We start from the raw sequence: 57,109 nt of genomic DNA, 5'->3' as shown, positions 1-57,109 counted from the left end.
GGGTGTAGGGCGCTGTCGTGCCGCCTGTCGAGGAAGCGGTGCGGAGGTAGAGGTTCAGCAGGTGGTCCCGGATCCGCTCGGGGGTCTGCAGGGCGGGTTCGAGGAGGTGCACGGGATCACGGACCCAGCTGCCGTCGGGGTGACGTTCGTCGTAGACGGCGAGGGCCAGGGTCAGCCGCCAGGGTGTGGACAGGCCCCGGGCCAGTGGACCGGCCGGGGCGGCGTGGAGCGCGTTCAGGACGGGTTCCCAGCGGGCCGGGTTGCGGGCGCGGGCGGTGACGAACGCCTGGGTCGCGGCCAGGCTGACGGGGGCGATGTCGATACGGGAGGCGTCCTGTGCCCACAGATCCGCATCTCCAAGAGCGGCGTAGGGGGTGCTGCGGCAGGTGAGGACGAGCTGGCCCTTGGTGATGCCGTGGAGGTAGGCGTTCATCGCCTCCAGAGCGGCTGCAGCGCGGGAGCCGTGCCCGGGAGTCTCACTGGCATCCATCTCGTCGAGCCCGTCGAGCACCGGGAGGACCAGCCGGGCGGCGACGAGGGCGGCTGCCGCGGTGGGGCGCAGCCGGTGGGTACGGGCGAGATGCTCGGCGAGCCAGTCCTCGAGCTCGTTCCGGCCGGGGTCGAAGGTGGACAACGACAGGCGGACAGGAACGGGACCGCCCGGCGCCCGGTCGGCGAGGAGGAGCAGCATGAGATGGAGGGCGAGTACGGTCTTGCCGGCTCCGGGCGCGCCGGTGATGACGAGGCGGCCGGGCCGAAGTGCACGGTAGTAGGCGGCGGCTTCCTCCAGCGTGCCGTGGGGTGCTGCGCCGGTGGCGTGGTGGGCGGGGGAGGGCAGGAAGGTGAACTCGACGTTGATGGTGCGGTCGCTGCCGCCTAGGAGTCTCCGGCGGGCTTCCTCTTCGCGTTTCCTGATGTCGACGGCGAGGCGGTCGGCGAGTCCGGCGGTGTCGGTGTCCTGCCAGGCCTGGGAGCGCGTCGCCTGGTGCAGGCCCACGGTCGCCAGCATCAGGCTGATCAGCCCGACCGCCAACCCGCCCGGGTCCACCTCTCCGGTTCCCGCCCGGACAGCTGTGGTGACCGCCACCCCCACGGTCACCACCGTCAGCGCCGGCCAGCTCCACCACGTGTGAAGTGCCTCCCTCAAGTGCCCGTCCTCACCCATGGCTTCGTTGTTCAGGAAACTGAAGGTCGCAACGGCGTTCACGGGGCCCGTTGTCACCGGCATCCCGACCCCTCGGGGCACCTGGCCCCGAGAAGGTCCGCCTTTTCCTGTAACGGATGCCGCTTCGGCACTCGCATCCTGATAGCTCGGAAGCGCCTTTGACTAACTCTGCATCAGATTTCCCGGCCCGGCCGGATATAGGAGGTGAGCTTCCCAGCAGGCCACCGCAGGACCCTCTCGTCGCCTGAATCGGATCCCAGGGCTCGTCTCGTCCTCGTTCGGGGATTTCAGGGTTCGCCCTGGTCACCTGCTGCGTGAGCGGAATCGAAAAGCGGCGGCCACGGCAAGGGTGCCCACGACGACAGTTCCCGTGACCAGCGGGATCAGACTCGTGATGCCCCGGCTGCCACTCGTGGCCAGGCTGCCGGAGGGGCTGTCCGGGCCTTCCGTGGCTGCCCCCGCCCTCGCGCCTTCGCTCAGGTTCCGCGACTCAGTGGTGCCGGAGGTGGCCGTATCCGGCACCCTGGACGCGGTCGGGCCGGTCGTTCTCGTCCCAGTGATGTCGAGCCATGCCACGACGTTGTTCTGTCCGGTGTCCAGCCTGCATGGCACGTCGAGTTCGACGGTCATGCCGCCACTCGCGGTGACGTGCATGACGAGGTCGACAACGGTGATTTTCGCCCTGCCCGGTTGGCTGAAGGTGAGCCTCGGCGCGACGCCGGTCATCCTGACCAGGAACGGTCCGGACCCCGGGACGCTGGTCCTGGCCGCGTGGAACGGCACTCGGAGGTTGGTGTCGCCCTCCGGCGCCGTCACGCGGACCTTCGCTTCCACCGTGCCCTTGATGGTCCTGATACCGGCCCTGCGCAGCCCCCTCGTGTCGGCCGCGTTCACCGGCACCGCCGCACGGATGACGAATTTCGGGGTGGGCTTGCCGACCGCAGCCGACTTCGGGACATCCGAGTCGATCGTCACCGTGCCGGGCCGGTCGTGGATCACCGGAACCGAACATGCATAGCGCAGTGTGAGCGATACCGGGTCCGCGACCGCGGGTCCGGCTCCGAAAACTCCCACGGTTGCGCCCGCAACCCCGGCAGCCATCGTGAGACCCAAGGTTCTTCGGGCCACTGGACCGCTCGGGGCGGCACGGGATGCCAGGTGCCGCTCATGCAGGTTCTGGGTCAGCTTGTCGCTTGCCATTTTGATCCTCGGTCAGGTACTCGGGTCTCTGATAGGGCCATGGGTTCCTCTCCCAGGTGGGACGGTCGCGGGGCCGCCTCAGTCGTGCGGGGACCGGGACCCGCCTTGCCCTGGCGCACAGCGGATCCTGTGACCGGCCGTAGGACTGGATCGCGGGCCGGGAATTGCGCGTGCGCGTAAAGATGTTGGCACAGTACGCAACGCCTGATGCCGTGAGCGCGAGAAATACGACTCCGGATATGCACAAGCGGGAATCCGTTGCCTCGCGGTCCGCGTTGTGCGCGCCATCCTGGCGGAACCCGCTGCCGTGACCGAGGCATTCGGAACAGGGTGCCGCCAAGGGGTGCGGTGAAGCCATGGCGGCGTCGAACTGCTCTTCTACGGAAAGAAGTCGAGTTCGAGCGAGACCACCCTTTCGGGTGGCGTGGGGATGAGGGCGCGAGGTCGAGGGGGCGATGCGCGTCTGCGTACCGTGCTGTGGGATGGGCGGTACCGACTCCGGTTTCGGCGCCCTCGGGCGCAGGCGTCTCGAGGACTGTGCGCAACTTGGTTCGAGTGCCCGGGCTGTGGTCGCATGTGGCGATGCTCTCCAACGAACCTTCCGCAGACTCCACGGCGTGGGTACCGGCGAGCCGTGGCGCCCAGGACGGCCCCGCCGCGGGCCACCAGGGCCCGGGCGAGCCGTCGGCCCAGGGCAGAACTGCCGGCGCCGACGCACCGCGGGCCGGTCGCACACCGCGTCGGATCGTGCGGAGAACCGTGAAGTCCCTCGTGGCGCTGGCCGTCGTTCTTGCGTTTCTTGCGCTCGGTGACCGCTGGGCCGTGCTCTACGCGGAGAACGTGGCGGCGCAGCAGGTGCAGAAGGCGCTGAAGCTGCACGCCGAGCCCGAGGTGCACATCGACAGTGTCCCGTTCGTCGGGCAGGTGCTCGCGGGCACCGTCGACCACGTCGAGGTCAACGTCCCCGATGTCGACGCCGGGCCGGCCTCCGTCGCCCAGGTGAAGGGGACGGTGGACGGCGTCCGGATCGTCGGCAGCCTGCCGTCCTCGGTCAAGGGCGCCGTGCTGAGCCGGGTGCGCGGTGACGTCGTGCTGGACTTCAAGGACCTGAACCGCGAAGTCGGCGCGTCGCAGATCCACTTGACGCCCGGCCCCGGGAAGAACACCGTGCTGGCCGGCGGTGACGTGCCGGTGGGCGGCAAGCACGCGCAGATCCGGGGGCGTGCGCAGCTGCGGCGCGTCGGGGACCGCGGCCTGCGCATGACCGTGGAGGACACGCGCGTGGTGGTGCCCGGCCTGCTCACGTACGTACCGGGCAAGGGCGGTGGCCTGCAGTTGACCGCCCCCGTGGCCGACAAGCTGGACGAGGGCGAGCTGCAACAGGCGACCGGGAAGCACGTCCGTCCGCAGGACATGATGAAGGGCCGTGTGCTGGACACGCTCGTGGACCATCCGTCGCTGCTCGAGCCCACCGGCATCGATCCCTCGCTCGTCCAGGGCCTGCAGAAGCTCCGGGAGCCGAAGGTCGCGCAGCGGATGGAGTTCTCCGCTCAGCTGCCGGACGACCTGCCCGGCGACATGCGGCTGCGCGGCATCTCCGTGACGAAGAACGGCATTCGGGCGCACCTGACCGGCAAGGACGTACCGGTGGGCTGACGCGACCGCACCGGTGCAGGCGCCGTCACGCGGTCGCGATCGGGGGGACGCAAGGGCGGCGTACCGGCCGCGGACACCCGGGCCGGGCCCGGCCGGAGCCTGGGCGGGAACGACGGTGCCGGGGACGCTCAAGCGTCCCCGGCACCGTGCGTGAGCGACAGCGGCAGGGGAACATCCTCGCCGGCGCCGCTCAGCCCGTGGTCAGCCGGGAGACCCGCTCCGCGTCGCAGGTGCGCGGGCAGGTGACGCAGGTGTCCTCGGGGCGCAGCGTGTAGAACATGCAGCAGCTCGCCCGGTCGCGGGTCGGCAGCGCCTCGCCGTTCGGCCCGGTCAGCTCGCGGAACGCGGAGCGGCCGACGTACGGCTTCGTGGAGCCGGGCAGCAGCAGCTCCAGCTCGCTCATGGCCCGCTGCTCCTCGCCGAGCAGGTGGCCGATGTACCAGAGGCCCTCGACGATTTCGTCGGTCGCCATGCCCCACAGCGCCCGCGGCCCGCGGCGCATCCGCGGCCGGAAGCCGTCCAGGACCGGGCCGAGGTGTTCGGCGACGGCCTCGCGCACCTCGGCGCGCAGGGCCTCCTCGTCCGGGACGACGCGGGCGTTCGGCATTCCGGCGGCCGGGTCGTCCGGCAGGCAGGCGAAGTCCCGGACGCGCGCGGTCATCCGCCCCAGCGTGCGCTGGAACGACACCTGGCCCACCGGCACCCGGGGCACCCGCCGCAGCAGGAACCAGGGGACGGTGAACAGCAGGCAGGCGGGCCAGGCGTAGCGGTGCAGCCCGAAGCTGGCGATGACGTCCGGGCGGGCCTGCTGTCCGTAGTCCCGCAGGATCTGGGCGTTGTCCCAGGCGAGGAAGGCGTCGACGGCCGTGCCGCCCGCGGCGAGCTCGGTCGCGGCGACCCAGCCGCCGCCGGAGCGCGGGGGTTCCTCGGTCACCCGCAGCCCGGGGAACACCTCGGCGAGCCGGGTGTAGGCCCCGGCCACGGGGGAGGGGGCGACGGCCGGTGCGACGGGTGCGACGGACATGCGGGACCACCGAATTCACGCGATCGTTAGCAGGTTAGCCTTACCTTACCCGATGCGATCGAGGTTTGAACTGGGGGCCTCTCGGCCTATCGTTCTCGGGACATTCAGGGAGGATCCATGGAGCAGGCCGGAGCCGAGGCCGGGGCGCCACGCCTGCGCGCGTACGCATCGGGGCGGGAATTCCCCCGTTCGGAGGACCGCCTCCCGGGGCACGGTGAAGCCTCGGCCCCGGAGGCCGGACGTCGGGCGCCGCAGGAGGCCGCGGGCGGCCACCGGGAGCCCCCGGTGCCCGCCGGACCGCCCCCGCGCCGGATGCCGCAGCGGCACTCCGTGCGCGGCCAGGTGCTCACCGCCCTGCGCACCGCCCTGGTGGGCGGCGAGCTCACCCCCGGCGAGGTGTACTCGGCCCCTGCGCTCGCCGAACGGTTCGGCGTCTCGGCGACCCCGGTCCGTGAGGCGATGCAGCAGCTCGCCGCCGAGGGCGCGGTGGAGGTGGTGCCCAACCGCGGCTTCCGGGTGGCCCGGCGCACCGCCCGGGATCTCGCCGAACTGGCCGAGGTGCGGGCGCTGCTGGAGGTGCCGGTGATGCTGGAGCTCGCCCGGACGGTGCCGCCCGAGGCCTGGGAGGAGCTGCGGCCGCTCGCCGCCGGGACCGTCACGGCGGCGGCGCGCGGCGACCGCGTCGGCTACGCCGAGGCCGACCGGGAGTTCCACCACGCCCTGCTCACCCTGACCGGCAACCGCCAACTGGCCATGATCGGCGAAGAGTTGCACCGCCGGGCGCAGGGCCCGGTCACCGACGGCGCGATCGTCCGCAGCGTCGATCTGCTGGCCGACGCGGCCGAGCACACCGCGCTGCTCGACGCGCTCGTCGCCGGGGACCTGCCGGTGGTCGAGCAGCTGGTCCGCGAGCACTTCGCCGGGGCGCGTCGCACGCGCTGAGCCCGGCTGCCGGACCGGTGGGGCGGAAGTGGCCCGCCATGGCCGTCGAATCGGCGCATGTCCGGACAGATCGCACGGCCGCCCGGAGTGCCCGGACCTGCCCGGGCGATCTTGAACCGACCGGCTCGGACGCCGCCGATTCAACTGTCGATTCGTCCAACGGCCGCAGGTCCTCTTGTACGGATCTTCTGTTGCCCGATCATTTACGGTCCCGCAGGATCCCCGAAACCCCGCCGACAGGTGGGGTGCGACCGGATCCCAGGAGGAGCCATGGGCCGAATGGCCAGCCAGCTGTGTCGCCGCAAACCGCTGGACCGGATGATCGCCGAAGCCGACGGCGACTCCTCCGGTGCCTCCTTGCAACGAACCATGGGGCTCTGGCAGTTGACCCTTCTCGGCATCAGTTCGGTCGTCGGCACCGGAATCTTCTTCGTGCTCGGCACCTCCGTGCCCAAGGCGGGCCCCGCCGTCATTCTCTCCTTCGTCCTCGCCGCCGCCGTCGCCGGGCTCGCCGCCCTCTGCTACGTGGAGCTGGCCGGAGCCGTCCCGGTCGCGGGCAGCACCTACTCCTACGCCTACGCCTCACTCGGCGAAGGCGCCGCCTACCTCGTCGCCTGGTGCCTGATCCTCGAATACGGCGTCGCCGTCTCGACCGTCGCGGTCAGCTGGGGCCAGTACCTCAACGAACTCAGCGACACCCTCCTCGGCGTCACCCTGCCGGACGCCGTCAGCCAGCCGCCCGGCGCCGGCGGCTACGTCAACATCCCCGCCCTCGTCGTGGTCCTGCTCTGCTCGCTGCTCCTCGCCCGCGGCACCCGCGAGTCCGCCGTCGTCAACGCGGTCATGGTGTGCGTGAAGATCGGTGTGCTGCTGCTGTTCGTCGCCGTCGCGCTGGCCGCCTTCCGGGCCGACCACTTCGCCGACTTCGCCCCGCACGGCATCGGCGGGATCGGCGTCGCCGCCTCCGGCGTCTTCTTCTCCTACGTCGGCTTCGACACGGTGGCCACCGCCAGCGAGGAGGTCCGCAACCCGCGCCGCACCATCCCGCTCGCCCTGCTGTTCACCCTGGCCGCCGTCACTCTCCTCTACATCCTGGTGGCGCTCGCCGCCGTCGGGGCCCAGCCGGCCGGGAAGTTCGGCGCGCAGGCCGACGCGGGCGAGGCAGTGCTCGCCGAGATCCTCCGCGACGTGACCGGCGCCGGGTGGCCCGCGCTGCTGCTCTCCGCGGGCGCCGTGGTCTCCATCTTCAGCGTCGTGCTGGTCACGCTGTTCGGACAGACCCGCATCCTGTTCTCGATGGCCCGCGACGGCCTGGTGCCGGAGATGTTCCGGCGGGTGGACCGCAAGCGGCACACCCCGGTCCACAACACCTGGATCGTCGGCGCCTGCGTCGGTGGGCTCGCCGCCCTCGTCCCGCTCCAGTACCTCGCCGACCTCACCAGCATGGGAACGCTGGTCGCCTTCGTGGCGGTCGCCGCGGCGGTGGTCGTGCTGCGCCGCATCGCGCCGGACGCGCCCCGCTCGTACCGGGTGCCGCTGTACCCGGTGGTTCCGGTGCTCGCCGCCGTGTCCTGCCTCTACCTCGCGTACCTGCTGCCCGGCATCACCTGGACGCTGTTCGGCTGCTGGCTGGCCCTGGCGGCCGTCCTCTACCTCGCCTTCGGCCGCCGCCACTCGGCGCTGCGGGACGGTGCCGGTGACGACGGCTCCGGAACAGGCGGCTCCGCGGTCCGGCCGGGCGACACCGGAACGGTCGGCGCCGCGCCGGCCGAGGGCGCGCCGGCCGGTGCCGCGGCCGACCCCGCGGTGGCGCCCAAGTGACCCCCGCACCGCCCGGCCCCGCGGTACGCGGGGCTGAGTGCCGCCGTTGGATGCGTACGTCCGTGGGGCGGTGAATTGACACGCGAAGGGCTCCTGCCGCATGCGGCAGGAGCCCTTCGCCGATTCCGGACGCGGAAGGCCGGCTAACGCGGCCGGCCCCGATTGATTACCCGGATTCCGCGGACCCGGGTGTCAGAGAATGAGGTGGAAGGTGAGCTCGGCGTCCGTCTCATTGAGGAGTTCGACGTGGATGTAGCCGCGGGCCTTCTCGTAGAGCCGCGTCCCCCCGGTGATCGCCAGGTCGATGTTGCCCGGACCCGCGTTCGTGACGGCGATCCGTCCCTGCGCGGTGAGCTGGCCCCCGGGCAGCGAGAGGGAGTTCACGCACTGCTCGTCGAACTCGTCGTTCGGGGCGGTGCGGGTCAGGGTGCAGACTCCGCCCTGGTCGCCGACCTTGGTGCTTCCGCGGTAGAGATCCGAGCTGGAGACGAACTCGTCTCCCTGGCTCGGGCCGGGGCCGCCCACGTCGACGTAGGAGAGCTGAGTCTGCTTCGAAACCAACCGGAACACCAGCTCCCGGGTGTTCTGGGAGGCGGCGGCGGCCGGCGCCGCCGATACGCCGGTGACGACGGCAGCCAGAGCGGTGGCGGCGCTCAGGCCGAGAAACTTGGAATTCCGCATGGGGATTCTCCGAATCAGCGATCAGGTGATTCCACGTCGCTCGGAAGGCCTTTGCCGAGCCAGCTCAGCATGCTGGCGCCCCTGCGACGCAGTGACCGCCGTCCGGGTGAAGGTGGTCCACCATCAGCCTTGTGGGTGAGCGAATTGGTTGACGCCGAGACGTTCCCTTGGGTATCGGGCCGCTGTTCGTCGGCCGTGCGGCTGATTCCGGCCACGCCGCGCGGTCGCGGCCGGTCGGGGGGGCGTGCGCGGGTGATGGGCGCGGGTGACGGGCGCGGCGGGCGGCCCTTCGCGAGGCCGCCCGCCATCCGGCCGGTCGGGAGCGGCGCAGATCGGCCACTCCCGACAGCCACCGTTCGTCAGGCCGCCGGCGCCCGGTCCAACTGCGCTGCCAGCCAGGTGGGCACCCCGCCCAGCAGCCGGAACAGCCGGCCCGCCTCGGCCCGCAGCCGGGCCGCCTCCGGCTCCGGCTCGGCGTCCGCCAGCGCCGCCAGCGCCGGCGCGGTGCCGACCAGATAGCCCAGCTCCACCCGGAGCCGGAGCGACTCGGCGAAGCCGTGCCGGGCCTCCGCCCGGTCCCCGTCGCGCAGCGCCAGCCCGGCCAGATGCCGCCAGGTGAACGAGCACAGCAGCTGGTCACCGCGGGCGGCGGCGCCCGCGTGGGCCCGCCGGTACGCCGCGCGGGCCGCCTGCGGGCTGTCGGCCAGGTGCTCCGCGACCAGGCCGCGGCGGAAGTCCAGCAGCGCCCGCCCGGGCGCGGCGGGGGCCAGCAGCGCCGCCGCCCGCCCGAGCGCGGCGCGGGCCTCGTCGGACCGGTCGCGGGCCCCGAGGACGGTCGCCGCGTACGCCAGGTTCCCCCGCTCGCAGGCCGCCGCGCCCCGCTCGTCGTCGCTGGCCGCCACGGCCTCCGCGGCCCGGAGCGCGTCCTCCGCCTCCGCCCAGCCCGCCGCGGTGAACATGCACCGCTCGACGAGCAGTGCGGCCCGCCGCAGCGCGGTGTCCGGATCGTCGGCGGCGTAGGGGGCGAGCAGGGCGGCCGCGTCGTCCCAGCACCCGCGGGACCGCAGCCGCCACACGGCGACCCGGCGGGGATCGTGCGGATCGTCCGCCTCGACTGACTCTGGCTTCCCTGAATGTGACATGGCGGTATCCGCCACATTCCCTCCCTCTGCGCGCCGTCGAGCCGGAAGTCGTGGCCGCATCTCAGCACGGAACCGCCGCCGCGCCAAGGGGGTGGGTGAACAGATTCACAAACGGGGGAAGGGAAGCACGAATTCAGCTCATTGCGGGGGCGCACGGCAGCGCGCGGGTGCGCGCCCGGGGCCTCCGCGCCGCGGGCCGGCTCCTCCGCAGTGCCGCGTACCGGTCCTTCCGCCGCGCGGCGTGCCGGCCTCTCCGCGGTACGGCGGAGGGGCCGGCACGCGGCACCAGGCGTCAGCTCCTCGGCGGCCCCGGGCGTCAGCTCATCCGCAGGGCCAGGAAGAAGTCCAGCTTGTCCTCCAGCCGGGACAGATCGCGCCCGGTCAGCTGCTCGATCCTGCCCACCCGGTACCGCAGCGTGTTCACATGCAGATGCAGCCGGCCGGCGCACCGGGTCCAGGAGCCGTCGCAGTCGAGGAACGCCTCCAGCGTGGGGATGAGCTCGGCGCGGTGCCGCCGGTCGTAGTCCCGCAGCGGGTCCAGCAGCCGCGCCGTGAAGGCCCGGCGGACGTCGTCCGGGACGAACGGCAGCAGCAGCACGTGCGAGGCCAGCTCCTGGTGGCCCGCCGCGCAGACCCGGCCGGTGCGGGCAGCCGCGACCCGGCGGGCGTGGCGCGCCTCCTCCAGCGCCCCGCGCAGCCCGTCCGCGGAGTGCACGGCCGCGCTGACGCCCATGGTCAGCCGCCCGTCGCCGTCCAGACCGCGGGAGAGCGGCTCGCCGACCGCGGCCAGCAGCCGGTCGGCCCGCAGGCCCGTCACCGTCTCCGCGCCCTCCGCGACCGGCAGCGGCAGCAGGGCGACCGCCTCGTCCCCGGTGTCGGCCACCGCGATCCGGTCCGACACATCCGTGCCGTCCTCCTCCGGGTCGACCAGGATCTCCTCCAGCAGGGCCTGGGTGACCGGGCCGCCCGGGATGTCACCGCCGTCCCACTCCACCTTGGCCACCACGACCTGCCAGTGCGGCGCCCCGCCCAGCCCCGGCAGCAGCACCGGCGCCGCGAGCCGCAGCCGGGCGGCGACCTCGGCGGGCGGCGCGCCCGCCTGCACCAGCTCCAGCACCTCCTGGGCCAGCCGGCGGCGGACGGTGCGGGCGGCGTCCCGGCGGTCCCGCTCCACCGCGATCAGCTGGGTCACGCCGTGCAGCAGGTCCAGCCGTTCGGCCGGCCAGTCCCAGGCGTCCGCCTCCACCACCAGCAGCCAGTCGGAGAGCACGGTCTCCCGCACGTCCCGGGCGCCCGCGCCGGGGCGGGCCGCGCCCGCCGCGGGCCGGTCCCCCCAGCTGCGGACCGGGAACAGCGAGTACGTCGTGCCGTCGGCCAGGGCGCGGTGCGGCCCGCGCCGGCCACCGCGGGTGGCCGCCAGATGCTCGCCCGCCAGCGTCGCGCGCACGGCCACCGGCAGTGCGGGGCCGGAGTCGGCGAGGCCGGAACCGGCGATCTGCCGGCCGGTGGGGGAGAGCACCCAGGCCCGCAGGTCGAGGTCGCTGCCGAGCAGGTCCAGGACCACCTCGGGGCCGCCGCCCGACGGGCCGGACGTCATCATCCGGCGGTGCCGCTCCACCACGGCCGCCAGGTCGCCCGCCCGCTCGCCGGACACCTGCCGCACCACGTGCTCGGTGATGCTGGCGAACGACACCGCCTCGTTCACCGCGAACAGCGGCAGCCGGTGCCGGGCACAGGCCGTCACCAGGTCCTCGGGCACCGCACCGAGCTCGGCCTCGCCCGCGGCCAGCCCCGCGACCCCGGACTGGACGAGGATCCGGACGAACCGCTCGGAGTCCTCCGGCCGCCGCCGCCAGGCCAGCCCCGACAGCACCAGCTCACCGCCGGACAGATACCGGCTCGGGTCGCGCAGGTCGGTGGTCATCACGCCGCGGACCGGCCGGTCCAGCTCCTCCTCACCGCCGAGGAGCCGCAGGCCGAGGGTGCCGGTCTCCAGCAGTGCGCGCAGCCGCATCGTCGCCGCCGATCTCTTGTGTGTCGCCAGGGGTCGTTCCCCGTGGCGAGCACCAGGGGAGATTACGTCGAGGTTTCCGGACCCCGCCTTTCGTTCGAATCTACAAGACGGGGTCCCTGGCCAGCCAACTGCTTCATGTTTTCGGTGACTGCACCCATGAGGGCGTACCTCGGTGTACTGACTGACGAGGCGTGTGAACAGGACATGAAACGAGCCGGCGGCGAGCCCGCGGTCTCCCGCCGGGCCGAACGACCGATCCCGAAGAAGAGAGCCACTCATGGACTTCCTTCGTCCCGCCGGCTGGGAGGAGGCGCTCGCCGCCAAGGCCGAGCACCCTGCCGCCGTGCCCATCGCGGGTGGCACCGACGTGATGGTCGAGATCAACTTCGACCACCGCCGTCCGGAGCATCTGCTCGACCTCAATCGCATCCCGGAACTGCGGGAGTGGGAGGTCGGCGAGGAGACCGTCCGGCTCGGCGCGTCCGTCCCGTACACGCAGATCATGGAGCACCTGCGGGCCGAGCTCCCCGGCCTCGCGCTCGCCTCGCACACCGTCGGCTCGCCGCAGATCCGCAACCGCGGCAGCGTCGGCGGCAACCTGGGCGCGGCCTCCCCGGCCGGTGACGCCCACCCCGCGCTGCTGGCCGCCGGAGCCGAGGTCGAGGCCGTGTCGGTGCGCGGCACCCGCATGATCCCGGTCGAGGAGTTCTTCACCGGGGTGAAGCGCAACGCGCTCGAACCGGACGAGCTGATCCGCGCCGTGCACATCAGGAAGGCCGACGGCCCCCAGCAGTTCTCCAAGGTCGGCACCCGCAACGCGATGGTCATCGCGGTCTGCGCGTTCTCCATCGCCCTGCACCCGGAGACCCGCACCGTGCGGACCGGCATCGGCTCCGCCGCCCCCACCCCGGTGCGCGCCCGCGCCGCCGAGGACTTCCTCACCGCCGCGCTCGACGAGGGCGGCTTCTGGGACAGCGGCAAGACCATCACCCCGTCCGTCGCCCGGCAGTTCGCCGAACTGTGCTCGGGCGCCTGCAACCCCATCGACGACGTGCGCGGCAGCGCCCGCTACCGGCGCCACGCCGTCGGCGTCATGGCCCGCCGCACCCTCGGCTGGACCTGGGACGCCCACCGCGGCGCCGCCCGCGGAACCGAAGGAGGCGCCCAGTGCGCGTGAACCTCACCGTCAACGGCCGCCCCCAGGAGGCCGACGACGTCTGGGAGGGCGAGTCCCTCCTCTACGTCCTGCGGGAGCGCCTCGGCCTCCCCGGCTCCAAGAACGCCTGCGAACAGGGCGAATGCGGCTCCTGCACCGTGCGCCTGGACGGCGTGCCGGTCTGCGCCTGCCTCGTCGCCGCCGGACAGGCCGAGGGCCGCGAGGTCGTCACCGTCGAAGGCCTCGCCGACTTCGCCGAACAGCGTGCCGCCGGCGGCTGCGCCGGCGGAGCCTGCGGCACCGGCCTCGACGAGGCCCGCCGCTGGCAGGCCCGCCCCACCGGAACGGACGGCCGCACCGGCGAACACGCCGCCCTCGCCCCGATCCAGCAGGCCTTCATCGACGCCGGAGCCGTCCAGTGCGGCTTCTGCACCCCCGGCCTGCTCGTCGCCGCCGACGAACTCCTGGAGCGCAACACCGAACCGTCCGACGCCGACATCCGCGAGGCGCTCTCCGGCAACCTGTGCCGCTGCACCGGCTACGAGAAGATCCTCGACGCGGTACGCCTCGCCGCCGCCCGCGGCGCGACCACCACCGCCGGGGAGGGGGCCTGAGATGACCCGCCCGAACACCACCCGCACCTCGGTGCCCTCCGGATCCCCCACCCGGATCACCCAGGGGGCCACCCGCGGCGGCATCAGCGAGTCCACCCTGCGGCCCGACGGCACCCTCAAGGTCAACGGCGAGTTCGCCTACGCCTCCGACCTGTGGCACGAGGACATGCTGTGGGGCTTCACCCTGCGCAGCCCGCACGCCCACGCCGAGATCCGCTCCATCGACGTCTCCGAGGCACTGGCACAGGCCGGGGTGCACGCCGTCCTCACCTACGACGACCTGCCCACCGAGGTGAAGCACTACGGCCTGGAGATCCAGGACACCCCGGTGCTCGCCCACGGCAGGGTCCGCCACCACGGCGAACCGGTGGCCATCGTCGCCGCCGACCACCCCGAGACCGCCCGCCGCGCCGCCGCGAAGATCAAGGTCGACTACGCCGAACTGCCCGTCGTCACCGACGAGGCGTCCGCCACCGCCGACGGCGCGCCGCTGCTCCACCCCGGCCGGGACGACCACCACGCCCCGCACGCCCCGCACCCCAACATCGTCCACCGGCAGCCGATCCTCCGCGGCGACGTCGAGGCCGCCCGCGCCCGCGCCGACGTGATCGTCACCGGCGACTACGAGGTCGGCATGCAGGACCAGGCCTTCCTCGGCCCCGAGTCCGGCCTCGCGGTACCCGCCGAGGACGGCGGCGTCGACCTCTACATCGCCACCCAGTGGCTGCACGCCGACCTCCGCCAGATCGCCCCCGTCCTCGGCCTCCCCGAGGACAAGATGCGGATGACGCTCTCCGGCGTCGGCGGCGCCTTCGGCGGACGCGAGGACCTGTCCATGCAGATCCACGCCTGCCTGCTGGCGCTGCGCACCGGCAAGCCCGTCAAGATCGTCTACAACCGGTTCGAGTCGTTCTTCGGCCACGTCCACCGGCACCCGGCGAAGCTCCACTACGAGCACGGCGCCACCCGGGACGGCCGGATCACCCATATGACCTGCCGGATCGTGCTGGACGGCGGCGCCTACGCCTCGTCCTCCCCGGCCGTCGTCGGCAACGCCGCCTCCCTCTCGGCCGGCCCGTACGTCATCGACAACGTCGACATCGAGGCCGTCGCCCTCTACACCAACAACCCGCCCTGCGGCGCGATGCGCGGCTTCGGCGCCGTCCAGGCCTGCTTCGCCTACGAGGCCCAGATGGACCGCCTCGCCGCCGGACTCGGCCTGGACCCCGTCGAGTTCCGCCGGATCAACGCCATGTCCCAGGGCACGGTCATGCCGACCGGCCAGCCCGTCGACTCCCCGGCCCCGGTCGCCGAACTCCTGCGCCGCCTCAAGGCGATGCCGCTCCCGCCCGAGCGGCAGTGGGAGACCGCGGGCCCCGACGGCTCCGCCACCGACGTCCGCGCCCTGCCCGGCGGCCTGTCCAACACCACCCACGGCGAGGGCGTCGTCCGCGGCGTCGGCTACGCCGTCGGCATCAAGAACGTCGGCTTCTCCGAGGGCTTCGACGACTACTCCACCGCCCGCGTCCGGCTGGAGGTCGTCGGCGGCGAGCCGGTCGCGCTGGTGCACACCGCGATGGCCGAGGTCGGCCAGGGCGGCGTCACCGTGCACGCCCAGATCGCCCGCACCGAACTCGGCGTCACCCAGGTCACCATCCACCCGGCCGACACCCGGGTCGGCTCGGCGGGCTCCACCTCCGCCTCCCGGCAGACCTACGTCACCGGCGGCGCGGTGAAGCACACCTGCGAGGCCGTCCGGGAGAAGGTCCTGGAGCTCGGCCGCCGGAAGTTCGGCACCCATCACCCCGCCTGGGCCACCGCCGAACTGCTGCTGGAGGGCGGCAAGGTCGTCACCGACGGCGGCGAGGCCCTCGCCGACCTCACCGACGTCATCGAGGGCGAGTCCATCGACATCGAGCTGGAGTGGAGGCACCGCCCCACCGAGCCGTTCGACCTGCGCACCGGCCAGGGCAACGGGCACGTCCAGTACTCCTTCGCCGCCCACCGGGCCGTCGTCGAGGTCGACACCGAGCTGGGCCTGGTCAAGGTCATCGAACTGGCCTGCGCCCAGGACGTCGGCAAGGCGCTCAACCCGCTCTCCGTCGAGGGGCAGATCCAGGGCGGCACGACCCAGGGCCTCGGCCTCGCGGTCATGGAGGAGATCGTGGTCTCCCCGGACGGCCGGGTGCGCAACCCGTCCTTCACCGACTACCTGATCCCCACCATCCTGGACACCCCGGTCATCCCCGTCGACGTCCTCGAACTGGCCGACGACCACGCGCCGTACGGGCTCCGCGGCGTCGGCGAGGCCCCGACGCTCTCCTCGACCCCGGCGGTGGTGGCGGCCATCCGGGAGGCCACCGGGCTCGGCCTCGCCCGCGTACCGGTACGCCCCGAACACCTCACCGGCACCTGACCCGCCCGTCCGGTACCTGATCAGCCGATCCGGTACCTCACCAGCTCTCCGGGCGGTGCGGACGGACGCCCCCATGTCCGTCCCTCGCCGGGCCCCGGCCCGGGAGACCCCCGCACCGCCCGGAGCAGTGCCGCACCGCTCGCGGCACACCCCGCAGGAAACGCACCACCCAGCGGAATGCGCACCACCCCGCAGGGAACGCACCACCCCGCAGGAAACGCACCACCCCGCAGGAAACGCACCACCGGCACCACTCAGCGGTACCTCGCACCATCGGCACCGTCCCGTAGTGCCCCGTACCACCGGCACCATCCAGCAGTACCCCGTACCACCGGCACTACCGAGCAGTAACGGCGCTTCCGGCCATCCGGCAGTGCCCGCACCACCCCGTTCGTCTCGGGCCGTCCCCCGGGTCGTGCAGCCACTTCGACATCCCAAATCCCGCGCCGCCCCCCCCACAGCGCGCGGGTGCCCCTGTGAACCTTGGGAGTAGGCACCATGACCCAGTCGTCCGTACAGCCGGACACCGCGGCGGAGGATGCGGCCACCGGCTCGCGTCCGCCCGCCGGCCGGTCCTGGCTCGACCGGTACTTTCACATCTCCGAGAGAGGGAGCACCGTCGCGCGGGAGTTGCGCGGCGGCGTCACCACCTTCATGGCGATGGCGTACATCCTCCTGCTCAACCCCCTGCTGCTCGGCGGTGAGGACGCCGCCGACAACACCCTCAGCCGCAGCGCGCTGATCACGGCCACCGCGTTCGCCGCCGCCTTCACCACGCTGCTGATGGGCTTCATCGGCAAGGTGCCGCTCGCCCTCGCCGCCGGCCTCAGCGTCTCCGGGGTGGTCGCCACCCAGGTGGCGCCGAACATGACCTGGCCGCAGGCCATGGGCATGTGCGTGATCTACGGCCTGCTGATCTGTCTGCTGGTGGTCACCGGCCTCCGTGAACTGGTCATGAACGCGATACCGCTGCCGCTCAAGCACGGCATCACCATGGGCATCGGCCTGTTCATCGCCCTGATCGGCCTGGTCAAGGCCGGTTTCGTGCAGATGGGCGCCGAGTCCGCCCCGGTCACCCTCGGGGCGGGAGGGCAGCTCGCCGGCTGGCCGGTCCTGATCTTCTGTGTCACCCTGCTGCTGATCTTCATGCTCCAGGCCCGCGGCGTCCCCGGCGCGATCCTCATCGGCATCGCCGTCGGGACCGTCCTCGCCGTCGTCGTCAACACCGTCGGCGGACTGAGCCCGAAGGAGTGGGGCGGCGCCCCGCCGGAACTCGACGGCAGCGCGGTCTCCGCACCGGACTTCTCCCTCTTCGGACAGGTCGAGTTCGGCGGCTGGGGCTCGATCGGCGCCATGACCGTCGGCATGATCGTCTTCACCCTGGTGCTGGCGGGCTTCTTCGACGCGATGGCCACCATCATCGGCGTCGGCACCGAAGCCGGCCTCGCCGACGACAAGGGCCGCATGCCGGGACTGTCCAAGGCGCTGTTCATCGACGGCGCGGGCGGCGCGGTCGGCGGTGTCGCCGGGGCCTCCGGCCAGACCGTCTTCGTCGAGTCGGCCACCGGCGTCGGCGAGGGCGCCCGCACCGGGCTGTCCAGCGTCGTCACCGGCCTGCTCTTCGCCGCCTGCCTCTTCTTCACCCCGCTCACCCAGATCGTCCCAGGTCAGGTGGCTGCCGCCGCCCTGGTCGTCATCGGCGCGATGATGATGCAGAACGCCCGGCACGTCGAGTGGGCCGACCGCACGGTGGCGATCCCGGTCTTCCTGACCGTCGTCCTGATGCCCTTCACGTACTCCATCACCGCCGGTGTCGGTGCGGGCGTCATCGCCTGGACCGCCATCAAGGCGGCCCAGGGCAAGTGGCGCGAACCCGGCGTGTTCATGTGGGCGCTCACCGGCATCTTCGTCGTCTACTTCGCCCTCCGCCCCATCGAGCACTGGCTCGGCGTCAAGTAGCGCCGCCGTGCCCTCCACGCAACCCTGAAGGAGAGGTGATCGCCATGCTGGACATCGCCGAGGAACTGAACCGGTGGTGCGAGCAGGGACGCGACTTCGCCGTGGCCACCGTGGTGGCCGTCACCGGCAGTGCGCCCCGCCGGCCCGGTGCCGCCCTCGCGGTCGACACCGACGGCACGGCGATCGGCTCCGTCTCCGGCGGCTGCGTGGAGGGCGCGGTCTACGACCTGTGCCAACAGGCCCTGGAATCCGGTGCATCCGTGCTGGAACGCTTCGGCTACAGCGACGAGGACGCCTTCGCCGTCGGCCTGACCTGCGGCGGGGACATCGATGTGCTGGTCACGCCGGTGCGGGCGGGCGCCTCCCCCTCGGCCGGCCCCGCGCGGGAGGTGTTCGCCGCCGCGCTGGCGGCCGCGTCCGGGGGAGAGGCGGCGGCGGTCGCCCGGATCGTCGACGGCCCGGCCGAGCTGATCGGCCGCCCCCTGCACGTACGGCCCGACGGCTCCTGCGCCGGGACCCTCGGCGGCCACCCCGAGCTGGACCGCACAGCGGCGGCCGAGGCCCGCGCCCTCCTCGACGCGGGGCGCACCGGCACGGTCGGCATCGGCGCCGACGGCAGCCGCTGCGGACAGCCCCTCGCCCTCTTCGTCGAGTCCAGCGTCCCGCCGCCCCGGATGATCGTCTTCGGCGCGATCGACTTCGCCGCCGCCCTGACCCGGGTCGGCTCCTTCCTCGGCTACCACGTCACCGTCTGCGACGCCCGCCCCGTCTTCGCCACCGCCGCGCGCTTCCCGGACGCCGACGAGATCGTCGTCGACTGGCCCCACCGCTACCTCGACTCACAGGACCTCGACAGCCGCACCGTGCTGTGCGTCCTCACCCACGACGCCAAGTTCGACGTCCCCCTCCTGGAACGCGCCCTGCGCCTCCCCGTCGCCTACGTCGGCGCCATGGGCTCGCGCCGCACCCACCTGGACCGCCTGGACCGCCTCCGCGAAGCCGGCGTCACCGAACTCGAACTGGCCCGCCTGCGCTCCCCGATCGGCCTCGACCTGGGCGCCCGCACCCCCGAGGAGACGGCCCTCTCCATCGCCGCCGAAATCGTCGCCGACCGCCGCGGCGGCACCGGCGTCCCCCTCACCGGCGCCCACACCCCGATCCACCACGACGGGGCGGCGAGCGTGGGGCGGATCGGATCGGTGGCTTGAGGCGGTGCTCTGAGGGCGAACGGGCTCCGGGGCGGGGGGCCGGTGAACGGCCCATGAGCAGCCAGGCCGACACGTGCCCCGGCCCGACGTCAGGCGTTCCGGAAGGAAAGCGGTTGCCGACCGGCCCTGTGGCGCACCAGGGTTGGCCGCACAGGAGGTACACATGCCGACACCGCCCGCCCCGAGCAGCCCGGACCTGGTGAAAGGCCTGCAGGAGAGAGCGGCAACAGCCCTTCCGGCAGAGCACGTCGAACACCTCGGCGGATGGTGGCTGCGCCACACCACCGGCTCCGCCTGGTGGGCGGGCACGGTGCTTCCGCACGGCGACCCCGCACGACTCGACCCGAACGGACGACTCGACCCGAACGGACACCTCGACCCGAGCGGACAACTCGATCCGACCGGACCGCTCGACCTGCGCGGCAGGGTGGCCGCCGTGGAGAAGTTCTACGCCGGGTACGACGCGGTACCGCGATTCCAGATCACCCCTGGGACCTGCCCGTCGGGCCTCGACGCGCTCCTGGCGGAACGCGGGTACCGCCGCGAAAGCCCGATGTCCTTGCGGCATGCCACGACCGCGGCCGTCCTGACGCAAGCCCCGGCCGGCCCACTGCGGGGCGGCGCCTGCGCCTCGACCGGCCCACTGCGGGTCCGCGTGGACGATCACCCGACGAGCGCGTGGTTCGACGTCTGGCATGCCGTACACGGACAGGGTGCCGACCCTCGTTCCGAGTGGGACCTGCTCAGCCGGGTGAACCGCCCCTCCGCCTACGCCTGCGCGCTGAGCGACGGCGAGGTCATCGCGGTGAGCCGCGCGGTCGCCGACGAGGGCTGGGCGGGAGTGTTCGGCATGGCCACGATCCCCCGGGCGCGCGGAAGGGGCGCGGCCCGCGCCGTGCTCGCCGCGCTGGCCGACTGGGCCGGGTCCCACGAGGCCCACGGCATGTACCTCCAGGTCGAACGCGACAACGCTCCGGCCCTCCGGCTGTACGACCGCGCGGGCTTCGGCGAGGTGTGCGGGTATCACTACCGCACCGGAGCGGGGTGAGGTTGGGGGCTGCGCCCACGTCGTGTCCCCCCGGGTGCTCGTCCCGCAGGTGACTGGCAGGGCCGATTGGCGCGTTCGCCGACGCACCGATCGGAGCGACCGCATACTTTCTGACAGACGAGCTGTACAGAGAGGGGCAAGGCCGTGTCACCTTCCGATGCCACCCCGGACCCGTACGCCGATCCACTGGCGTTCGGCCAGCGGATGCAGATCCTCCGCCAGCGCCGGGGCATCACCCGCACCGTCATGGCCGGTCTGCTGGGCATGTCCCCGTCGTGGGTGAAGCGGGTGGAATCCGGCCAACTGCAAACACCCGGGCTGGAGATGATTCTCCGCATCGCCGAGACGCTCCGGGTCCGCAACCTCACCGACCTGACCGGACGTCACGCCCTCAGCGTGGATCTCTTCACCGGTCCGGGCCACCCCCGGCTGCCCGCGGTTGCGGCAGCCGTGAACGCCTTCCTCATCAGCGATGACCGGCCTGCTCCCCGCCCCGACCACCTCCGCGCCCGCCTCGATCGCGCATGGTCGGCCCGGCACTCCTCTCCCCACCACCGGGATGTGGTCGGTGGCCTCCTGCCGGAACTGATCCGCGATGCCCAACTGGCCATACGTCAGGCGGACAACGCTGCCGACCGGCGAGCCGCGCAGGCCACGCTCTCCGAGGTCTACTGCCTGTCGCAGTTCTTCCTGGCGTACCAGCCGGACCCCTCCCTGCTGTGGCGGGTCGCGGACCGGGGGATGGTCGCCGCCCAGGAGTCCGAGGACCCGCACGCCATGGGCATCGCGGCGTGGCTGGCGGCCGAGGCACACCGCGACTCCGGGCCGGCGCACTACGAAGCGGCCGACGCGGTCACCAGGGAAACCCTCAACCACCTGCGGCCACTGCTGCCGGATGCCGATGACGACGTACGCGCCATCGCCGGAGCACTCACCGTCGCCGCCGCGTACACCGCCGCCCGACGAGGAGACACCGGGACGGCATGGCGCCACTGGGACGTCGCCCGGGTGATGGCCGACCGCCTTCCCGCGGGCTACTTCCACCCGGTCACCAGCTTCTCGCAGGCCATCATGGGCGCCCACGCGGTCACGATCGCCGTCGAACTGCACTCCGGCAGCGAGTCCGCGCGCCAGTCCGACCGTGCGGACGCCACGGCGATCCCCTCCCGGCCACGCCGCGCCCGCCACCGCATCGAACAGGCCCGCGGATACCGGCTCGACGGCCGGCCGGACACCGCCCTGGCCCTGCTGGACCAGGCCTACCAGGCCGCCCCGGAGACGATCCGCTACAACGGCTTCGCCCGGCGCATCATCCTGGAGGAGACCGAATCGGCAAGCCCCGACCGACGCCGCCGCGCCTCCGCGTTGGCAGTCAAGGTGGGAGTTCTGGCGGCGTGAGGGAGGGGACACGATCTGTGTCCCCTCCCTCACGGAACCGCTCTTACTGTCGTCGCGTACCCGACCACGCCGACAGCAGGAGTGCCCGTGCACACCACAACAGACGGCCACAGCAGGCCGATCGACGTCGCAGCCATTCAGGCCACCATCACCACGGCGTTAGCAACCAGCAACGGCCCCTTGGTCATGGACGATCTGGCCGCCCTCGAACGATCCCTGCGTGGCCACATCGAACGGCTGCTCCCTGACGCGGAAGTCGCAGCCGAAAGGCTGTGGCGCGGCAGTATCGCGTGGTACCAACAGCGGGGCCGGCTGGAGACCATCCGGCATCAGGCCGCGCAGGGGCTCACGGACCGCCCGCTCACCGCGCACATTCACGTGACGACCCTGGCCCGTGAGTGCGAGTGGCTCCTGACCCAGCTCGGAGCGCACCGGTGACCCAGCGCATGTGCAACTGGCACCTGGGATACACCGATCGCCCCACCCTGATCGCCCTCATCGAAACCGGCAGCGGCCCCGGCGCCATCCATTACGCCTGCCCGGACTGTATGCGCATCTACCGACTGCGGCCCTTCGACCCGGCCGCCGACGGCTGCCCGGTCTACGAGCGGCGCCGCGACTGAGGCCACTGCCGGGCCCGCGACTGAGCCAGTGACGGGGGCCCTGGTCCGGTCCACGGAAGAGTTCCCCGCCTCCGGCCAATGCCGACTCGGTGGAGCTGCCCTTCTCGAACCGGGGACTCTCTGGCCCGAGCGGAACGGGATACCCCTCTCCCTGCACGCCGTACTGGACACCGATGCCCTCGCCCCGTGGCTGGGCGACGAACTGCCCACCCGCCCCGGCCTGCTCAACTTCTTCCACCTCGATCCGGACCTGCCGTACGAGGAGTACCGCACACTGGATCTGCTCGGATCCGGGGCATGCCGCGTGATTCCCGCCGACCCTGCACGGGCGGTCGGGACGACGGCACCCGAACCGGCGAGAAGCTACCCGGCGACGCCCGTCCACGCGGTCGAGGTGACCATGCTCCCGGACTGCTGGGACGTCGAGGACGACGACGTGGAATTCGACCGGGACGAGCACTGGGGAGCGGCATCGCTCATCCTCAGCGAGATGGGAGATCTCGACGGGAACACCGCCGGCAGCCACTGCGCCTTCGGCTGGCCGGACACCTCGCACACGCTCAGCGTGTCGCCCCGCGACGCCGACGGCCCCGCAGTCCACCTCCTCCAGCTCGCCGAGCACCCCGAACTCGGCTGGGGCTGGGGTGACGCGGGAACGCTGTACTTCACGATCCCGGTCAAGGCGTTGGCGAACGGCGACTTCAGCAAGGCTGAGGTACAGATCCTCTGCTGCTGATCCGCACAACCGAGGAAGGCGCCGAAGCCGTACGCCGTCGTCCTGGGCGCCGACTTTCCATTGCTGTGGTGTCCGGTGCCTGATCAGAACAGCTCGGCTCCGGCACCGGCAGGCACCGCAAACGGCGGTCCGACGATGCGTTGACCGCAATCCCCCCACATCTGCAAGCGCGGCCTGCGAAGGGCCCGGCTCGACGCCCCGCGACAGCGAAGGCTCAAGCCGGGCCCCTTTCTCATCTGTCAGATCCGTGCATCCCACGACGCGTGGTCGCCACCGACCGTGAGGCGCCCTTCGGGGCGGGCAGCCGACCGTCGGCCGCGGGCGGCCGGAATCACCCCAGGACCCTGACCGCGGCGTAGTACTTGTTCGCGCTCTTGAGGCAGGCGGCCTTCAGCTGCTTCCGTATCGGCCGGGTGACCGGGTCCGGCCACGGCTTCCACTGACAGGCCCACCGCATTTCCTGGAGAAACACCTGGTCGACGCGCTTCTTGTGCCACCGACGGAACTTCGCCTTCCCCACGATCTTCTTGTAGTTCCGGTAGCCGAAGTCGTGGCGGTAGCAGGCGTAGTAGAAGTCGTACCCACCAGGCAGCTTGTCCGGCGCGTTGGTGCAGCCGTCGGTCTTCCAGTTGAACCGGAAGAAGTTCGAGCCGTGGCGGTACAGCGCGAGGTACTCGTACCAAGCCTCCGAGGACGCTCGCCCCTTGCTGGTCAGCGACTTGAGCTTCCTCAGCCGGTAAGCCCCGCCGACCGTGGGTCCGGTCTCGTCCCCCGCGACGGCCTGCTGCCCCACCACGGAGTGCGATCTGACCGCGGCCGCTGCCTCCGAGGGCGGCGCGGCGAGCGCGGGTGCCGCTGTCCCCAGAGCGAGGACACCGGCCAGTACGACACCTCCGAACGAGGTTCGTATCGTCTTCACTTGTTTCCCTTCCCCGATTTGCTGTTTTTGGGTGAAGCGGTATCCGATACCGACTTCACGAGAAAGCAGCCCCGTTCGACTGGCTCATTCTCGAAACCACACGTCGACCGGGGCGTTGCCGCATTCAGGCTGGCAGGATTCCTTGGCTCCGTCCTGAGTGATCAGTCCACATCTGCTTGGCAATGCATCCACTCCATCAACGCCGTACCGGGGCCGGGGGAGGAGCCGGGGCAGACGCCGACGGGGCTGGGCCGCCGACGCCAAGGGGCCGGGCTACGGGCCGGCGTCGCGGGGGCGACCGGCCGGGAGGTCGAGGGCCGGGAGAAACCGGCAATGGATAGGCCCTCCGAAGCGCACGATCGTCCACAGCCGGCATGCTGCCGCTCACTGTCCTCCAGTAGGTTGCGACCGGAAGCTCAATTCCGGTGAGAGGCAGTCGATATGAGCGCGCCGAAAGCGGTCGAGGTCCCGCAACCCCTGGCGGCGTCGTACGCCCGGAGCTTCGGCGAGGAAGGGATGGCCTGGATCGCCGGACTGCCGGCTCTCGCTGCGGAACTGATGGACCGCTGGGAGCTGGAACGGGACGGCGCGTCCGGATCAGGGGAAGCGTCGCTGGTGCTGCCGGTGCTGCGCAACGACGGCACGCGCGCAGTCCTCAAACTTCAGATGCCCAGGGAGGAGACCACCGCCGCAGTCATCGGGCTGCGCACCTGGGACGGCGAGGGGATGGTGAGGCTGCTCGACCACGATCCCGGGAGCAGCACCATGCTCCTGGAACGGCTGGACGGTGCCCGCACGCTGGCCTCGATCGAGGACGACGACGTTGCGATGGGCATCCTTGCCGAGCTTCAGGCGCGGTTGGTCCGTGTCCCCGCGCCGCAGGGACTGAGGAGCCTCGGCGACGTCGCCGCCGAGATGCTGGAGCAGGTTCCGCGGGCGGTCACGACGCTGGCCGACCCGGCCGACCGGCAACGCCTGCGGGGCTGGGCTTCTGCGGTGGCCGACCTGGTCGGCGAACCCGGCGACCGGATGCTGCATTGGGATCTGCACTACGACAACGTTCTCGCCGCGGACCGCGAACCGTGGCTCGCCATCGATCCCGAACCGCTGTCCGGGGATCCCGGCTTCGACCTGTGGCCCGCCCTGGACAGCCGATGGGAGGATGTCGTCGCGAAGGGCGACACTCCGCGCATCGTGCAGCGCCGCTTCGACCTGCTCACTGAGGTCCTCGGCCTGGACCGGGCACGTGCGACCGGCTGGACGCTGGGGCGGCTGCTGCAGAACGCGCTGTGGGACGTCGAGGGCGGCGCGACCGCACTCGCCCCGCCTTCTGTCGCCATTGCGGAGTCGCTGGTGGACCGTCGGTGCTGACCCCTGAGGGACGAAGGCCAGGACCGAGATCACGCGCTCTTCAAGCGGCTCAATCTCCCTGCGACCACGCAGCTGAAGGGAGTGACAGGTAGATGCCGAAGTCGCGGAGTCCAGTGGCGGTGCTGATGGCCGCGTGAAGCCCATCGACGCGTTCCTGGCGGTTGGCGGCCCTGCTCTCGAACCACTTCGACCTCACCTCGATGACCACATCCAAGGCGCTGTGGTCCAACGGGCCCAGCCTCCGAAAGCGAATCTCCACATCGCCCGGCTGCAAGGCCCCGTCGTACGGTTCCTCGGGACACTCCACGGCCTTGGACACCAGGTGCGGCAGTAGCGCCCCCAGTTCGCGGAGCCTGGATTCAGCGACACCCGGCGCATAGGTAACTTCTACGAGCGGCATCGGACCACTCTAGAGTCGCGCCGGACGATCACGTTCGGTTTTCACGGAGCCAGAGGACGCGTGGGGCGATGTGCAGTCCGGCGCGGTATCGGGCGGCCAGTTCGTCGAAGCGTGTGGCGATGGTCCGGAACCACTCGTCAGGCACCGACCGTCCACAGACGCCCCAACACCCCGTCGACGCACCACCCCAATCCCCGCCTTCTGCACCGCGACGTCTGCCGTCCGGCGACTACCGCCACCCAGCCCGCCCATATCGACGAGTAGACGCATAGCCAAGAGCTGTGGACTGGCTGCCAACGACGGCGTGGCATCAGCTCCATATCGTGAAAGGGAACCTGGATCTCAGGAGACCAGCGGTCTTGCGCACACAGAAGAGTGGCGTAGGGCGCATCACACGGGGAGTCTGACATGAGAACGCGTTCGTTCGGCATTGCCTTGACCACGGGAGTCGTGACGTGCGTCGGCGTACTCGGTGCCGGTTCAGCGCAAGCGAACAATGCACCGGCGGAGACAGTCGGGGTGAGCAGCATCGGAACAGCGGCAGACGCCCAACGCGCTGCCGACTCCGTGCAGGGCAGCCCGCACAGCCGCAAGTACGGAAAGAGGATCTACCTCTACGGGAGTTCCCCGGGCTGTCGCATCATGGCCTCTGTGAAGGCGAACAGGAATCGCGCCTCGGGGTACCTGAAGGCCACCTGCAAGGACAAGTCGTACTCCACCATCTCCGGCGCCTTGGCCCTCAACAACCAGAAGTTCAAGAAGGTGGGGATGCGGACCTACGGCAAGACGATGACCACCAAGCGGGTCAGTTTCAAGAACCCCAGGGGCACCCAGAAGTTCTGCATGATGGGATGGTGGATGCACCCCATGTACCCGGAACCCCACAAGCGCAGTGAGGCCAAGGCCTGCGTCAAGTACTGACGCGGCTGCGCAGAGACTGTCCGGTGGGTCATGGGTGAACCATCGGATATGCCTCGGCGCTGAAATGCACTCACGCATCAGCGCATCTCGGGCGGGTGCGAAAGGAGCCATTCGCTGATGGCGCATCAGCGGCCGACGGCGCTTCTCGCGCCCGCCCGGACTGCGGAGTCTCAGGTCGGCAGTGTGTTCGGTCCGAACGGGTGCGCTTGGCATGTTGCCATGCGGGCTGCATCGCAGGCGTGGGTGGCGGTGACAGCTTCATGGTGATGCGCGGGCGACGCCTTCACTGTCGCTACGGCTGGATTATGGGTCATCTCCGCATTGCGGCAGTGCAGTGAATTCAATGAAGTCGGATCAGTGGGGCAGGACTTGGTGAACCGAAAGGGTTTCAGCATGCGCATACTCCAGGCATCTCGCGCAGTCGTTGTGAGTGCCGTCACCGTGGGCATTCTCGGTACTGCAGGAATCGCCGCCGACACGGCCGTCGCCGCGGACCACGGCCCCACCGCAAAGAAAAGGACCTGCAAGGTCTCCGCATGGACCGACCGCGTCGACCGGAAGATCGACAAGTTCGGCAGCGGTGCGATCGAATGCAATTTCAAGCCGGCCTACACCCAGCTCACCGTCACCCTGTACAAGGGCAAGAAGAGGATGGCGAGTGCGGAGTGCAGCAACCACAAGAGGTCTTGCTACGTCGCCACCAAGGCGGTCAAGGACCGGGCGGGGACTCGGAAGTGGATCACCAAGGTCACCGGTTCGTGGGGCAAGGGGAAGAGCAAGATCGTGTGGAGCAGGCCGCTCTCCGGCTGAGACGGCTCCGGCTGCGGCACCATGACAATCGAAGGACGGATCACATGAAGCGCAAGCTCGCCCTCACCGCAGTCACCGCGGTCCTCAGCGCAGGAAGCCTGGCCGGCGTGGCTCCGGCCGCCAGTGGCGCGCCCGCTGCTGCCGACGCCGCCACTCCTGCAGCCAAGGCGAAGAAGACCTGCCACGGAGGACCGGGAACCTGCGTCCTGAAGAAGAGGCACCCCCGCAAGGGCACGGTTACCGTAAAGGTGAACGTCTTCGGAAAGGATAAGAACGGCCCGCGCTACGGTTGGGATCTTCGCAAGGGCGACAGGATTCTCTGTACAGGGGAAGTGCGAGAGCACTGGAAGACGAAGACCAAGAAGTGCAAGAGGATTCCCAAGGGCACCATCACGCTGAACGTGCCGCACCGCAAGGGTGCGTCCGCAAGCATGTCCTGGTGACTCAGGGATAGCTCAGCAACCAGGTCCGTAGAAGCCCTGGCGGATGCATCCCGCCAGGGCCGGGCGTCAGCGACCCGGCACGGGCGGCCTCGCCGCAGGAACCCGCCCCGTCAGGGCCTTTCGGGCTTGCGGGCCAGGAGGCAGGCATGCGGTCTGTTCACCCGTCCGCCGGGCTCCTGCTCCAGTCGCGCGGTGACGACGAGTCCGGCCTGGCCCAGCAGGCCGGCCATGTGGACCAGGGGCAGAAGGTGCGACTCATAGGACACGGGACGGCCATAGCCGTGGGTTGGCTGCAGCCGTTCATTGCCGACGTAGTCTCCCCAGAGCAGGAAGCCGCCGGGCGCGAGCGTGCGGTGGAATTCAGCGAACACCGTCGGCAGCCACTGCGAGGGCGTGTGGTGGGTGGAATACCAGGCCAGGATGCCGCCGAGTTCGTCGTCTCCCGTCTCCAGGGCCGTCATCGAGCCCTCGGTGAACCACAGGTCCGGATAGGCGTGGCGGGCCAGCCCGATCATCTTCGGTGACAGATCGACGCCGAAGGCGGACACCCCCAGCCCGGCCAGGTGCGCCGTTATGCGGCCGGGGCCGCACCCCAAGTCTGCCACTGGTCCCAGACCGGCCGTCCGCACGAGTTCGGCAAACCCCGCCAGCATCGCGCGGGACAACGGGTCCATCTCGGCTGGGGGCGGCACGCGTTCGACGTACTCGGCGGCGACCGTGTCGTACGACTCCCGGACAGCGGTCAGAAAGGAGGGCTCGGCCATGCGGGCGACCCTAGACTCACAGGCCTGGACCAGGGAACTCACAGGCCGTGGCGCGACCTTGTTGACCTGCCTGACATCCACCGCTGCGGACACCCGGCGTCGCACCGGCCGGCGAACCTGTGCGGTCGGAGCACCGGCGGCCCCGGACGAGAGATCCGAGGCCGAAGGGAACCATTGGCCTGGGGGAAGATCCCCCAGCCCGGCGGCTTGGTGAGTTGTACACCGGTCAGGGTGTTTCGAACCTGTGGCGCGGTGCCCCGAGTTACACCTTCCGCCACCGCGCCATGGCGAAGGAGAACACCCCGAACAGTGCCAAGCCCGCGGCGATCGCAGCGAGCAGCCATGGCCCCGCCGGGGTTTCGGAGAAGGTGCGGAGGGTGTCGTCGAGGCCCTTGGCCTCGTCCGGGTCGTACTGGGTTGCGGCCTGGACCGCGAAGGCGCCGGCGACGGCGAAGACCGCGCCGCGGGCGATGCCGCCGGAGACGCCGAGGACGTCGACGGCCTTCTTGGTGCGGCGGGACATCGCGGAGAGCTTCAGGTGCTTGTGGTACTTGCGCAGGATGGCGCGGATGGCGATCCAGAGGCCGGCTCCGGCGACGGCGAGGCCGCCGAGGGCCACCAGCCACTGGCCGGCGGGGAGTTCCATGGCGCGGGAGGTGATGTCCCGGGACTGCTGGTCGCTGGAGCCGCTGCCCTTCTCGCCTGCCGCGAAGGAGAGGACGGAGTAGGCGACGAAGGCGTAGAAGACGGCGCGGGCCGCTGACAGGAGGCGCTTGGAGGGCTTGTGGCCGTCCGGGCCGGCGGCGCCGAAGGCCGCCTCGGAGAGGCGCCAGAGGGCCATGCCCGCCAGGCCGATGCCCACGGCCCAGACGAGGAAGGCGCCGAAGGGCTGGGCGGCCAGTTCTTCCAGGGCGCCGCCGCGGTCCGCTTGTTCGCCGCTGTCGCCGAAGGCGATGCGCAGGGCGAGGAGACCGACCAGGAAGTAGATCACTCCGCGGGCCGCCAGTCCCCAGCGGGCGGCGGCCTCCACGGCGGAGCTGTTCGCCGCCTGCCGGGCCGTACGACGAGCCGTACGGCGGCCTCGTATCACCGACGCTGCGTTCACTGCCGCCTCCCCATCCCACCCACCCGGCGTGCCGTGCCGGGCACCGTGTGTTCCGCGTGTGCCCCGGTCGTGGTCGGAGAAACGGTGGCGGGGGAGGGGGCCCGATGGGGTGGTGACGGTGTGGGGAGGGGCCGCGTCCGGCCCGGGGGAGCTGGTGCGGGTGGGGTGTGACGGGGGTGGTGCGCCGTGCGTTGACGCATACGTGCGTGTATGTATGATAGCTGTATGCGTAGAACCGCCGAGGAAGCCGCACAGACCCGGGCCGCCCTGCTGGACGCGGCGCTTTTCGTCTTCGCCGAGCAAGGCCTGGCGTCGGCGCGGCTGGCGGATGTCGCACAGCGCGCCGGGCTGACGCGTGGCGCGCTCTATTACCACTTCGCGGACAAGTCCGCCCTGCACGCCGCCGTGATGGCCCACTCGTGGGAGACCGTCACCGAGCCGGTGTGGGGCATTCTCGGCTCGGACGCGCCGTTGGAGGAACGACTCCACAGCTTCCTCACCACGTGGTTGCGACGTCTGCGCCACGATGCCCGCTTCCGTGCGCTGCTGACCTTGACCCTGGACAGTTCGTACGACGCCGCGGGCCTGCCCGAAGGCCGGGCCGCCAAGGCCTCCGGCCTCGCCGAGTGGCAGCAGCAGCTCGAAGCTCTCTTCGGCGAGAAGCCGGCCGCCGCGGACGCGGGCGCGGATCACACGCGCCGCCCCGGCGCGGGCGAGGCCGCCGCGACAACCCCGGAGGGTGCCGCCGCGAGCCTGCTCGCCTGGTTGTGCGGCACCGCGCTGCTGGCCGCCACCGATCCGGAACTCCTTCCTCCGGACGACGCCACCGGCGTCGCCCCCGCTCTCAGAGGACTTCTGCCATGACTGAAATCCGCTCGGGGACTCGTCCCGGAGCCGCCGTCACGGTCACCGCACTGGCGCTCGGCGTCGACATGTTCCTGTACGGAAGCATCGTCCCGCTGCTGCCCGGACTGCCCGCCGTCGACGGTTCCCCGCTCATCGCCGGTGTGCTGTTCGCCGTCTACGCGGCGGCGCTGCTGGCCGCCACCCCGTTCGTCGGAGTGTGGGTGGACCGGCGCGGGCCGCGCGCCCCGATGCTCGCCGGCCTGTTAGGGCTGGCCGCCGCCACCGTGCTGTTCGCCTCCGCCGTGGAGATCGACGGCTCCTCCGGACTGGCGCTGCTGCTCCTGGCGCGTGCCGCGCAGGGCGTCGCGGCAGCCGCCTCCTGGACCTCCGGGCTCGCGCTCATCGCGGCCACCCACCAACCCGACCAGCGCGGCAAGGTGATGGGCTTCGCCCTCTCGGCCGTCGGCGTCGGTGTGCTGCTCGGCCCCGCCGTCAGCGGCGTGCTCAACGACGCCTGGGGCCCGCGCGCCCCGTTCCTCCTCATCGCGGCACTGGCCGCGGGCGACGCCGTGGCCCGGATCCTCCTCGTCAAGGAGACCCCCGCGGACGAGGTCCGCACCCCCTACCGGGTCGTGCTGCGCGGCCCCCGCGTCGCCCTGCTGATCGCGCTGACCGGGCTCGGCGCCGCGGCGATCGCCTTCCCCGAGCCCGTCCTGCCGCTGCACCTGCACGATCTCGGGCTCGGTACGACCGCCATCGGCCTCGTCTTCGCCGGCGCCGCACTGGGCGGCACCCTGGCCGCTCCGATCGCGGGCATGCTCACCGACCGGGCCGGAGCCGGCCGGATCGCCGCCGCGGGAGCGCTCGTCGCCGCCCTCGGCTTCTTCCTCGCCGGACGCGACTCCACGGTGTGGTCCGTGACCGGGCTGATCGTGGTCGGCTTCGGCGCCCAACTCGTCCTCGCCCCCACCCTGGTGCTCATCGGGGCGCTCGCCGAGCACACCGAGCCCGCCGCGTACGGCGCGGCGTACGCCCTCTACAACCTCGCCTACACCGGCGGGCTCGCGGTCGCCCCGGTGCTGGCCGGCGCCGGCGCGAAGGCGGCCGGTGTCCCGGCCACGACGCTCGTCGCCGGCGGGTTCGCGGTCGTGCTCGCGGCGGTGCTGATGTTCCGGCGGGATCAGCCCGCCACCGGCTCGACCGCATCGCCGGACCTCACCCGGCCGGGCTTCACCACGGACGCGTAGTAGCCCAGGTTGTGCCCGAAGCGGCGGTGGACCGTACGGAGCAGTTCACGGTCCACCGCCAGTCCCTGCTGCGGGCGCGAAATCATCACGCAGCGCGGGCAGGCCGCCTCGATGCGGACGGTCGCCTCGCCGATGCGCAGCTCCCGGCCGGTCCAGTCCTCGTCGGTCTCGGCGGGGCCGTCCACCACGAGGTTGGGGCGCAGCCGGCGGATGTCGACCGGGCCGCCGAGCGCGGCGCGGAGCGCCTCCAGGATGCCGGTGGTGAGGATGTGCAGCGGATACGCGTCGAAGTAGCTGCCCGGGATGGTCTGGAACTCCAAGACGGCGGGTGGGAGTTGCGAGAGATCGGGAATGTCCTCCAGCTCGGTGACCCCGAACAGGCCGGTCAGGTAGCCGTTCACGTCCTCCGGGTACACCCGCGTGTAGTGCTCCCGCTGGTCGGCCGGGACGCGGGGCCAGAGGGTGACATCGGCGTCCAGGTGTGCGCTGAGCGCGTCGTGGACGCCCGGGTCCGCGGACGTCACCGGCGCCGCGCCCGGGGCGCTGAGCTCGACGGGCGGTGACGGCTCACCCGGCACGGGTGGGCGCAGATACCGCACCCCGATGTCGAGCAGCGCGGGCAGCGACCGGGCGTCCGTGACACAGCCGCGCTTCTCATCGCGCACCGCCCAGCAGCGGTCGCCGGCAATGCCGTCGGTGGTGAGCTCGCAGTGGTCGAGACGTTCGCCCGCCATGCTCTTGACGGGGTAGCGCCAGATGTCCCGTACGGCGGGTGGTGCGGGGGCGGGGGTGGCCTGTGTTTCGGTGGCCTGGTGTGTCGTCATGGGTGTTCGTCTCCTGGGGTGTCCGTTCGCGTCGTCGGGTGGTCCGGGGCGTCCGGGGCGTCCGGGGCGTCCGGGCCGTCCGGGCCGTCCGGGCCGTTCGGATGGTTGTGCCGGGCCCGGTGGGGCGGCGTCCGTGGTTCTCAGGCGAGGAGGTACTGCTCGGCCGCCTGCTGTACCTGGTGGGCGGTGACCTGGAGGAGCCGGTACGGATAGCGGGTGCTCTCCGCCGGGGCCAGGCCGGCCACCTCGTAGCCGCAGAGGCGTTCGGTGATGCCGCGGGAGCTGCGCCCGGCCCGGTGGTACTGGATGACCAGCCGCTCCTTGGCGGACGCCAGCAGGTCATCGCTGAACTCCCCGTGGGCCAAGCCACTGATGACGGCTCGGGTGCCGGCCGCCACCTCGGGGAGCGTTTCCGGGGCGCAGCCGGCCGCGACCAGGCCGTAGCCGCCGTGTGCGAACTCCCGGCTGAACGCGGCGAGGGAGTAGGTCAACGCCCGTTCGGTGCGCAGGTGCTGGTCGAGGAGGCCGCCCCGGCCGCCGAGCAGGGCCCAGGCGAGGTGCACGGCCGGCTTGTCCGGGCTGCTCAGGGGCACGCCCGGGGTGCCGAGAAGGTGGTACGCCGACCCGGGACCCGCCGGGACGGAGACGGTCACCGGACGGGGCGTGGTGGCCGGGGCCGGTTCGCGGGTCTGGCGGGAAGCGGGAGTGGTGTGCGTGCCCGCCCCCGCGGCGGTGGGGTGGCGGGCACGTGCGGTGCCGGGGGTGGTGGGGTGGCTCGTCGGGGCGGTGTCGGTGGGGGATGTGCCGCGCGTGGGCATGATCGCGGGCGGTGGGGGAGTGCCGGTGTCCAGGGCCGCTGCCAGGCCGGTGTTCTCCACGGCCGCGACCAGGGCTTGCAGGACGGTGGGGTCCGCGTGGGAGGCGGCCAGGACGGGCCGGTCCGCGCGGAGGGTGGCGGAGAGTCGTCGTACGGAGTCCGGGCCGACGGCGGCGACGGCAGCGGCGCGTTCGTCGTGCCCGATGGCGTACGGGTGGTTCCCGCCGAACAGGGCGCGCCGGACACCGTCCGACCACCGGTCGTCCGCTGTGAGCCTGGCCAGGCACTCCGCCTTCGCCTCCTCGAAATCGGGCTCCGGATCCGGCCCTTGGCCCACTCCCTCGGCGAACCACTCCGGTACCGCGTGGAGCACCGGGCCGTCGGAGCGCACGCATTCCACGGTGACGCCGACGCAGTCGGCGGTGACCACCGGTTCGGCGCGTATCGCGGCCCCCGACCGCCGCGCGGCCCGTGCCACCGCACGGGCCCAGCAGGCGGCGATCAGCGGTGCCGCGACGGCGGCGGCGCGGTCTCCGGCCGTGGTGAGCGGCAGTGCGAGCGTGACCGCGGACAGCGTGCCGCCGTCGACCCGTCCGTCGATCACGACACCGCCGCCCCGCACCGGGATCCGCACCGGGACGGTGGCGGGGGCGGAAGCCGACGCGGACGCGGGCGTGGGTGCGGGATCGGGGGTGTCAACGGGCCGGGTGCCGGCGCGCGGGGGGTCAGGAGTGGCGTTCCTGTTCCTGACGGCACCGCTCGGCGTCCCGAGGTTCCGTGTCATCGGTCGTCCTTCCCCGCTGCCCCCGGCTCGACCTGCTGCAGCGCTTCGACGTGGCGTTCCCACTCCGCCAGCACCGCCGCCACCTCGGCCGCGGTCACGCGCTCCGGAGCGTCCGGTCCGTGGGGCCCCTCCGGGCCTTCCCTCCAGGCCCCGGGGCCGGTCTCGGCGGCGCGCGCGGCAAGCGTCTCCAGGTCGTCGAGCGCGCGGAGTTCGGGGATCAGCGCCTCGGTCCGCAGCCAGCGTTCCCCGTCCGCGGCGAGCAGCCGGGCCTGGGCGTCCCACAGTGCGGTGTGCAGTGCGCGCCGGGCGGCGTCCGCGTCCGGGGCGGAGACCATCACCCAGACGCAGGTCGTGCCGCGCAGCTCCAGCACCTGGAGATCGAGTCCGCCCGCCGCGCGGACGGCACGGCGGGCGAGTTCCTGACGGGCACGGTGGGCGGGATGCCGGCCCGCCCGGTGGACGAGGTCTTGGCGGGAGGGGAGCGTGGGGCCGTTGCGTGGGCGATCGACCGCGAACGCGAGCCCCACCGCCCGGCTCCCGCCCCGTGGTCGGGTGTGGTTCGCCGTCGTGGACCGTACTGCCGCGCCGGAAGCCCCACGTCTGTCGGGAGCCCCACGCCTGTCGGGAGCGCTGGGCCGACCGGAAGCGCCGGGCCGCGACGCCCCGGCGCCCTCAGACGCCAGTTCGACGCAGACACCGTGCGACACGGGCCGGGCGTCGTGCCTGGGGGAACGGATCAGCCGGGGCGGCAGCCCTTGTCCGGCGGCCGGCTCTCCGGGCGGCCCCGCCGTGGCCGCCCCCATCTCCGACGCGCCGTCGGTGACGAGGACCGCCGTGGCGTCGGACGGCCGGTACCAGGACGCGTGGAAGGAGCGCACCGCGTCCGGGGTGAGTGCGTCCAGCACCGTCCGGTCCCCCAGGGGGGAGTGCGCGTACGAGGTGCCCGGCCACAGCGCGGCGAGCAGCGCCTCCTGGAGGCGCCAGCGGAGGTCCGCGGTGCGCTGCGCCGTCTCCCGGCGGATGGCCGCCAGTTCCGCGGCGAGCACGGCCGGCTCCACGGTCAGGGTGTCGAAGGCCGCGGCGAGGGCCGCGACCGCGGCGGGGGCGTCGGGGCGGCGGACCAGTACCGCGTAGCTCGTCCCTTCCCGGCCGGTCCGGGCGCCGACCAGGGCGCCGTTCCCGACCCGGCCGCCGCCCATCGCGCAGCGCACCACCAGGTGTTCCACGACATGGGCCAGCCCGCGTTCGCCGGGCGGCTCGTCGGCGCTGCCCACCGCCACGTGCAGCCGGAAGGCCGCGAGCGGGGCGCCCGGACGGTCCACCGTGATCAGGGCGGGCCCTCCGGTGGGCGGGCGGCTCAGGACGGGCATGCGGCGGCCGGGTCGGCGGGGGTGAGGGTCACCAGGGTCTGGGCCAGCAGCCGGCCCTTCTCGTCGATCGCGATCACGACCCAGTCGCCGGGGGCCAGCAAGGCGTTGTCGTCCAGCGGCATGTCGTAGCGGGCCACCGGATCCTCGGGGGTGCAGATCAGCTCCCGGGTGTGCACGAGCCCGGCGGCTTCCCAGGCCAGGCTGATCTTCTCCGGCCCCTCCAGGCCGTCGAGGCCCACGGACCAGCGCGCCACCCGCCGCCCGGCGTCGTCGCGGACCGTGTCCAGCGCGGCGCGGCCGAGGCGGAGTGGTGAGACGTACTGCTCGGTGAAGGCGTACGGCACATACCGTCCGTTCCGGTCGAAGACGACGGCGTGCGCGGCGACCAGCCGGTTCTCGGCGTCGTAGACGGAGGCGTGACAGTAGTCCCGCTGCTGTCCCTCGGGGAGCAGGACCAGCAGTTCCGTGGTGGCGGCCGGCCGGTCGGGGGAGAGTGCGTGCATCCGCAGGCGGCACTCCTCCCGGTCCACGAAGAAGAACTTGTGCGTCAGCACCGTGTCCTCGGCCGGGCGGGGGACGGTGCTGGTGAACCTCAGCTTCACCCCGCCCTCCAGCGCCGTCACGCCGATCTCGCACGCGACCGGGTCGTGATCCGGGGGCAGTTGACGGCTCGCCATCCGCTGGGCGAAGACGGCGGCGATGTCGGAGGTGTGCGCGAAGTCCTCGTTGCGGACCACGGACATCGCGGGGGTGACGGTGAACGATGCGGACATCACGGCTCCTTCACGGGCGGGTGCTTCTGCGGTGCGGCGGGGGTGCGGTGGGTGCTGCGCCTGTGGTGGTACGGGGCGCGGGGACCGGCGGGTGGGCCGGGCGACGCGACGGGCCGGGCCGGTCCCCCGGAGAGCGCGAGGGGACGAACCGGTCCCCCAACCCTCAAGGCAGCGGATGCGGATAGGGATTGTCCGGCGCGGAGCCGAAGCCGAGCCGGGCCGCGACCTCGTGCAGCCTGCGCCCGCCGAGCATCCGGCAGCCGTGGATGCCCGCCAGGTGCTGGAGCCCGGGCACCAGGACGCGGACGACGTGCACCCCGAGCCTGCGGGTGTCGGGAGTCGTCAGGTCCACGGCGTACACCGGGTGCCCGGCGGCGGTCAGTTCCTCGACGAGCCCGTCCAGCGGGTCCGCGGGAGCCCCGGCCTCGTCGTACGGCGGGCGCTGCGGGCGGGTGCAGGGGGCCGGCAACGTCGGGTGCACCAGATATCCGGCCTTCTCACGCAGCTCGGGGAACTTCGTGTACAGCACGGCGTGCTTGTTGAAGTCGTCCACGTCCGAGAAGTCCTCGGCCGGCTCCGTCCAGTCCTTGTACTGCCGCAGCAGCCGGCGCACATAGGTGAGCCCCTGGGCCGCCTCCAGGAACGCCTTCTCCACCGCCTTGACGGGAGAGGGGCGGCAGGCGCTGCCGAACGACATGATGTGGTCGGCCCCGCTGCCGTGTTCCATCACCGCGACCACGCAGGAGGGCGCCAGGTCCAGCGACAGGTCGTAGAACCGCACCCGCCACGACGCCGAGCGTTCGATCAGGTACGACACCCGGGAGGAGGCCGCGACCACCTCGGGGGCGACCGGCCGCGGGGGCAGCCGGTGCAGCCAGGACACGGCCAGGGCGTCGCGTTCGACGATCTCGCAGAGACCGCCGAGGACGGCCTGCCGGTACGACGGGCCGGCGGCCAGGCCGGTCGAGATGGAGGGGGCGATGGCGCTCTCTCCCGGCGCCCGCCGGTAGTGCATGTGGACCTGGGAGGACGGCACGCGCACGGTGGCGCCGGTCGCCAGATCGGTGGCCTGCGTCCAGCGGACCGGGGTGTCCGCGTCGAAGGGCTCGAACGGGAAGCCGGGCTCGGCGTACTGGTCCTTGGCGAACAGCGCGAACCGGTGCGGCTCGACGGCCGGTTCGTCCAGCTCCGACCAGGCCGCCAGCCGCAGCCGGTCCGGGCGGTAGAACCCGGCGGCGTAGCGCTCCAGCGATTCGCCGAGCGTGGCGTCGATCGCCTCGCCCTTGGAGAAGCCCGCACCGCCGTTGCGGGTGACCCGCATCGGGGGCTTGATGAGGGAGAGGTCGGCGGAGGTGCTGCCGCTGAGGTAGACGGGCGGTCCGCTCTCGGCGCGCCGCACATTGGCGGCGTGCACGATGCCGACCCGGTCGTCCTCGGCGTCCCGGAGCGTGCCGGTGACGGTGGTGTCGTCGGCCGGACCCCCCTTGCACACGGGGCAGTTGGGCACGACGGAGAGGTGGCGTTCGACGCGGTCGGGGCTGGTGGGGTCGCGCCACAGCAGGGTGTCGGCGCTCCGGTCGGGGGTGCCACCCGTGCCACCCGTCCCGGCCGTGACCGCCCAGCCGGCGATCCGGCTGCCCGCGGTCCCGGCGAGGCGGGCCGACGCCCAGGACGGCACGGTGTGCTCGTACGGCCGGCCGTCGGTGTCCGCGAGATGGCTCATGTAGGCCCGCCAGGTGGGGCCGTGCACCGAGTGGGAGCTGACGCGGATGCGCAGGCACTCGTAACAGGCGACTCCCCGCCCCGGGGTCCACAGCGGTCCCACGAAGGTCACGGTCGCGCCGGCCGCGCCGTACACCAGGTGGGGCACGCCGGTGCGGACACAGAGTGCGGCGGCCCGGGCCGGCCGGGGGTCGAAGAGGGACGCGGTGGCGATGACGACCAGCGAGGGCCGGGGGCCGTCCGGCGGGTCCACGAGCGGCTCCGGGCCGCTGTCCGGGGCGGCGGTGCGGACGGTGGTGCCCGGGGTGCCCTCGGCGACCACGGCGAGCTGCCGGGTCAGTTCGGGCGGTCCGAGGATCACCACGCTGCCGGCCGCCGGACTGTCGGATTCCGGACCGGCCGGCCCGGGGGAACCGGAGGCCGAAGCGGAGTCCTGCCTCGCGAGTCGTTCGGCGAGCCGGAGCAGGCCGGTGCCCTTGATCCGGCGGACCTCGGAGGCGGTTTCCACGAAGCCGTTCTCGTCGTCCAGCGGGTGGACGCGCATGCTCTCGGCCGGCGGGGCCGAGGTGTTGATGTCCGTCATCTGGCCTCCTCGGGCCCGCGACCGGGCCCCTCGGGCGGGAGCGGGGGCCGGGGCGCCGCGGGTGCGGTCCCGGCCGGGGTGTCGGTGCGGGGCAGGGCGTCCGGGGCCGTGGCGGTGCGCTGCGGGGCGTCCGTGGCCGTGCGGGTGCGGACGGCGGCGGACGGTTCCGTGGCGGTCCCGTCGGGGGAGTCCGCGGACGTTCCGGTGGCCGTCCTTCCGGGTGGGCCGGCGGACGGTTCCGTGGTCGTCCCGGCAGGGGCCACGGCGGACGTGCCCGTGCCCGCGGTGCCCTTCGGCGGTGCGGCGGCGCGGGGCCCCAGCAGGGTCAGATACAGCACCGCGTCGTCGACGCCGTCCACGCCCACCAGATCGTTGAAGTAGTCGTCGACGAAGGCGATCATCGGGTGGGCGACGAGGCCCAGCGCGGTGGCGGTGAGGACCACGCTCTGCGCGAGGTGGCCGCAGTCGAGCAGGACGGTGCGGTAGCCGCGCTCCCGGTACTTCCACTGGTTGCGGCGGAAGGCCCCGGTGTAGATGACCATTGCGGCGGCTTCGTCCGCGCGGTCCTGATAGCCGGTCTGCGCGGTGACGTCGGCCCAGCCGCGGTCGGCCCGGACCAGCTGCAGCTCCCGGCGCCCGGGGTGCAGGTAGTACAGGCCGGGTTCGATCCCGGTGACCCGGTTGACCAGCAGGAACAGGTCGCACGAGTAGAGCCCGCCCGCCGACGGCGTCGCGCGCAGCGGCAGCCTGACGTCGCCGCCGGCCAGCCCGCTGCCGGTGGTGCCGTACGAGAGGTTCAGCAGGTGGGCCAGTTGGTCGCGGGTCAGGGAGCCGCCGCCCATGGGCGCCCAGGAACGGCGGCGGCGCACGCAGTCCTCGAGGGGCGCGAGGGCGGGCGGACCGTCGGTGCCGAGGCCGTGGACGCGGGCGCTGTCGCGGAAGTCGCGGTAGGCGCGGCCGATGAGGCGGCGGGCCGCGGGTGCCATGTCGTTCACGTCCACGGCCGGCAGGGTGCCGAAGGCGGTCCGCATCTTGGAGTTCTCGTGGAAGATCCGGCTGAGGCGCACCTCGTCGGGCTCGTAGGTGAGGGAGAGCTGACGAGGGGCGCGCAGTCCGCGCGGCACCGGGGGACGTCGGGGGCCTGAGACGGTTCCGGGGGCGGCCTGTTCGGACGGTGCGGCCGTCGCGTCGGTGGTGCATTCGGATGGTGCGGCCGTTCCGTCGGTAGTGCGTTCGGACGGTGCGGCCGTCGCGTCAGTGGTGCGTTCGGACGGTGCGGCTGTCCCCCCGGCGGTCTGTCCGGACGCTGCGGGCGTTCCCTCAGCTGTCTCGGCTGCCATCGGGGTGATGCGGCAGGCCACCACGACCGTTCCGGCGTCCGGCGGGCTCAGGGTGCGCACCCGCACGCGGAGGCCGTTCTTCTCCAGGGCGGCGCGCAGCAGGTCCGGTTCGGCGCCGGGGGCGAGGCCCGGGGCGTCCGCCCGGACGGTGTTCCCGGTGAGGTCCCGGTCGACGGGAGCCGTGCCCCGGTGGGCCGTTGAGGTCTCCGGTACGGGCTCCTGCGCGGCGGAGTGTTCCCCCGACGCGCCCTGCTCCAGCCCGGCGAGGACGAACGCGCGCAGGACCGCGTGCACGGCCCGCCGGGCGCCGCGCCCGAGGTCGAGGTCGCAGACCGTCGCCTCCAGCGGACGGTCCAGCCGGTCCAGGTGCAGCCGGGCGCCGATGACCGGGACGGACGCCGACTCGCCCAGCAGCCGGCACTCGATACGGGCGCCGGTGCCGCGCAGCGCGCTGTCCGCCGCCTCGCACCCGGTGATCGGGACGCCCTGCGCTCGGCCTTCCGCTCCGCCGTCCGGTCCGGTGCCCGACCCGGTGCGGACGGCGGTGGCGTCGTCCAGGTGACGGTGGGCGAGTGCGGCGTAGACGGCGTCGGCGACGGCTTCGTCCTGGGTGGCTCCGGCGCCGGTGGTGGCGTCGACGCCGGCCCGGTCGAGCTTCAACGCGGCGGCTGCTGCTGCCAGTTGGAGTACCGCACCCGCGCGGTCCCCGGCCACCGCGACATCGAGCACCGGAATGTCGGCGGCACCGAGATCCAGGTCCTCGCGGCGGTGGGCCGCGGGCACGAGCGCGGCGGCGTGGGCGCGGACGTACAGCGGGAGCGGCAGCGGCCGCACGGCGTAGCCCTGGGCCGTGACGGCCGCCTCGGCGTGTGCGGCGCGGACGCCGGTGCTGCGGCCCGTGCGCGGGTCCGTGAGCAGGTCGGAGCGGAGGTGGAGGCCGCTGCGGAGGCCGGTGCGGAGGTCCGTCATGGTCAGAACTCCAGCCATTCCTGGGCGACCGGTCCGGCGGTCGCGCAGCACGCGCAGTAGGGGTCCCGCCAGGCCCGTACGGAGGTCTGCTCGCAGCCGACGGGGTCGAGGGTGACGATCCGTCCCCACGGGTGCTCGGCGCCCATCGGCATGAAGGCGCGCAGGGTGAGCTGTGCGGTGAGCCCTGCCGCCCAGACCAGGCAGCCGGGCTGGAGGGACGGCCAGCTGTCGTGGGCGACGGCCGGCGTCGTGGCCCGCCGCGGTGAGTCGTCCGCGGTGGCGCCGTCACGGGCGAGACCGTCGGCAACCGCGCTGACGCCGGTGTCCGGAAGGGAGGCCTCGTACGGTGCGGTGCACCGGGGGCACGCCGACTCGCCCGGCATCGTCCACGGGCCGAGTCTGACCTGCTCCGGGGTGACCAGCACGGGGAGGAACGGGCGGCGGTCCGCGCAGAGTTGGTGTGCGGCCTGGTCCAGGGCGGCCTCGTCGGCGAGGGAGACCACGATGGTGAGACCGTCCGGTGCGGTGTTCCCGGTGCGGCCGGCCGCACCGGACGCGGCGGAGACCTCGGCCGCACCGGCCGCACCGGACGCCGGGTCCGGGGCCTCCGCCGCGTCCCGGACCCGGAGCCCCTGCCGCCGCAGTGCCTCCCCGAGGACGTCGGTCACCCGGGACGGGCCGGTGAGCGTGATGTCCCGGCGGACCGAGGCGAAGACCGCGTCGGGGGACGAGGTCCGGCGGGATATGAAGGAGTAGAGCCGGAGTTCCGCCTTCGAGCCGATGGTCTCCCGCGGCCTCAGCAGGACGCCCATGGCGGCGAGATTCTTCATGTGCGGCCGCAGCCGTTCGGCCTCGTCCGCGGTCAGCTGTTCCCGGACCGGGGCGGTGCGGTTGAGTTTCGGCACCACTTCGGTGAGCAAGTGCCGCAGTGTCTCCCCGCTTTCCCCCTTGGCCTCCACGACGAACTTCCGGGCACCCGCGATGATTTCGAAGCGGGAATTCCCGAGCGTTGTCAGCTCCACATCGGTCGCGCCGACGACGACATCCCCTGCTGCGTCCCATGTATTCACAATTATCAACCTAACGGCGATTCTTCGGCGGTCCGATACCGATTCCCGTAGTACGGAACTACGGTTTTCATCAGGCTCCGTGGCCGAAACCTTGGCCGACGGGAACACCCATCCCGCCCTACGGCACGTCCACCGCCTCCCCCCGCAGGTGCTGCACGAGCGCCGCTTCGCCGGCGGTCCGGGAGGGCGGGTGGAAGGCGAGGCAGCGGGTGGCCGCGCAGAGGTAGGCGATGTCCGGGTCACGGATGAACGCGCCGCCGCCGAGGGCTTCGGCGGCCCGTGCCGAGACCTCGACGACCGCGTCCTGGACGGCGAAACGCACGGCCAGCGCGGGGCCCAGCAGCGCGGCCGGGTCCGCACCCGCCGCGGCGTCCGACTCGGCCTGGGCGGCGACCCCCTCCAACGCGTACGTCGCCCCCTCCAGCGTGGCCGCCATCCGGGCGAGTTCGCCGGTGTCCGTGCGGGGCGCGGCGACCGCCCGTTCGACGAGCGCCGCAGCCGTCCCCAGGTAGGAGGCGGCGATCAGCACCTCGAACCAGACCAGTGAACGGCGCAGCGGCTCGCTGGTGGTGCCCACCGGGCCGAGGTCGGTGACCAGCCGCTCGGGCACGAACACGTCGTCGAGGACCAGTTCGTCGCTCTCCGCCCCGGCCAGGACGTCGCTGCGCCAGAACGGCCGGACGCTCAGGCCCGGCGAGTCCGCCGGCACGACGGCGACCGCGCACCGCTCGCCGTCGGGCCGCCGCACCCGCACGGTGGCGAAGAGCAGGTCCATGGAACGGCTCAGGCTGCACGGCTTCTTCGTGCCGTCGATGCGGACGCCGCCGTCGACCGGGCGCGCGGTCATGGACGGGGTGAGAACGCCCGCCCCCGGGCGCCCCTCGGCGGCTCCGGACGCCACGAGCATCGCGTTGCGGGCGACCGCTTCCGCGAGGAGCCATTCGAGGCCCGCGCTGAGGCGCTCCCAGCCGATCAGCGACGCCACCGAGAAGTGGTGCATCGTGGTGGCGACGGCCAGCGACGGCGCTCGGCAGGCGATGGCGCGCTGGAGCCGCACCCCTTCGCGCAGCCCCGCGCCGAGCCCGTGATGGTCGGTGGGGACGAACAGCGCCCCGGCGCCCGACTGCCGGAACCAGTCGACGGCGGGGGAGCCCGGCCGCTCCAGCTTCTCCAGGCCGGTGGCGGCCAGCCGGGCGTCCAGACCGGGCAGCCGCCGCTCCAGCAGCTCCCGGTCCCGGGCGAGGAACCCGGCACCGGCACCGGGCGCTGCCCCCGGGGTGCCGACGCTCACCGCCGGCCCCCGTCGACCGCGAGGCGGCCGTCCGCCGCCCCCTCCGCGTCGTCGCCCTCCGTGCTGTTGCCCTCCGTGCTGTCGCCCTCCGTGCTGTTGCCCTCCGCGTCACCGCCGGACGGATCGCCGTCGCCGTACGCGTCGATCACGATGCCGTCGACCAGCGCCCGCAGGATCACCGCGATGTAGTCGCGCAGTGTCTGTTCGGCGATCGGTTCGATGACCTCGGCCAGGGTGGGAATTCCCATGTCGAAGTCGCAGGAGAAGACCACCCGGCAGCCGTCGTCGGTGTCCAGGACCTGCCAGTGGCCGACGAGATGGTCGAGGTCCCCCTCCTCCAGAAAGAAGTCGACCCGGTGGTTCTCGGCGTCGTAGCGGTCCTCCTCGGTCCATTTCAGAATGCCCCGGCGGAAGGTGACCTCCCAGGAGCATCCGGTGCGGCCGCCGCCGAGTTCGAGAACGGCGACGCTGCGCACCGCGTCGGTCAGTTCCGGGTAGCGGGAGAAATCGCTGATGACCGGATAGATTTCGGTGGCTTTCCGGCCCGGGGCCGTTCCCGCCATTCGTACGTACCGCATGCACGCCTCCTGAACAATGAATCGTCACAGTGGGTCGACCGCCGCGAGGAACCGGCGCCGGGCATCCGCCGGAACCGGAACCGGAACCGGAACCGGGAACGGAACCGGGACCGGGACCGGGAACGGAACCGGAGCCGCGGCCGGAACGAGAACCAGGGCCAAAGGAGGCCCCCCGCACCCGGCCACCGCCCCCTCAGCAGCCCCGTACTCCTCAGCGGGGCCCGCACCCGTGCCGGGCCGCGAGGGCCGCGGCGGAGCTCTCGACCGCCGCGGCCAGCAAGGCCAGCTCCCGCTCGCCGAAGAACGCGGACGGGGTGAAGCGCACGGTGCCCAGCGCGTTGCCCGTGGGGCACACGACGACACCGTGTTCCAGGAGGTCGAGCACGAACTCCCCGGCGTGCGCCGGCTGGTGGAACTCCACCCCGAACAGCGCGCCGCGCCCCCTGATCTCCCTGACCAGCGGCCCGCACGGGGCCAGCCCGTCGGTCAGCAGGTCCCGCAGCCGCGCCTCCAGGGCCGCCGCCCGGCCGGGGACGTCCTCCCGCTGCACGGCCTCGACCGTGTGCCGGACCGCGACGGACGCGAGCGGGTTGCCCCCGTACGTCGAGGTGTGCAGCACCGGGTCCCGGTTGAGCGGGGCGTAGGCCTCCGCGGTGGCGACGACGGCGCCCACCGGCATGACGCCGCCGCCCAGCGCCTTTCCGCAGAGCAGGAGGTCGGGGGTGACGCCCTCCTCCTCGATCGCCCACATCCGTCCGGTGCGGCCGAGTCCGGTCTGCACCTCGTCGACGATGAGCAGGGCGCCGGTGCGGCGGCAGGCGCGTTCGACCTCGCGGAGGTAGCCGGGCGGCGGCACCCGCACCCCGCCCTCGCCCTGCACCGGTTCGACGATGACGCAGGACTCGGCGGTGAGCCGCGCGGCCAGCGCCTCCGCGTCGCCGTAGGGCACGAAGTCGACCGGTCCCGGCAGCGGTTCGCAGGGGTCGCGGAAGACGGCCCGGCCGGTGGCGGACAGCGCCCCGAGGGTCTTGCCGTGGAAGCCGCCCTCGGTGGAGACGGTGTGCCGCTTGCCGTTCATCCGGGCCAGCTTGAGCGCGGTCTCGCAGGCCTCGGCCCCCGAGTTGGTGAGGTGGACGTACTCCAGTCCCGGCGGGCAGACGGCGGCGAGTGCCGTCGCGGCGCGCGCCAGTTCCTCGTGGTGGACCAGGGGGCCGGTGAGCGCCAGGGTGCCCAGCTGGCGGGTCACCGCGTCGACCACCGGCGGATAGCCGTGGCCCAGCAGGAACACACTGAACCCGCCGCAGTTCAGCAGCTGTTCGCCGCCCTCGGTCCAGAGGTAGTCGCCCTCGCCGCGGACGATGACCGGCGCCGCCATCAGCGCGGCCAGCCGCGCCAGGCCGGAGTTCACATGCCGCGCGTAGAGGTCGAGGACCTCGGCGCGGTCCAGCCGCTCTTCGGTGATCACACCCGTGCCCCCTGCCGCACCAGCCGCACCCGGGAACTCCAGTACTCCAGCGCGGTGTCCAGCGCCGCGCCGAGGTCGGGCGGAGCCGGCAGCTCCGGGCCCGGTCCGGGCAGCGTCTCGTCGGTGGTCAGCGGGCCGACGATGTCGGTGAACAGCTCCAGCCGCTTCCGCAGGTCGGCCGCGAGGGCGTCGCCGAAGGCGGGCAGGATCAGCCGGTGCACCACGTCGGAGTCCATCAGCCGGGGCCGGGGCACCTCCCAGCCGAGCCGGCCCGCGAAGCGCAGGCAGTGGTCGACGAACTGCTCGATGGTCAGGGCCCGTTCGCCCGCGGTGATCCAGTGCTCGCCGCGTGCCCCCGCGGCCAGCAGGGCCGCCACACAGGCCGCCACATGGTCGCGCGGCAGGAAGTCCAGACGGGAGCCGGGCGCCACCGGCACCAGCGGGGCGTCCCCGGTGACCAGCGCCTTCATCGCGGCGTAGATGCCCTGGAAGCGGGGGGTCTCGCCGGTGCGGCTGTCCCCGGTGACCACGGTGACCCGGAGGATCGACCACGGCACCCGCGCGGCCCGCACCAGGTCCTCGGCGGCCTGTTTGGACTCCCGGTACACCCGGGACCGCCCGGTCTCCGAGCTCCCGTCGCGCTGCCGTACGTAGACCGTGCTCACCAGGTGGAACGGGACTCCGGCGGCCTCGGCGAGCCGCAGCGCGTGCCGGGTGCCGTCGGTGTTGACGCGCCGGATCTCCTCGGCGGGCCGGGTGAAGGAGGTGACCGCCGCACTGTGGACGACCCCGCCGATGCGGCCGGCGAGCACCCGTCCCGGACCGGGGTCCAGGCCGAGACCGGCCGCGGTGACATCGCCGGTCACGGCCTCGATGCCGGGGCCGGGCCGGTTGCCGCCGGGCCGCACCAGGCCGATGACGTGCCCCGGCCCGAGCGCCGTGGCGAGGCTCTGGCCGATGACCCCGCCCGCGCCGGTCAGCAGATACGGGCGGGACGGAGCGCCCGGACCGGGCCCGGGCGGTGCGTCCGGACGGGTGCGGGGCGGGGAGACGGAAAGGTGGGGTGGGGAAGCAGCGCTCACGTGGGGCCTCACAACAGGATCGAGTAGCCGCCGTCGATGACGAGGTTCTGGCCGGTGATCATTCGTGCGTCGTCGGAGAGCAGGAACGCGGCCGCCGCTCCCACATCGTCCGGAGAGGTCAGCCGCCCGGCGGGCGTCCGGGACCGTGCGGTGGTGAACAGCTCCTCGTGCCGGCCGAAGCTGCGCGCGGCGTCGGTGTCGACCAGGCCGGGGGTGACCGCGTTGACCCGGCAGTGCGGCGCCAGCTCGACGGCGAGATACCGCACCAGCGACTCCTGGGCCGCCTTGGACGCCGCCAGCAGCCCGTAGGCGTGCGGTATCACCCGCTGGGCGCCGGGGCTGGAGACCGCGACGACCGACCGGAGGCCGGGCGACGCGCACTGCACCAGCCGCAGCAGGGAACGGGCGTGGGTCTCCACCGTCCAGTCCCAGTGGCTCCGCCTGGAGTCCATCAGGGAGCGCTCGACGCCCGTACCGGCGTTGGAGACCAGCAGGGTGGGCGGCCCCAGTTCGGCGGTGACCCAGTCGACGACCGCGGCGGGCACGTCCCCCTGCGGGTCCCCGAAGAACGCCCGGCGGGAGCAGGCCCGCACGCCGAGCTCGGTCAGCCGCGCGACGGTCTTCTCGGCGCTGGTCCGGTCGCGCAGATAGGTGACGGCCACATCCGCGCCGAGGGCGGCCAGCCGGCGGGCGATGCCGCCGCCGATCCCCTTGGTGCCGCCGGTGACCAGGGCGACGTGGCCCGCGAACGGCCGCTCGGGGCCACGGACTTCCGCGTTGCCACGGGAGCCCTCGGTGCCGGAGGTGCCCGGGACCGCACCGTCGGAGGCTGCGGACTCGGCGCCGGACGGCGTGCCGTTGCCTGTCTCCGTCCTGGAATCCACCGGGCTCACACCGCCTTCGCCAGGGCCAGGGAGCAATTGACTCCTCCGAGCGCGAACGAGTTGCTCAGCGCCAGGTCCACGTCGGCCTTCCGGGCCCGGCCGGGGACGACGTCCACGGCGCAGTCCGGGTCGGCGGTGCGGAAGTTGATGGTGGGCGGCAGCAGCCCGCGGTGCAGGGCCAGGGCGGTGGCGGCGGCCTCGGCGGCGGCCGTGGCCCCCATCAGATGGCCGTGCATCGACTTGGTGGACGACACCGGGGGCAGGGACGGCCCGATCAGCGTGCGCAGTGCCAGCACCTCCGCCGCGTCCCCGGCCGGGGTGCCCGCCGCGTGGGCGTTGACATAGCCGACCTCCGCGGGCTCCCGGCCCGCCATCCGCAGCGCCAGCCGCATGGCGTTCAGGGCGCCCCGGCCGTCCGGGCGCGGCCGGGAGAGGTTGAAGGCGTCGGCGGTGTGGCCGTGTCCGACGAGTTCGGCGTAGATCCGGGCGCCGCGGGCCCGCGCCCGCTCCCAGTCCTCCAGGACGAGGACCACGCCGCCCTCGCTCATCACGAACCCGTCCCGGTCGGCGTCGAACGGGCGGCAGGCCGCGGCCGGGTCGTCGCTGCGGGTGGACAGGGCGCGGGCGGTCGCGAAGGTGGCCAGCGACACCGGATTGAGCGGTGCGTCGCAGCCGCCCGCGAGGGCGACGTCCGCCAGTCCCTGCCGGATCAGTTCGGCGCCCCGCGACAGGGCGTGCCCCGACGCGGCGCAGCCGGTGGTGGGGCACTCGACGGCGCCCATGAAGCCGTACTCCATGGAGATCAGCCCGGCGGCCACCGCGGGCATCATGGCCATGCTGGTGGTCGGGGAGACCGCCCGCCAGCCGCGCCGGCCCAGCACCTCGGCCTCGGACGAGATCCGTTCCATCCCGGCGTACGCGGTGGCGACGACGACGGCGCCGCGCTCCGGATCGAGGCCGTCGGCCACGTTCCCCGCGTCCTCGACGGCGAGCCGGGCGGCGGCGACCCCGAACTGTGCGAAGCGTTCGGCGCGCCGGATCAGCCGGGCGTCGAGGTACTCCGCCGGGTCGAAGTCGTCGATCTCCCCGGCCGCGTGCACCGGGAAGTCCGGCACGGTGAAGCGGGTGAGCGGGCCGATGCCGGACATGCCCTCGCGGAGCGACTCCTCGAACGTCTTGACCCCGATGCCGACCGGAGTGACCGGCCCGATGCCGGTGATCGCGACGCGCCGGGTCATGCCGCGTCCGCCGTGGCGCTGAACCGGTCGACGACCCCGCCGATGACGAGCATGTCCTGGAGCTCCGCGTCGGACACGGAGGTGTCGTACCGCTCCTCCAGGATGGCGACGGCGCTCATCAGGTCCACCGAGTCGAGACCGAGGTCGTCGAACACGTGGGCCTCCGGCGTGATCCGGTCGGCGGGCACCGCGAACCGCTCGGTGAGCAGCTCCCGCACCTCGGCCTCGATCTTCTCCCTGTTGTCCTGCACGGCCTTCTCCTCGCTGCTGGGTACGGCGTGTGTGGTGGGGCGAGCCGGCTGCCGCGAGGTGCGGCCGTGTGCCGGCCCGGCGGTGGTGCTCCGGGGGCCCGACGGTGGTGCTCCCGGGGTGGTGGTGCTCCGGGGCCCGACCGTGGCGCTCCCGGGGTGGTGGTGCTCCGGGCCGGCGGTCAGCCGAACCCTCCGTCGACGTCGACGGACCGTCCGGTCAGCCCGGGGGTCTCGACGCAGAACCGCACGGCCCGCGCCACGTCCTCCGCGCTCACCAGGCCCCCGGTCGCGGTGCGTTCGGCGAATCCGGCCCGGGAGGCGGCACCGACCCCGGCGATCAGCGGTGACTCCACGAGCCCGGGCGCCACCACATTGGCCGTCACCCCGTGCCGGCCGTACTCGCGGGCGACGGAGCGGGTGAGGGCCAGCAGCCCGGCTTTCGCCGCGCTGTAGTTGGCCTGGCCGGGCGTCCCGTACGCCGCCGCCGCGGATCCGATGCTGACGATCCGCCCGTACCCGGCCGCGACCATGGCGGGCAGGGCCTGGCGCACGCACCGGAACGGGCCGGTGAGGTTCGCGGACAGCACCTCCTCCCAGTCGCGGTCGGCCATCCGCAGCAGCGGCCGGTCCCGGAGCACCCCGGCGGCGTTGACCAGGACGGTCACCGGTCCCGCGGCCGAGGTCACCTCCCGGAAGGCGGCCCGTACGGCGTCCGGGTCGGTCACGTCGACCGGTACGGCCAGCGCGCCGGGCAGTTCCGCGGCGAGCCGCCGGGCCGCGTCGGCGTCCCGGTGGAAACCGGCCGCGACGCGCAGACCGGCGTCCGCGAGGGCCCGGGCCACGGCCGAACCGATGGTCCCGCTCGCCCCGGTGACCAGCGCGACCCGGGGGCCGTCCGCCGGGGCCGGCCCCGCGGCACCGGGACCTGCCCCCACGACAGGTCCCGGGCCCGGGCGTGCACCCCCGGTGTTCGGCTCCGGGCCGGGGCGGTCCGGTTCCGTGCCGGGGCGTACGTTCCTGGTGTCCGGTTGCGTGCTGGGGCGTACGTTCCTGGCGTCCGGTTCCGTGCCGGGGCGTGCGCTCCTGGTGTCCGGCTCCGCGGCACGGCTCGGACCCCTCAAGTCCGTTCCCGAGACCACCCGTTCACCCGCCATGGCCGCCGCCTCCCGCCGCACTCACTGCCGTCGGCGGCCGCTGGGCGCTGCCCGGCGTTCCGCCGCGCTCGGCCTGGAACGGCTGCGGCGTCCGGGCCTCCGCGTCGCTGGAGACCAGCCGCAGCCCGGGCGTCCGCCCGGGGAGGACGGCCCGGACCAGGCCGAGGAGCCGTGCGGGGGAGCCGGGGCCGAGTTCGGTGAAGTCCCGGTGCCCGGCGGCCGACGCGGCCCGGACGGCGGCGGCGAAGTCCACCGTGCCGGTCAGCCCGAGGACCAGCAGCTCCTTGACGCGGTGCGGATCGGTGGTGGCCTCCGCCGTGATGCAGGAGAACAGCGGGGCGGCCGGCGGGCGCAGCTCCACCGGCTCCAGGGCGGCGCGGAGTTCGTCGGCGGCGGGCGCCATCAGCCGGGTGTGCGCGGCGTACGGCACCCGGAGCGGGCGGACCCGGAAGGCGCCCCGGGCGCGGCAGCGCGCCGTGGCCTCGTCGAGCGCGGCGCGCTCCCCGGCGATGACGATCTGTTCCGGACTGTTGATGTTGGAGATCTCCACCAGCCCGCCGTCCGCGCCGACTTCGGTGCAGACCGCGCGCACCGCGTCCTCGTCCAGTCCCAGCACCGCCGCCATGGCGCTGTCCGCGGTGGCGCAGCGCAGCATGGCGCGGGCGCGCAGCGCGGTCAGCCGCACTCCGTCCGTGAAGGTGAGCGCGCCGGCGGCGGTGAGGGCGGCGAACTCACCGAAGCTGTGCCCGAGGACGGCGGCCGGTGCCGGGCCGTGCCGCCGCAGCGCCGCGGCGGCCGCCACGCCGACCACGAACAGGGCGGGCTGGACGAGTTCGGGGCGCCCGTCGGGGTTCTCGTCGGTGAGGCACAGGGCGGTCAGATCGGCGTCGAGCAGCGCGCTCGCCTCCCGCAGCAGCCGGGGCGCGGTGTCGAGTCCGCGGGCCATCCCCGGGCGCTGGGCGCCCTGGCCGGGGAACATCCAGACCGTCATCTCACGCCACCGCCCCGGAGAACCAGGTGTCCTTCAGGACGGGCTTCCCGTCGACGCTCGCGGTGAGGCCGAGGACGTCCCCGCCCGGCCCGGTGTCCTGGGGGTATGTCTCCTCGCGGCACGCCTCTTCGCGGTGCACGGTGAACGCGATGGTGTCGCCCGGCCGCACCGGGCGGGCGAACCGGGTCCGGACCTCCCGCCAGCGGGTCTCGTCCCCGCCGAAGAGCCGCTCGGTCACCCCCGCGGCGGCCAGCTGCAGCGTCGCCATGCCGTGCAGCACCACGCCGGGCAGCCCGGCCCGCCGGGCCGCGTCGGCGTCGGTGTGGATGGGGTTGTCGTCCCCGCTCGCCCGCGCGTAGCGCTCCGGCAGGTCCTCCGGGACACGGGCGCTCCAGCGCAGCAGCGGCGGCCCGCGGAGCACCGCCGCCGGGGGCGGATCGATCCTGCTCTGCCCGGTGGCGGGCCCGATGGCGAGGGTGGTGAGCAGCTCGGCCACCGCGCCGCCGGCCGCGTCCCGGAGGGTCACCCGCAGGACGACGGCCCGCTGGAAGCCGTAGTCGCCGACGGACTCGACGACGGCGTGCGCGGTGAGCCGTTCGCCCGGGTCCGGACGGCGGTGCAGCGTGATCCGCTGTCCGGCGTGCCGCACCGCCGCCGCGTCGGCGCCGGTGCCGGCGAGCGCGGACCGCACCGCCTCGGGCAGCGCGCGGCAGAGGAAGAAGGCCGGTACGGAGGTGCCCGCGAGCGGCGCGCCGGTGCTGCCGTCGGTGGCGGCGGGCAGCAGGCGACGGAAGCGCGCGACCTCCGACGGGTCGATCGCGAACCCGTACGCCGGAGCGACGGCGCGCGGTGCGGACAGCGGCTGACTCACGGTCACGGTCCCTTCCGTTCCGCAATCCCCACGGGCCGGAGAATTGCTTTCCTGGGAATGGAAGAAGACTATGGAATCCGTACGGCGCTCAACCACCCGGAATACCGTGGTTATTTTTCGGGGATTTCCCCGGGGTGCGCCCGGCGCGCGGTCACCAGGGCCGGCAGGAGCGCTCCGCTCACATACTCCTCGCGGGCCGCCCCGAGCGTTCCGAGAAGGGTCTCCGTCTCCTCCTCGCCGTAAATCGCGGCGACATCCCCGAAGAACAGCCGCATCGCCTTGAGCCGGTCGTGCAGCAGCCGGCAGGCCCAGGTGCCGAGATCGCGCACCTCGATATCGGTGAAGCCCGCCGAGGCCAACTGCGCCACCCGTTCCCCGGCTTCGGTGAGAAAGAAGATCTCCGGGGGGTGCCGGCGGCGGAATTCCGCGGACACCGTCCGCCCGTCCGCCACCAGGCTGGCCTCCTCGGTCATCACCAGCGCGCCGCCGGGCCGCAGGGTGCGGGCCGCCTCCGCGAACACCGCCGGGACGTCGGCGAAGTGCGGCAGCGACCCGGTGCAGACCACGGCGTCGAGTGCCCCGTCCCGCACCGGCACCGCCCGCACGTCCGCCTGCACCGGCCGGGCCTCGGGTACCGCCGCCCCGTCCGTCGAGGCGCCCTCCGTCGGGCCGCCCGCGCCGGAGAGCTGGATGGTGCGGAACAGCCGGACGTGCTCCCAGACGAGGTCGAAGCCCACCGACCGGTCCACCTCGACGCCGTGTTCGCGCAGGCCACGCACCACTTCGCGGAGCGCGCCGCCGAAGCCGCAGCCGAACTCGGCCAGCACCGGCGGCGGTTGCGTGCCGTCCGGCCGCCCCAGCCGGCGCACCAGCTCCTCGACGACGAGGGCGCAGCCCGGCGCGCCGAAGTGCCCCAGCTGGTCGAAGCCGAGCGAACGCGCCCGGGCCCCTTCACCGGCCATGTCCAGGGCCCCGGACCAGGTCCGCTCCCAGTCGTGGAGCGCGTGGAAGATGCGGTGGTGGTAGTCGCCCTGCAGATCCCGCTGATGCCGCACCGTGCCGCCCATGCGTGTGCCTTCCGTCCGGTCCGTGCCGCCCGCCGCATTCCGCCGCCCGCCGTGTCCGCATAACGCGTGACGCGCGTCCGTGAACCGTCTTTCGACGGCCCACGGACGCGCGTCGGCGAGGAGCGTTCCCGCTTACTCGAACTCGACCTCGGAGATGTCGAGAGAGGAGCTGGACGTGGTGGTGGAGCAGCCCTCGTCGACGCCGATCGCGTCGAGGCTGGAAACCTGCTCGTCCACAATCTCGAACGTGATGTCTTCCATTGTTGTCACCACTTTCATTCGGGATTTCCTGGCCTTGCGGGATCCAGATTATGAAGAGAGCACCACCGCGGACATCCCGGATAGCCGTAGTATCCGGGGGCGGCCCCCGCCCCGGGCTATGCCAGGCCCAGCGCCGTGGCCCGCTCCACCACTTCCAGCCGGTTTCTGGCGCTGAACTTCGAGAGCAGATGCCGCATGTGGTACTCCACGGTGTTCTCGCTGACGAACAGCGCGCCGGCGATCTCCCGGTTGCGCATCCCGCGCCGCAGCAGGTCGAGGACCTCGCGCTCACGCCGGGTCAGATGGGGCGCCGGACCCGTCGCCCGTTCGCGCAGCGCCTCGGTGAACCCCCGGTCCATGACGTTCACCCCGAGGGTGTGGGCGGCCCGGATGGCGGCGACCGCCCGGTCCGGTCCGACCGACTCGTCGAGGTAGACGCGGCAGCCGCGGCGGATCCAGCGGTCGCAGCGCCGCCAGTCCCGGCGGTGGCCCAGGATCGCCAGCCGGACGTTCTCCCGGACCGCCCCCGCCACGGAGAAGAGCCGCTGGATGTCCCCGTCGTCCAGCTCCGGACCGGCCAGGATCCAGTCGGCCCGCCGCGCGTGCACGACGGATATCAGGTCGTCGCGGTCCGGACAGCGGTGTATACACGCTCCTTCGTAACGTTCCGTGGCGTTCATCGAGAGCGCCAGCCAGGTGCCGACGAGTATCACAGAGCAGTCCCCCCGCTCGGTTTCTGCCGGGGTGCGCTTGATGTCCTTGAGGGACGAGCGAGTCACAGAGTCCTCTTCCCGGAAATTGACAAACCGACTGCACTTCCATGAATTCTCTCCGGAGTGATCCGAACAGGATTCGACGACGCGTCAGTCACTCTCGGTGATGCCGAAACGGGCGTGGAAACGGCGCAGCGGGCGCGGTGCCCACCAGTTCGCCTTGCCCATGACGAGCATGAATGCCGGTACGAGAACCCCCCGGATCAGTACCGCATCCACCAGCACGGCCAGGAACATGCCCAGGCCGAGCAGTTTGAGCACCGAGATGTCGGAGCTGGCGAGCGCGAGCAGCACACCGCCGATCAGCACGGCCGCGGCCGTGACGATCGGCCCGGTCCTTCCCACCCCTTCGATGACTGCACGTGTGTTGTCCCGGTGCACCGTGTACTGCTCACGGATCCGGGACATCAGGAACACCTCGTAGTCCATCGACAGCCCGAACGCGGCGCAGAACATCAGCACCGGCACGGTGACGTCGAGATAGCCCGTCGAGGTGAAATCTCCCACCAGCCACTTCAGATGTCCGTCCTGGAAAATGAAGACCATGGCGCCGAACGACGCCGTGAGGCTGAGGGTGTTGAAAAGGATCGCCTTGGCCGGTACGAGCAGGCTGCCCGTGAACAGATAGAGCAGCACGAACATGAGGATCACGATGATGCCGAGGGCGTACGGCAGCCGGTCGCCGATCACCGACTTGGTGTCCGCGAACCGTGCCGCGTCGCCCGCCACATGGACGGTGCCGGGCGCCGGCATCGCCCGGACCTTCCGCACGATCTCCTCGCTGCGCGGCGAGAACGCGTTGTCGGACGGCACGATGAGCAGCCGCGTCACATCGCCCCGTACATACGCCCGGGCCGGCAGGTCGGCCCTGCCCACCCGCTTGCCGTCCGCGTAGGCGCCGAGCGGGGTGTCGAGGTACTCGACCCCGTCCAGCCGCGACACCCGGCGGAAGTAGCCGGCCTGCTCGTCCGCCGGGGCGTCCCGGAGCACGGCGTGCACCGGGTTCAGCGCCCCGGCCGCGAAGTGCCGCTCCACGCTGCGCGCCGTGCTGTGCGCCTCGGCGCTCAGCGGCAGCACCCGCTCGTCGGTCAGCCCGAACTTCGCCTGGGTGAAGGGAAGGCCGAGGCCGACGAGGAGGATCACCACGGGCATCGCGACGAGCAGCGGACGCCGCGAGACCCGCCGGGCCACCCGCGACCAGAACGGCGGCCCCGGCTCGGCGGACCGCTCCCGCCGCCGGAACCCGCGCAGCAGCGGCGTGACGTCCCCCGCGTCCAGCCACCGGCCCAGCGCCAGCAGCGCGGCGGGCAGCACCACGATCGCGGCCACACCCACCGTCAGCACCGCCGGGATGGCGGCGTACGCGAGCGAGCGCAGGAAGTAGAGCGGGAAGATCAGCAGGGCGCTCAGACAGAGCGCCACGGTGAGCGAGGAGAAGAAGACGGTTCGCCCCGCGGTGCGGACGGTGACGATCGCCGCCGTGTGCGGATCGAGCCCCTTGCCGGTCTCCTCCCGGAAGCGCATCAGCAACAGCAGGCTGTAGTCGACCGCCAGCCCGAGCCCCAGCGCCGTCGTCAGGTTCAGCGAGAAGATCGACACCTGGGTGAACTCGGTGACCAGCTGCAGAATGGCCAGGGTGAGCGCCACCCCGACGACCCCGACGAGGAACGGCAGCAGCGCCGCGGCCACCGTGCGGAAGACCAGCAGCAGCACCAGCAGGATCAGCGGTGCCGCCACCAGCTCGGCCCGGACGAGGTCCTCGTCGCTCTGCTGCTGCAGCTCCGCGTTGGCCTCCGCCTCGCCGGTCACCCCGACCTCGAACGGCGGCTGTGCACCGCGGAGCCGGGGCACGATCCGCGCCGTGGTGTCCTGCACCCGGTCGTCGTCGCCCGACAGCCGCACCGCCACCACCGCGGAACGCCCGTCCCGGGCCCGCATCGAGGTGTCGCCGGTGGTCCAGTAGGACTCGGCCGACGCCACTCCGGGCAGTCTGCGGACCCGTTCGGTGTACGCGGTGCCGGCGTCGGCGGTGGCGGGAGTGTCGACCTTGGACTCGGGCTTGAGCAGGAGCAGCAGATGGGGCTTGGACACCCCGAACTTCTGCTGCAGGGTGTCCTCCGCGATCCGGAGGTCCCGGGTGGAGGCCGCGTAGCCGCCGTTGGAGAGGTGGTCGACCACTCCGCCGCCGTAGACCCCCGCCAGCGCGGTGAGCAGGAGGGTCGCGACCAGTACGGCACGGCGCCGGCGCAGCACGACCGCGGCGAACCGTTCCAGCCAGGTGCCGCCGTTCCGCCGGTTCGTCGGGCCGTCGAGCAGTTCCCCGGAAGGTAACGGCTCCGTGTGCCTTGCCATGCCAGCCCCCGTAGCTATCGGCTGAGTCGTAATCATACAGGAGCGTATGTATGATCACCACGAACGCCGGAAACCCGCATGTCACCAGCGAAGACACGTTTCTGACAGTTCGTCGAATCGGATCTTGGCAGGTGCTTGCCGGGTGGTACGGGGTGGTCGTGGCCGCCGCCCGGGGCCGGGCTCCCGGCCCGGACGTACCGTGCGCCGCGGGCGGCGCGATCCCGCCCCTCACGTCGGCTCCGGCCGGCTCCCGCTCGGGACGGAAGCGGCGCGCGGCGCTCCGACGCCTGGTGCACGTGCATCCAGCACCCTGGCATCCGTGATCCGCCGTGTCACGGCGGTAACTGGTCACCCTGGAGCCTGTGGTGGCGGCCTCCTTCCGGCGCGGGGGCCGGTCCCTCCCCGCCGGCTCCGGCCGTGCCGCGGGGGAGTCCCGGCCGCCGGGTTCCGAAGGGGCGCGCCGGGTCCCGGAGGCAGCCCCGGCGCGGACCGAACCGCTCCGGATCCGGCCGCCTCCACGGTGCTCCGCACCCCCTGCCGCACCCGCTCCGGCCAGCCCGTTTGTCAGTGGTCGCCCGTAAAATGGAAGCAGTTCGTGAGGGGTCCGATCAGCACGCCAGGAGGTCGCCGATGGCCACAACCGCAGTCACGAAGAAGCCGACCACGAAGCACCGGACGAAGCCGACGACCCAACCGCCCGCGCCACTGCGGAAGAAGCCGCTGCCCGCGGGCCGGCCCCGCGAGTGGTACGAGTCCCACAACCGCAAGCTGAAGGCCATGCGCCTGGTCATCGCCCTGCTCGACACGGGCGTCTACCGGACCGAGCAGGCCCGCAACCGCCGGATACGCAGCACCGCCGCCCGGATCGGCATCCACCGGCCGTCCAACACGACCTGCCGGATGGTCCGTTCACTGATCGCTGACGGGAGCTGACCGCGGGCGGGAACTGACCACGGAGAGGGGGAGTGAG

Annotated in this window: 51 protein-coding genes (1 of these 51 running past the window's edge); 20 read left to right on the top strand and 31 right to left on the bottom strand. The window is 72.7% G+C overall.

Going from position 1 to position 57,109, the window contains the following annotated elements:
• Positions 1–1,147 carry the 5' portion of an NACHT domain-containing protein gene (locus ACFYYR_RS05210; protein ID WP_388847068.1) on the bottom strand. 1,061 nt of this gene lie to the left of the window's left edge, so 1,147 of the gene's 2,208 nt are visible here — the first part of the coding sequence; it begins with the start codon at positions 1,145–1,147; the stop codon falls past the left edge of the window.
• A 321-nt stretch (positions 1,148–1,468) separates the two neighbouring features.
• Positions 1,469–2,365, bottom strand: coding sequence for a DUF6801 domain-containing protein (locus ACFYYR_RS05205; protein WP_388847066.1), 897 nt, complete (start codon positions 2,363–2,365; stop codon positions 1,469–1,471).
• Between the two features lie 759 nt (positions 2,366–3,124).
• On the opposite strand from ACFYYR_RS05205, the gene ACFYYR_RS05200 reads away from it, so the two are divergent.
• Positions 3,125–4,021 (top strand): DUF2993 domain-containing protein, encoded by an 897-nt coding sequence (locus ACFYYR_RS05200; protein ID WP_388847064.1) that lies wholly within the window; start codon positions 3,125–3,127, stop codon positions 4,019–4,021.
• A 190-nt stretch (positions 4,022–4,211) separates the two neighbouring features.
• Here the strand turns inward: ACFYYR_RS05200 and ACFYYR_RS05195 are convergent, their stop codons facing one another.
• On the bottom strand, positions 4,212–5,045 hold the full coding sequence (locus tag ACFYYR_RS05195; RefSeq protein WP_388847062.1) for a (2Fe-2S)-binding protein: 834 nt from the start codon (positions 5,043–5,045) through the stop codon (positions 4,212–4,214).
• Positions 5,046–5,162: 117 nt separating this feature from the next.
• On the opposite strand from ACFYYR_RS05195, the gene ACFYYR_RS05190 reads away from it, so the two are divergent.
• Positions 5,163–5,987 (top strand): GntR family transcriptional regulator, encoded by an 825-nt coding sequence (locus tag ACFYYR_RS05190; protein ID WP_388847060.1) that lies wholly within the window; start codon positions 5,163–5,165, stop codon positions 5,985–5,987.
• A gap of 270 nt (positions 5,988–6,257) precedes the next feature.
• Positions 6,258–7,808 carry an APC family permease gene (locus ACFYYR_RS05185; protein ID WP_388847058.1) on the top strand — a complete coding sequence of 517 codons (1,551 nt, stop codon included), beginning with the start codon at positions 6,258–6,260 and terminating at the stop codon, positions 7,806–7,808.
• 192 nt (positions 7,809–8,000) lie between these two features.
• Here the strand turns inward: ACFYYR_RS05185 and ACFYYR_RS05180 are convergent, their stop codons facing one another.
• From ACFYYR_RS05180 to ACFYYR_RS05170, 3 genes are all read right to left on the bottom strand, one after another.
• Complete coding sequence (locus tag ACFYYR_RS05180) at positions 8,001–8,489, bottom strand: hypothetical protein (RefSeq protein ID WP_388847056.1); 489 nt, start codon at positions 8,487–8,489, stop codon at positions 8,001–8,003.
• A 359-nt stretch (positions 8,490–8,848) separates the two neighbouring features.
• Entirely contained in the window at positions 8,849–9,631 is a 783-nt protein-coding gene (locus tag ACFYYR_RS05175; protein WP_388847054.1) for a hypothetical protein, read from the bottom strand.
• A gap of 316 nt (positions 9,632–9,947) precedes the next feature.
• Positions 9,948–11,645 (bottom strand): PucR family transcriptional regulator, encoded by a 1,698-nt coding sequence (locus ACFYYR_RS05170; protein WP_388847052.1) that lies wholly within the window; start codon positions 11,643–11,645, stop codon positions 9,948–9,950.
• A gap of 277 nt (positions 11,646–11,922) precedes the next feature.
• Between ACFYYR_RS05170 and ACFYYR_RS05165 the strand changes: the two genes are divergently transcribed.
• The 10 genes from ACFYYR_RS05165 to ACFYYR_RS05120 all read left to right on the top strand — a co-directional run bounded on the left by ACFYYR_RS05165 (position 11,923) and on the right by ACFYYR_RS05120 (position 22,803).
• Positions 11,923–12,822: an FAD binding domain-containing protein gene (locus tag ACFYYR_RS05165; protein WP_388847051.1), complete on the top strand. Its 900-nt coding sequence runs from the start codon at positions 11,923–11,925 to the stop codon at positions 12,820–12,822.
• Positions 12,813–13,415 (top strand): (2Fe-2S)-binding protein, encoded by a 603-nt coding sequence (locus ACFYYR_RS05160; RefSeq protein ID WP_388847049.1) that lies wholly within the window; start codon positions 12,813–12,815, stop codon positions 13,413–13,415. Before ACFYYR_RS05165 ends, ACFYYR_RS05160 begins: the two co-directional genes overlap by 10 nt.
• 1 nt (position 13,416) lies before the next feature.
• On the top strand, positions 13,417–15,831 hold the full coding sequence (pucD, locus tag ACFYYR_RS05155) for a xanthine dehydrogenase subunit D (protein ID WP_388847047.1): 2,415 nt from the start codon (positions 13,417–13,419) through the stop codon (positions 15,829–15,831).
• Between the two features lie 498 nt (positions 15,832–16,329).
• The gene (locus tag ACFYYR_RS05150; RefSeq protein WP_388847046.1) at positions 16,330–17,790 is read left to right on the top strand and encodes an NCS2 family permease; all 1,461 of its coding nucleotides are present in this window, start codon (positions 16,330–16,332) and stop codon (positions 17,788–17,790) included.
• Between the two features lie 44 nt (positions 17,791–17,834).
• Positions 17,835–18,998, top strand: a complete 1,164-nt coding sequence (locus tag ACFYYR_RS05145; protein WP_388847283.1) for an XdhC family protein — start codon at positions 17,835–17,837, stop codon at positions 18,996–18,998.
• A 163-nt stretch (positions 18,999–19,161) separates the two neighbouring features.
• Positions 19,162–20,046 (top strand): GNAT family N-acetyltransferase, encoded by an 885-nt coding sequence (locus tag ACFYYR_RS05140; protein WP_388847044.1) that lies wholly within the window; start codon positions 19,162–19,164, stop codon positions 20,044–20,046.
• Positions 20,047–20,190: 144 nt separating this feature from the next.
• Positions 20,191–21,444 carry a helix-turn-helix domain-containing protein gene (locus tag ACFYYR_RS05135; protein ID WP_388847042.1) on the top strand — a complete coding sequence of 418 codons (1,254 nt, stop codon included), beginning with the start codon at positions 20,191–20,193 and terminating at the stop codon, positions 21,442–21,444.
• A gap of 87 nt (positions 21,445–21,531) precedes the next feature.
• Positions 21,532–21,882, top strand: a complete 351-nt coding sequence (locus ACFYYR_RS05130) for a DUF6415 family natural product biosynthesis protein (RefSeq protein ID WP_388847040.1) — start codon at positions 21,532–21,534, stop codon at positions 21,880–21,882.
• Positions 21,879–22,067, top strand: coding sequence for a hypothetical protein (locus ACFYYR_RS05125; protein ID WP_388847038.1), 189 nt, complete (start codon positions 21,879–21,881; stop codon positions 22,065–22,067). The genes ACFYYR_RS05130 and ACFYYR_RS05125 overlap by 4 nt, the downstream gene beginning before the upstream one ends.
• A gap of 28 nt (positions 22,068–22,095) precedes the next feature.
• Positions 22,096–22,803 (top strand): DUF1963 domain-containing protein, encoded by a 708-nt coding sequence (locus tag ACFYYR_RS05120; RefSeq protein ID WP_388847036.1) that lies wholly within the window; start codon positions 22,096–22,098, stop codon positions 22,801–22,803.
• 331 nt (positions 22,804–23,134) lie between these two features.
• Here the strand turns inward: ACFYYR_RS05120 and ACFYYR_RS05115 are convergent, their stop codons facing one another.
• On the bottom strand, positions 23,135–23,722 hold the full coding sequence (locus ACFYYR_RS05115) for a phospholipase A2 (protein WP_388847034.1): 588 nt from the start codon (positions 23,720–23,722) through the stop codon (positions 23,135–23,137).
• 441 nt (positions 23,723–24,163) lie between these two features.
• Here ACFYYR_RS05115 and ACFYYR_RS05110 point away from each other — a divergent pair, with 441 nt between their 5' ends.
• Positions 24,164–25,093, top strand: coding sequence for an aminoglycoside phosphotransferase family protein (locus tag ACFYYR_RS05110; protein ID WP_388847032.1), 930 nt, complete (start codon positions 24,164–24,166; stop codon positions 25,091–25,093).
• A 49-nt stretch (positions 25,094–25,142) separates the two neighbouring features.
• On the opposite strand, the gene ACFYYR_RS05105 is transcribed toward ACFYYR_RS05110, so the two are convergent.
• Positions 25,143–25,493, bottom strand: coding sequence for a hypothetical protein (locus tag ACFYYR_RS05105; RefSeq protein ID WP_388847030.1), 351 nt, complete (start codon positions 25,491–25,493; stop codon positions 25,143–25,145).
• Between the two features lie 519 nt (positions 25,494–26,012).
• On the opposite strand from ACFYYR_RS05105, the gene ACFYYR_RS05100 reads away from it, so the two are divergent.
• The 3 genes from ACFYYR_RS05100 (at position 26,013) to ACFYYR_RS05090 (ending at position 27,667) form a co-directional block, all read left to right on the top strand.
• Positions 26,013–26,414, top strand: coding sequence for a hypothetical protein (locus tag ACFYYR_RS05100; RefSeq protein WP_388847028.1), 402 nt, complete (start codon positions 26,013–26,015; stop codon positions 26,412–26,414).
• A 426-nt stretch (positions 26,415–26,840) separates the two neighbouring features.
• Positions 26,841–27,224 carry a hypothetical protein gene (locus tag ACFYYR_RS05095; protein ID WP_388847026.1) on the top strand — a complete coding sequence of 128 codons (384 nt, stop codon included), beginning with the start codon at positions 26,841–26,843 and terminating at the stop codon, positions 27,222–27,224.
• Positions 27,225–27,268: 44 nt separating this feature from the next.
• Positions 27,269–27,667, top strand: coding sequence for a hypothetical protein (locus ACFYYR_RS05090; protein ID WP_388847024.1), 399 nt, complete (start codon positions 27,269–27,271; stop codon positions 27,665–27,667).
• A gap of 110 nt (positions 27,668–27,777) precedes the next feature.
• Here the strand turns inward: ACFYYR_RS05090 and ACFYYR_RS05085 are convergent, their stop codons facing one another.
• Together ACFYYR_RS05085 and ACFYYR_RS05080 are read right to left on the bottom strand one after the other, a co-directional pair.
• Positions 27,778–28,431, bottom strand: coding sequence for a class I SAM-dependent methyltransferase (locus ACFYYR_RS05085; RefSeq protein ID WP_388847022.1), 654 nt, complete (start codon positions 28,429–28,431; stop codon positions 27,778–27,780).
• Between the two features lie 262 nt (positions 28,432–28,693).
• Entirely contained in the window at positions 28,694–29,536 is an 843-nt protein-coding gene (locus ACFYYR_RS05080) for a DUF1206 domain-containing protein (RefSeq protein WP_388847020.1), read from the bottom strand.
• 225 nt (positions 29,537–29,761) lie between these two features.
• Here ACFYYR_RS05080 and ACFYYR_RS05075 point away from each other — a divergent pair, with 225 nt between their 5' ends.
• On the top strand, positions 29,762–30,400 hold the full coding sequence (locus tag ACFYYR_RS05075) for a TetR family transcriptional regulator (RefSeq protein ID WP_388847018.1): 639 nt from the start codon (positions 29,762–29,764) through the stop codon (positions 30,398–30,400).
• Positions 30,397–31,629, top strand: coding sequence for an MFS transporter (locus ACFYYR_RS05070; protein WP_388847016.1), 1,233 nt, complete (start codon positions 30,397–30,399; stop codon positions 31,627–31,629). Before ACFYYR_RS05075 ends, ACFYYR_RS05070 begins: the two co-directional genes overlap by 4 nt.
• On the opposite strand, the gene ACFYYR_RS05065 is transcribed toward ACFYYR_RS05070, so the two are convergent.
• The 21 genes from ACFYYR_RS05065 to ACFYYR_RS04965 form a co-directional block, all read right to left on the bottom strand.
• Entirely contained in the window at positions 31,563–32,453 is an 891-nt protein-coding gene (locus tag ACFYYR_RS05065) for an MOSC domain-containing protein (protein ID WP_388847014.1), read from the bottom strand. The two genes, ACFYYR_RS05070 and ACFYYR_RS05065, sit on opposite strands and share 67 nt — an antisense overlap.
• Positions 32,454–32,593: 140 nt before the next feature.
• Complete coding sequence (locus ACFYYR_RS05060; RefSeq protein WP_388847012.1) at positions 32,594–34,054, bottom strand: insulinase family protein; 1,461 nt, start codon at positions 34,052–34,054, stop codon at positions 32,594–32,596.
• Positions 34,051–35,424 (bottom strand): M16 family metallopeptidase, encoded by a 1,374-nt coding sequence (locus ACFYYR_RS05055; RefSeq protein ID WP_388847010.1) that lies wholly within the window; start codon positions 35,422–35,424, stop codon positions 34,051–34,053. The genes ACFYYR_RS05060 and ACFYYR_RS05055 overlap by 4 nt, the downstream gene beginning before the upstream one ends.
• The gene (locus ACFYYR_RS05050) at positions 35,412–36,197 is read right to left on the bottom strand and encodes a DUF5944 family protein (protein WP_388847008.1); all 786 of its coding nucleotides are present in this window, start codon (positions 36,195–36,197) and stop codon (positions 35,412–35,414) included. Before ACFYYR_RS05050 ends, ACFYYR_RS05055 begins: the two co-directional genes overlap by 13 nt.
• Positions 36,198–36,360: 163 nt before the next feature.
• On the bottom strand, positions 36,361–38,502 hold the full coding sequence (locus tag ACFYYR_RS05045) for a YcaO-like family protein (protein WP_388847006.1): 2,142 nt from the start codon (positions 38,500–38,502) through the stop codon (positions 36,361–36,363).
• A complete protein-coding gene (locus ACFYYR_RS05040; protein ID WP_388847004.1) occupies positions 38,499–40,811 on the bottom strand; it encodes a SagB family peptide dehydrogenase in 2,313 nt (770 codons plus the stop codon). Before ACFYYR_RS05040 ends, ACFYYR_RS05045 begins: the two co-directional genes overlap by 4 nt.
• A gap of 2 nt (positions 40,812–40,813) precedes the next feature.
• Positions 40,814–41,881 (bottom strand): hypothetical protein, encoded by a 1,068-nt coding sequence (locus ACFYYR_RS05035; RefSeq protein ID WP_388847002.1) that lies wholly within the window; start codon positions 41,879–41,881, stop codon positions 40,814–40,816.
• A 118-nt stretch (positions 41,882–41,999) separates the two neighbouring features.
• A complete protein-coding gene (locus ACFYYR_RS05030; RefSeq protein ID WP_388847000.1) occupies positions 42,000–43,172 on the bottom strand; it encodes an acyl-CoA dehydrogenase in 1,173 nt (390 codons plus the stop codon).
• Positions 43,169–43,750, bottom strand: coding sequence for a type II toxin-antitoxin system RatA family toxin (locus ACFYYR_RS05025; RefSeq protein WP_388846998.1), 582 nt, complete (start codon positions 43,748–43,750; stop codon positions 43,169–43,171). Before ACFYYR_RS05025 ends, ACFYYR_RS05030 begins: the two co-directional genes overlap by 4 nt.
• 211 nt (positions 43,751–43,961) lie before the next feature.
• Positions 43,962–45,215 (bottom strand): aspartate aminotransferase family protein, encoded by a 1,254-nt coding sequence (locus tag ACFYYR_RS05020; RefSeq protein WP_388846996.1) that lies wholly within the window; start codon positions 45,213–45,215, stop codon positions 43,962–43,964.
• A complete protein-coding gene (locus tag ACFYYR_RS05015; protein WP_388846994.1) occupies positions 45,212–46,297 on the bottom strand; it encodes an SDR family oxidoreductase in 1,086 nt (361 codons plus the stop codon). The genes ACFYYR_RS05020 and ACFYYR_RS05015 overlap by 4 nt, the downstream gene beginning before the upstream one ends.
• A gap of 8 nt (positions 46,298–46,305) precedes the next feature.
• Positions 46,306–47,181: an SDR family oxidoreductase gene (locus tag ACFYYR_RS05010; RefSeq protein ID WP_388846992.1), complete on the bottom strand. Its 876-nt coding sequence runs from the start codon at positions 47,179–47,181 to the stop codon at positions 46,306–46,308.
• 5 nt (positions 47,182–47,186) lie between these two features.
• Positions 47,187–48,419, bottom strand: a complete 1,233-nt coding sequence (locus tag ACFYYR_RS05005; protein ID WP_388846990.1) for a beta-ketoacyl-[acyl-carrier-protein] synthase family protein — start codon at positions 48,417–48,419, stop codon at positions 47,187–47,189.
• Entirely contained in the window at positions 48,416–48,670 is a 255-nt protein-coding gene (locus tag ACFYYR_RS05000) for an acyl carrier protein (protein WP_351508251.1), read from the bottom strand. The genes ACFYYR_RS05005 and ACFYYR_RS05000 overlap by 4 nt, the downstream gene beginning before the upstream one ends.
• 179 nt (positions 48,671–48,849) lie before the next feature.
• Positions 48,850–49,605: an SDR family NAD(P)-dependent oxidoreductase gene (locus tag ACFYYR_RS04995; protein ID WP_388846988.1), complete on the bottom strand. Its 756-nt coding sequence runs from the start codon at positions 49,603–49,605 to the stop codon at positions 48,850–48,852.
• A gap of 208 nt (positions 49,606–49,813) precedes the next feature.
• Entirely contained in the window at positions 49,814–50,815 is a 1,002-nt protein-coding gene (locus ACFYYR_RS04990) for an ACP S-malonyltransferase (RefSeq protein WP_388846986.1), read from the bottom strand.
• Position 50,816: 1 nt separating this feature from the next.
• Complete coding sequence (locus ACFYYR_RS04985) at positions 50,817–51,692, bottom strand: MaoC/PaaZ C-terminal domain-containing protein (RefSeq protein WP_388846984.1); 876 nt, start codon at positions 51,690–51,692, stop codon at positions 50,817–50,819.
• A 104-nt stretch (positions 51,693–51,796) separates the two neighbouring features.
• On the bottom strand, positions 51,797–52,753 hold the full coding sequence (locus tag ACFYYR_RS04980) for a class I SAM-dependent methyltransferase (protein ID WP_388846982.1): 957 nt from the start codon (positions 52,751–52,753) through the stop codon (positions 51,797–51,799).
• A 132-nt stretch (positions 52,754–52,885) separates the two neighbouring features.
• On the bottom strand, positions 52,886–53,014 hold the full coding sequence (locus ACFYYR_RS04975; RefSeq protein WP_388846980.1) for a hypothetical protein: 129 nt from the start codon (positions 53,012–53,014) through the stop codon (positions 52,886–52,888).
• A 116-nt stretch (positions 53,015–53,130) separates the two neighbouring features.
• Positions 53,131–53,793, bottom strand: coding sequence for a response regulator transcription factor (locus ACFYYR_RS04970; RefSeq protein WP_388846978.1), 663 nt, complete (start codon positions 53,791–53,793; stop codon positions 53,131–53,133).
• 84 nt (positions 53,794–53,877) lie between these two features.
• Positions 53,878–56,139, bottom strand: a complete 2,262-nt coding sequence (locus tag ACFYYR_RS04965) for an MMPL family transporter (protein ID WP_388846976.1) — start codon at positions 56,137–56,139, stop codon at positions 53,878–53,880.
• A gap of 630 nt (positions 56,140–56,769) precedes the next feature.
• Here ACFYYR_RS04965 and ACFYYR_RS04960 point away from each other — a divergent pair.
• Positions 56,770–57,072: a hypothetical protein gene (locus ACFYYR_RS04960; protein ID WP_388846974.1), complete on the top strand. Its 303-nt coding sequence runs from the start codon at positions 56,770–56,772 to the stop codon at positions 57,070–57,072.
• Positions 57,073–57,109: the final 37 nt, after the last annotated feature.

This window comes from Streptomyces sp. NPDC001922 (genome assembly GCF_042891165.1).
Lineage (GTDB): Bacteria > Actinomycetota > Actinomycetes > Streptomycetales > Streptomycetaceae > Streptomyces.
This window is presented reverse-complemented; position numbering and strand designations above follow the sequence as displayed.

Bases quoted from the DNA above. Each gene is read 5' to 3' on its own strand.
- ACFYYR_RS05205 (WP_388847066.1), bottom strand. From the start codon at position 2,365: ATGGCAAGCGACAAGCTGACCCAGAACCTGCATGAGCGGCACCTGGCA.
- ACFYYR_RS05195 (WP_388847062.1), bottom strand. From the start codon at position 5,045: ATGTCCGTCGCACCCGTCGCACCGGCCGTCGCCCCCTCCCCCGTGGCC.
- ACFYYR_RS05190 (WP_388847060.1), top strand. From the start codon at position 5,163: ATGGAGCAGGCCGGAGCCGAGGCCGGGGCGCCACGCCTGCGCGCGTAC.
- ACFYYR_RS05185 (WP_388847058.1), top strand. From the start codon at position 6,258: ATGGGCCGAATGGCCAGCCAGCTGTGTCGCCGCAAACCGCTGGACCGG.
- ACFYYR_RS05180 (WP_388847056.1), bottom strand. From the start codon at position 8,489: ATGCGGAATTCCAAGTTTCTCGGCCTGAGCGCCGCCACCGCTCTGGCT.
- ACFYYR_RS05175 (WP_388847054.1), bottom strand. From the start codon at position 9,631: ATGTCACATTCAGGGAAGCCAGAGTCAGTCGAGGCGGACGATCCGCAC.
- ACFYYR_RS05170 (WP_388847052.1), bottom strand. From the start codon at position 11,645: ATGCGGCTGCGCGCACTGCTGGAGACCGGCACCCTCGGCCTGCGGCTC.
- ACFYYR_RS05165 (WP_388847051.1), top strand. From the start codon at position 11,923: ATGGACTTCCTTCGTCCCGCCGGCTGGGAGGAGGCGCTCGCCGCCAAG.
- pucD (WP_388847047.1), top strand. From the start codon at position 13,417: ATGACCCGCCCGAACACCACCCGCACCTCGGTGCCCTCCGGATCCCCC.
- ACFYYR_RS05150 (WP_388847046.1), top strand. From the start codon at position 16,330: ATGACCCAGTCGTCCGTACAGCCGGACACCGCGGCGGAGGATGCGGCC.
- ACFYYR_RS05145 (WP_388847283.1), top strand. From the start codon at position 17,835: ATGCTGGACATCGCCGAGGAACTGAACCGGTGGTGCGAGCAGGGACGC.
- ACFYYR_RS05140 (WP_388847044.1), top strand. From the start codon at position 19,162: ATGCCGACACCGCCCGCCCCGAGCAGCCCGGACCTGGTGAAAGGCCTG.
- ACFYYR_RS05110 (WP_388847032.1), top strand. From the start codon at position 24,164: ATGAGCGCGCCGAAAGCGGTCGAGGTCCCGCAACCCCTGGCGGCGTCG.
- ACFYYR_RS05105 (WP_388847030.1), bottom strand. From the start codon at position 25,493: ATGCCGCTCGTAGAAGTTACCTATGCGCCGGGTGTCGCTGAATCCAGG.
- ACFYYR_RS05090 (WP_388847024.1), top strand. From the start codon at position 27,269: ATGAAGCGCAAGCTCGCCCTCACCGCAGTCACCGCGGTCCTCAGCGCA.
- ACFYYR_RS05085 (WP_388847022.1), bottom strand. From the start codon at position 28,431: ATGGCCGAGCCCTCCTTTCTGACCGCTGTCCGGGAGTCGTACGACACG.
- ACFYYR_RS05075 (WP_388847018.1), top strand. From the start codon at position 29,762: ATGCGTAGAACCGCCGAGGAAGCCGCACAGACCCGGGCCGCCCTGCTG.
- ACFYYR_RS05070 (WP_388847016.1), top strand. From the start codon at position 30,397: ATGACTGAAATCCGCTCGGGGACTCGTCCCGGAGCCGCCGTCACGGTC.
- ACFYYR_RS05065 (WP_388847014.1), bottom strand. From the start codon at position 32,453: ATGACGACACACCAGGCCACCGAAACACAGGCCACCCCCGCCCCCGCA.
- ACFYYR_RS05060 (WP_388847012.1), bottom strand. From the start codon at position 34,054: ATGACACGGAACCTCGGGACGCCGAGCGGTGCCGTCAGGAACAGGAAC.
- ACFYYR_RS05055 (WP_388847010.1), bottom strand. From the start codon at position 35,424: ATGCCCGTCCTGAGCCGCCCGCCCACCGGAGGGCCCGCCCTGATCACG.
- ACFYYR_RS05050 (WP_388847008.1), bottom strand. From the start codon at position 36,197: ATGTCCGCATCGTTCACCGTCACCCCCGCGATGTCCGTGGTCCGCAAC.
- ACFYYR_RS05045 (WP_388847006.1), bottom strand. From the start codon at position 38,502: ATGACGGACATCAACACCTCGGCCCCGCCGGCCGAGAGCATGCGCGTC.
- ACFYYR_RS05040 (WP_388847004.1), bottom strand. From the start codon at position 40,811: ATGACGGACCTCCGCACCGGCCTCCGCAGCGGCCTCCACCTCCGCTCC.
- ACFYYR_RS05025 (WP_388846998.1), bottom strand. From the start codon at position 43,750: ATGCGGTACGTACGAATGGCGGGAACGGCCCCGGGCCGGAAAGCCACC.
- ACFYYR_RS05005 (WP_388846990.1), bottom strand. From the start codon at position 48,419: ATGACCCGGCGCGTCGCGATCACCGGCATCGGGCCGGTCACTCCGGTC.
- ACFYYR_RS04990 (WP_388846986.1), bottom strand. From the start codon at position 50,815: ATGACGGTCTGGATGTTCCCCGGCCAGGGCGCCCAGCGCCCGGGGATG.
- ACFYYR_RS04980 (WP_388846982.1), bottom strand. From the start codon at position 52,753: ATGGGCGGCACGGTGCGGCATCAGCGGGATCTGCAGGGCGACTACCAC.
- ACFYYR_RS04975 (WP_388846980.1), bottom strand. From the start codon at position 53,014: ATGGAAGACATCACGTTCGAGATTGTGGACGAGCAGGTTTCCAGCCTC.
- ACFYYR_RS04965 (WP_388846976.1), bottom strand. From the start codon at position 56,139: ATGGCAAGGCACACGGAGCCGTTACCTTCCGGGGAACTGCTCGACGGC.
- ACFYYR_RS04960 (WP_388846974.1), top strand. From the start codon at position 56,770: ATGGCCACAACCGCAGTCACGAAGAAGCCGACCACGAAGCACCGGACG.